Raw genomic sequence first — 55,392 nt, 5'->3', positions numbered from 1 at the left:
ACTAGTAAAAAAACTCTAACTAAATTGGCTAAATTGGCGGACGGTGTGCGTGGCCAAGATTCTGCTCTGGCATTACTTACTCAGAATCTAGAAAACCCAAAGGGCTATGGCCGCATTGTTCGTGACCCCGATGGTTCAGTGCAGGAGATTGTTGAGGAGAAAGATTCAACACCAGTACAAAAAGCGATTCATGAAATTAATACCGGCATCATGGTGTTGCCAACTAATGCATTAAAGAAATGGCTAAAAGCTTTGCGCGCGAGCAATGCCCAAGGCGAATATTATTTAACCGATGTGATTGCGATGGCCGTGAAAGACGGTGTGCCCATTCGCACGACACAAGCAGATGATGAATTTGAAACAGTTGGCGTCAATAGCCGCGACCAATTAGCCTCCCTAGAGCGCATTTATCAACTCAATATTGCTAATCAATTGATGGAGGCCGGCGTGTCATTGGCTGATCCTGCGCGCATTGATGTGCGCGGCACGCTCGAATGCGGTACCGATGTTTTCATTGATGTAGGTTGTGTCTTTGAAGGCTGTGTGACCCTAGCAGCAGGAACAACAATTGGTCCTTACTGTGTGATTCGTAATAGCGTAATTGGTAAAGGTGTAGCGGTTCACGCCTACAGTCATATTGATGGTGCCAAAGTTGGCAACCAGTCGGTGATTGGGCCATACGCACGCTTACGCCCCGGTGCTGATTTATCAAACGATGTTCATATTGGTAACTTCGTTGAAATCAAGAATAGCAAAATTGCTGCCAATAGCAAGGCAAATCATTTGGCCTATGTCGGCGATTCTATTGTGGGCTCTAGAGTCAATATTGGCGCAGGCACTATTACCTGTAACTACGATGGTGTGAATAAGCACCAAACTATTATTGAGGACGATGTTTTCATTGGCTCTGATACGCAGCTGGTTGCTCCAGTACGCGTTGGACGTGGTGCTACATTGGGTGCAGGTACAACCCTGACAAAAGATGCGCCAGCAAATCAGCTAACAGTATCTAGAGCAAGGCAAGTTTCTTTGCAGTGGAAGCGTCCTATAAAGCAAGAAAAAAAGCCTGCTTCAAAGAAAGCTGTTAGTAAGAAAGTCGCTACCAAGAAAACCGCAAAGGGTAAAAAATAATGTGCGGCATCGTTGGTGCAGCGTCCCATAAAAATATTGTCGATGTGTTAGTTGAGGGCTTACGTCGCCTTGAATATCGTGGGTATGATTCATGTGGATTTGCGCTTATCAATGGAGACGATGCTCAGCATCCAATTGAAAGAGCTCGCACTACAGCCCGCGTTTCTGAGTTAGCTGAGCAGGGGAAAGAGTTCGTCGGTACCGTTGGTATTGCCCATACACGCTGGGCTACGCATGGCAAGCCGGATACACAAAATGCACACCCGCATATTTCTAATGGTCTGATTGCTGTTGTACATAACGGCATTATTGAGAATTACGAAATCTTGCGCTCAGAATTAAAAGCTGCTGGCTATGTATTCACTTCAGAGACTGATACTGAGGTGATTGCCCATTTAATTCATCAACAATATGTTGCTGATGGCCAAAAAGACATCGCCCAATCAGTCAGAATAGTTTTGCCTAAATTACATGGCGCGTACGCGATTGGCGTCATTGCTCAAGATCAGCCTACAACCTTAATTGGCGCACGTGCTGGCTCGCCATTAGTAATAGCTTTAGGGGATCACGAAAACTTTTTAGCCTCAGATGCACTTGCTTTGGCTGGACGTGCTAGCTCGATGATGTACTTGGAAGAAGGCGATGTCGCTATCCTCAAGGCGGACAGCGCAGAAGTGATTGATCAATCCGGCAAGTCTGTGCAAAGAGATCGCAAGCCAATGCCTACACAGGCAGACTCTGTGGATCTTGGCCCTTATCAGCATTACATGCAAAAAGAGATCTTTGAGCAGCCTCGGGCGATTGGCGATACGCTGGCTAATATTGCTTCTTTTGGTCCAGAACTGTTTAATGCCAATCCAGATGACTGGAAGAAATTTGATCAAATCTTGATCTTGGCTTGCGGCACCAGCTATTACTCAGCATGCGTTGCTAAATATTGGTTAGAAGATATTGCTGGCATTCCAACTCAAGTTGAGATTGCAAGTGAGTATCGGTATCGCACAACTGTTCCAAATCCAAAAACTTTGATTGTGGTGGTATCTCAATCAGGCGAGACTGCAGATACGCTGGCGGCCTTGCGTCATGCCAAGGGTCTTGGACATGAGCTTACCTTGGCGATTTGTAACGTTGCTAGTAGCGCTATGGTTCGTGAAACCGGTTGGCACTTTTTAACTAAAGCCGGTGCTGAGATTGGTGTTGCATCTACTAAAGCATTTACTACACAGTTGTTAGCTCTTTACCTCTTGGCAGTTTCCCTTGCTAAGCGTGCCGGCAGAGTTTCTCCTGAAAAAGAAAAAGAGCTTCTTCGCGAATTGCGTCATTTGCCTAAGGCACTCCATGCGGTATTGGCACTAGAGCCTCAAATCATCGCCTGGAGTGATGCATTTTCTAAATGTGAGAATGCGCTTTTCTTAGGGCGTGGTCTTCATTACCCAATCGCACTCGAAGGCGCATTGAAGTTAAAAGAGATTTCATACATTCATGCAGAGGCCTATCCAGCTGGTGAGTTAAAGCATGGCCCTTTGGCATTGGTAACTGAAAAAATGCCAGTTGTAACGGTTGCTCCAAATGATGTTCTGCTTGAAAAACTAAAGTCCAACATGCAGGAAGTGAAAGCGCGCGGTGGTAAGTTATACGTTTTTGCTGACCAAGATACCAATATCATGAGCACCGAAGGCATTAACGTCATTCGCTTGCCAGAACACTATGGCAATCTCTCACCAATTTTGCATGTCGTACCACTTCAACTTCTGGCGTATCACACAGCTTGTGCACGCGGTACGGATGTTGACAAGCCCAGAAACCTTGCTAAGAGCGTGACTGTTGAGTAATTTTCAAGTTTGACATTTGCCCAAAGCTGTGGACAAATTTAAGTAGTTAAATCATGGCTTTACGAATCCCTAATGACATTTCTGTGTTCAAATAAGCCTTGTAAAAGAGGATATTTGTTGCAACTCATGTTTTTGTCTAAAGCGCCTGCACTCTCAAGTTTAAATTTACTACTGCTGATTTCTGCAGGAGTGTTATCAGCTTGTGCGGTTGGGCCGGACTTTAAACAGCCGGATGCCCCGAAGACTACGTCTTATACAGAGGGTCCCCTCTCTCCAAAATTAACCACCGCTCCTGGAGTGCCCGGTGGCACTCCTCAAGAATTTGCCGAGGGGGCAGATATAGAGGCGCAATGGTGGGAGCTTTATAAATCTCCGGAGCTTGATGCTCTGATCAGAAAAGCACTTGAACAAAACCCAAATTTAGGTGCAGCAGATGCAGCACTGCGTGCCGCACAAGAAAATGTGAGCGCTCAAATTGGCGGTCAATATTTTCCAGCAGTAAGTGTTGGTGGCGCGGCTACTCGACAACTTCAACCATCGGCTATTTATGGCCTGCCATATGGATCAGACACTTACAATCTTTACAACACCTCAGTCAATGTGACTTATAAATTAGACGTCTTTGGGGGTGCGCGCCGTGCAGTCGAAGGTGCGAGAGCCCAGGCTGAAGTTGCTCAGTTTCAACTAGAGGGCGCATACCTTTCTCTAACTGCTAACGTAGTCACAAGCGCAGTTAAAGAGGCAGCCTTGCGTGCGCAAATGCAGGCGACCGAAGAAATCTTAAAAGCCCAAACCAATTTGGCAGAAGTAACGGAGAAGCAACTCAAGATTGGTACGGTTAATAAAGTTGATTTGACCTCCCAGCAAACCTTAGTGGCAAGTTCACAAGTTGATCTATTTAACTATGAAAGAAATTTAGCGTTTGCTCGCAATCAGTTGGCAGTGCTTGTTGGCGAGCTGCCTAGCAATGCCAATGTTGCAAAGTTTGATCTCTCAAATTTGCACTTGCCTGAAAAGTTACCGCTCTCTGTTCCGTCAAGCCTAGTGCGTCAGCGCCCTGATGTTCGGGCTGCAGAGGCTCAACTTAAGGCGCAGAACGCATTTGTTGGTGTGGCTACAGCAAATTTATTACCGCAATTTAATATCACTGGATCGATTGGTTCTGCTGCGCTGACTTCAGCTGCATTATTTGGCCCCAACTCGGCATTATGGTCTATTGGCGGCGGAATTTTGCAGCCCCTGTTTCAGGGCGGTCAGTTGTTAGCACAGCGTCGTGGCGCAATCGCAAATTATGAGCAAGCAGCTTTTCAGTACCAGTCTACGGTCTTAAATGCTTTCCAAGAAGTGGCTAATGCATTACGCGCACTCGAGACCGGTGCGCAAGCTCTAAAGGCAGCATCAGATGCAGAGCGTTACGCCTTTGAAACACTCGACTTAGTTCAGCAACAATATAAATTAGGCACTGCCAGTTATTTGGCGGTCCTGTATTACCAAAATCAGTATCAACAGGCAAAAGTGAAATCAGTCGCAGCTCAAGCAACTCGTTTTTCTGATACAGCAGCATTATTTGCAGCATTGGGTGGTGGTTGGTGGAATCGTGAGGGCCCCGCTTTTAAACGAAAAGACATAGCGAACAAAAATCAAAATGAAACTTCTGGAAACAATTAAGAACAAAGTCTTTGCTATCGTTCTTGCCTTGTGGGCATGGATGAAGTTAAAGGCGGTCGAGTGGACATTGCGTGAGAGAGTAATTGCGCTGTGGGAAAAAGCCAAAGCTTTTTATGCCCGCATGGGTCAGAAATGGCGTGGTACCAAGATATATGCAAAGTTGATGGCTATGGAGCCATTGCCGCGACGTATGACTATTATGTTGTGCAGTGTTTTGTTGTTGCTGGGATTGATTTTTGCTTTTAATCAATTCAAGACTTTCATGATTAAGCATTTCATTTCAGGAATGGGATTACCTCCAGCAACAGTTTCAACAATGGTGGTCGCTACTTCTGAATGGCAACCTAAACTCACCAGCGTTGGTAACGTCCGCGCCTTCAGGGGGGTAGAGTTAAGTACGGAGATTGGTGGCTTAGTATTAACGGTGCCCATTAAATCTGGCCAAGACGTCAAAGAGGGCGAGTTATTAATTAAATTGAATGATGCCTCCGATGTGGCACAACTCAAATCCTTAAAGGCAATGGCTGATCTTGCTAAAGTCATTAATGAGCGTGATAGACAGCAGCTTGCTATTCAGGCAATCAGTAAAAATGTATTTGACACTAGTGCGGCTGATGCTAGTTCTAAGCAGGCACAGGTTGAGTCTCAAACAGCTTTAGTTGCTAAAAAGAATTTAAAGGCACCATTTAGTGGGCGTGTTGGTATCGTGTCGATTAACCCTGGTCAGTATGTTAATCCAGGCGATAAGCTTTTAACCTTACAAACCTTGGATCCTATTTTTGTAGACTTTAATTTGCCACAAAGCAATGCAGAGCAAATTCAAGTGGGCCAAGAGGTGACTGTCACTACGGATGCATTTAAAGATGCCAGTTTTACCGGCAAGATTACTGCCGTTAGTCCAAAAGTCGATACCAATACCCGCAATCTTCAAGTTGAGGCACAACTGGCCAACCCCGATAAGAAAATTCTTCCCGGAATGTTTGCTAATGTAAATATTAAGGTTGGCGAACAGGTGAAATTATTAACCTTGCCTCAAACAGCAGTGACCTATAACCCATATGGTTCAACAGTATTCATTGCCAAGCCTACAGGTAAGCAGGATAAGCAAGGCAATCCAGCATTAGAGGCTCAACAAGTCTTTGTTACCACCGGGGCAACCCGAGGTGATCAGGTGGCAATTCTCAAGGGGGTTGAAGAGGGCGCGACGATTGTGACCAGTGGTCAGCTAAAGCTGAAGAATGGCACGCCGCTCATTATTAATAACAAGGTGCAACCATCGAATTCACCTGACCCTAAGCCACAGGAATAGTGAGTAGATGAATTGGACTGACATATTCATTCGCAGACCAGTGCTTTCACTGGTCGTGAGTGCGCTCGTCTTGGTGTTTGGTTTAAAGGCTATTGGATCTTTGCCAGTCAATCAATATCCGCAAACGCAGAATGCGATTGTCACCATTACTACCGCTTACTATGGCGCTGACCCAGAAACCATTGCAGGTTTTATTACGCAGCCACTTGAGGCTTCTATTGCGCAGGCGCAAGGGATTGATTATTTATCGTCAGCCAGTGTCAGTGGCGTTTCAACGATTATTGCCACACTCAAGTTGAACTACGACTCTAATGCGGCATTAACGCAAATTCAGACACAAATTAGCGCGGTTAAGAATCAATTACCACCACAAGCCCAGCAGCCCATCTTGACGGTTCAAGTAGGCCAGTCTACTGCTGCGATGTACATGGGTTTTTATAGTGATGAAATACCCAATAATGCGATTACTGATTATTTGTTGCGAGTTGTAAAACCCAAGCTAGATTCGGTTGAGGGTGTACAGAATGCCGAAATCACAGGCGGCAGAAAATTTGCCCTACGCGCTTGGCTAGATCGCGAGAAGATGGCTGGTCTCGGAGTGGGTGCTGATGATGTCTATAGTGCTCTATCTGCTAATAACTATTTATCAGCGGTCGGCAGCACTAAAGGCGATATGGTAGCGGTCGATTTGGTGGCAGGTACTGATTTACATACGCTAGAAGAGTTTCGTAAGCTAGTAGTTAAAAAAGATGGTGTGAATATTATTTATCTCGATCAGGTGGCCAATGTCACCTTGGGGTCTGAGGACTACAACACCAATGTTGCCTTTAGCGGTAAGAAGTCGGTATTTATTGCTATCAAGGTTGCCCCCCAAGCGAATTTATTAGACGTCGCTCAGCGAGTGCGCGATGTAGTTCCTGGTATTCAGAAGCAATTACCCATTGGCATGACTGGCAAGATTGTCTATGACTCCACCAAGTTCATTACGAGCTCAATTAATGAGGTGGTTTCTACTTTGATAGAGGCTTTGGTGATTGTGACCATCGTGATTTATCTCTTCTTGGGTAGTGTGCGGGCAGTTGCGGTTCCGGTCATTGCGATGCCACTCTCACTGATTGGCACATTCTTCTTGATGCAGGTTCTGGGTTACTCCATCAATTTGCTTACTTTGTTGGCGCTGGTGCTGGCAATTGGTTTGGTGGTTGATGACGCTATCATCGTGGTCGAAAACGTTGATCGACATATGAAAGAGGGCAAGTCTCCATTAGAGGCTTCACTAATTGCTGCTCGTGAATTAGGCGGTCCGATTTTGGCGATGACAGTAGTTTTGATTGCGGTGTATATCCCAATTGGCTTTCAGGGTGGCTTGACTGGTGCGCTCTTTACGGAGTTTGCCTTTACTTTAGCTAGTGCAGTCGCTGTCTCAGGTCTGATTGCATTGACGCTATCACCGATGATGTGTTCGCGCATTTTTACTGAAGAGCAAGAAGCATCTTCTTTTGTACAAAAGATTGACCGGGTTTTTGATAAGGTTCATCACAGCTATCAAAGTACTCTGCGTGACTTACTCAGTACATGGCAAGTGATTATTGTGATGGGGGTAATTCTTCTGGGTGGTGTCGCGTATCTTTACGCTACCGCACGTGCAGAACTAGCCCCGACTGAAGATCAAGGTATTGTATTGATGCAGGCATCTGGTCCACCGAATAGTACGGTCAATCAAATGCAGACTTACGCAGATCAGATTTATGCGATTGCTAGCGCCGAACCAGAATATGAGCAAGCCTTCCAAATCACTAGCCCAACTTCAAGCTTTGGCGGTATCTTATTGAAGGATTGGGGTGAGCGGACTCGTAATGCTACAAAGTTCCAAGAAGATATGCAGCAGAAGTGGAACACGATTGCTGGCGCTCGCGTGGCAGCCTTTCAGTTCCCTGCCTTGCCTGGAGCCCAGGGTTTCCCGGTGCAAGTAGTAATTAATACCACTGAATCGTATGAGCAACTGAACGAGGTGTCTCAGGCAGTTTTAGATAAAGCACGTCGTTCCGGAAACTTTTTCTATGTAGATTCAGATTTGAAAATCGATAAGCCACAAGATGTTCTGGTGATTGATCGCGAGAAAGTTGCTGCTTTAGGGATGACTCAGCAACAGGTTGGCTCAGCATTGTCTGCTGCTTTAGGTGGCGGTTATGTGAACTACTTTTCAGTAGCAGGTAGATCATATCGCGTGATTCCGCAAGTGAAGCAGACGGACCGTTTAAACCCAGACCAGATTTTGGATTACTACATTCGTACGCCAAGCGGTGCAATGATTCAGGCGCGCACGATTGCCAGCATTAAGCAGCGTGTTGTTCCTCAGTCAATCAACCACTTTCAGCAATTGAACTCTGCCACGATTGCAGGGGTCAGCACCCCATTTATTTCACAGGCAGATTTATTGGAGTTCATGCGTCAAAGCTTAAAAGAGGTTGCGCCCAATGGCTACAGCATGGACTATGCTGGTCCATCACGTCAATTCATGGCTGAGTCCGGCGGCTTTTTGGTCACCATGTTCTTTGCGATCTTGATCGTATTTTTGGTTCTTGCTGCGCAGTTCGAAAGTTTCCGTGATCCGATCGTGATCTTGGTATCAGTGCCGCTTGCCCTTTTTGGCGCACTCATCTTTATTAACTTGGGCTTTACTACCTTAAACGTATATACCCAGGTAGGCTTAGTGACGCTCATGGGTCTCATTAGTAAGCACGGTATTTTGATTGTCGAATTTGCTAATGAGCTACAAGAAGCAGGCCGCAGCAAACTTGATGCAATTGTTGAGGCAAGTAGCGTGCGTTTAAGGCCAATTTTGATGACTACTGCAGCGATGGTATTGGGTGTATTGCCTTTGGTCATTGCTTCTGGCGCAGGTGCTGCAGGCCGTCAATCCATGGGTATTGTGATCTTTACTGGCCTATCAATTGGCACGCTATTTACTTTGTTTGTCGTACCTGCCATGTATCTCTTTATTGGTGCTGATCACCACCAGAAGAAATTTAAGCAAGAGTAAAGTGCAGCGAGTGACGACTGCTCAATAGCGCCTATTTAATGATGTTGAGCTCTTTTTCGGCAATATCATTAAAGTAAGTTTCTTTTTCTAAACGCTTAAGCCACGCATCAATATTTTTGAGGTCTGCACGTGCGCCAGTTTGCTTTGGGAAAGTGTTGTTCAGGAGAATCCAGCGACTCGCAGAAAGTCCAAGGGCAATATCACCAATATGAAATTGATTGCCAGAGCAATACGGTTGCGTGCTCAGAGTTTGATCAAGGAGACCTAGCAATTGATTTGTGTTTTGATACGCTTTTTGGATGGCGACATCATTACGTTCCGCTTCGGGCGTTCTAGTGAGACCCAAAAATGCAACGCGTAAGGCAGGCCACATTGTTCCGAGTTGCCAGTCTAGCCACTTTTCAGAGTTGTACTGAGCATGAATATCTGATGGGAACCGTTTGTTTTTGTCATGCTCTTTGGCAAGGTAGCGCAAGATGGTATTTGATTCCCAAAGAATGAGATCGCCCACCATTAAAGTAGGCACAAGGCCGTTGGGGTTCATTTTGAGGAATTCAGGGGTACGGTTGATACCAAAGTGAAGTCCAGCATCAATCCTCTCAAAGTCTTGACCTTCCTTTAATCCTAACTCAGCAAGACACCACAACACTTTCTGAACATTGATGGAACTTTTGCGACCCCATAAACGCATCATGACAGTTCCTTCAAGACCATTTAAGTAGTTTTTGTTTCTGTGAAATCAAGACCAACAAATTTACTGCGAGCAAAAATGAGCGGCTCTTTGTCTGGATGATTCTTTAAGTTAATCACTTTGGCAACAATGATGTTGTGGTCTCCACCTATATGCACGGAAACAGTTTCACATTCATAGTAAGCAACACAATCATTGATCTGAGTGAGTCCGCTAGCAGCTAACTTATGTCCAACATTGACAAATTGCTCCTGCTTTACGGTAGCAAAGTGCATGGCTAAATTTTCTTGGGAGCGTTCAAGTACATGAATAAGATGTTTCTTCCCCACTTCTACCCAAGGCATTAAACGAGAATGCCTCTTTAGGCTCCACAGGATAAGGGGTGGCTCAAGAGAAACTGAGTTAAATGAGCTGATGGTGACTCCATGATGACCTTGATTTTCATCAATGCAGGTAATGACGGTGACCCCGGTAGCAAATGATGCGAATCCTTTGCGTAGCTCTTGTGAGGTAAATGGGGTCATCAAACTTTACTTACTTTGCTTCTGCTTTTACTGCAGGAGCGATAGTTGTCCCTGGAATAGGAATTAATATTTCATTATCTTGGGCCTTCACGCATTTAAAGCGATATTCCTTGCCTGCTTTAGATAAGAAGCTAGCACCTTCATAAAAATCATTTCTACAGGCTTTGCTAGCAAAGTCCATGACATCCTGTGGATCAGCGCTGGAAGAAATTAAGCGCATATTACCCATAGACATATTGATTTGAGTCGAATAGCACCCCGTGAGTATCAAGCTAGAAATCGCAGTTAATAGTAGAATTTTTTTCATGGAAGCCTCCATAATGAGCAATGCTCGTTAGGATAAACCTATTAAGCATTTGTTGCGGGAAAATGCCCCGTTATAAAAGGAAGAGACATGTTTAGAGCAATATTGGTGAATAAGGATGAGCAGGGCTATCGCGCAGAGTTGGGGCAGGCTGATGAGGCTAGCCTACCGGAGGGGGAGGTTCAAGTTAAAGTTCTTTACTCCACTCTTAACTACAAGGATGGCTTAGCGATCACTGGTAAAGGTCCTGTGGTGAGAAGCTTTCCAATGGTTCCAGGAATCGATTTTGCTGGCGAGGTTGTGGAGAGCACCAGCCCAGACTTCAAGACAGGAGAGATGGTGCTCTTGAATGGCTGGGGAGTGGGTGAGGGCCATTGGGGTGGTTTGGCGCAGCAGGCTAGAGTCAAGGCTGATTGGTTAATTCCACTTCCTAAAGGGTTTACGGCCAAGCAAGCTTTAGCAATTGGTACGGCGGGCTACACCGCCATGCTTTGTGTCATGGCATTGCAAAAGCATGGTCTTAAGCCGAGCGATGGCGAAGTATTGGTGACTGGTGCGGCAGGTGGGGTTGGAAGCTTTGCAATCACCTTATTAAGTAAGCTTGGCTTTACCGTTGTCGCTAGTACTGGCCGAATGGCTGAGGCAGATTATTTAAAGAAATTAGGCGCTGCTGAAGTGATTGACCGCGCCACTTTATCTTCCCCAGGCAAGCCTTTAGCAAAAGAGCGCTGGGCGGCAGTAGTCGATAGCGTTGGCAGTCATACCTTGGCCAATGCTTGTGCACAAACAAAGAGCGATGGTGCGGTGGCAGCTTGCGGGCTTGCTCAAGGTATGGATTTCCCATCCAGTGTTGCACCATTTATTCTGCGTGGCGTGACTCTCTATGGCATCAATAGCGTAACCGTACCGCGTGCAAAACGGATTGCTGCTTATGAGCAATTGAGCAAATTAGTTGATCTAAAAACTTTGGATGAAATCTCTCACGAAATTACCTTAGAAGAATCTTTGAAGTATGCGCAAGAGTTAATGGCGGGTAATGTACGTGGTCGCTTAATTGTGGATGTAAATAAGTAAGCGCCTATAAATTTACTCTGGTGTTTGAGGTTTGCGTGAATTCAGTTTGGACCAAACCTCAAGCTTCTCGGGATTAGAAAGATCAGACCAATCTGCAATTTCAGTAAGCGTGCGATAGCATCCGCGACAGTAACCATTTTCAGGATTGATATCGCACCAATTGATGCAAGGTGATGGGACAGTTGTCAAAATAAACCTAATCGCAATTCAACAGAAAAAATTCAAACCATGAGCACCCAAAATCAGGCAAAAACAGAAAGTGCTATTCATTATCCATTAGGAGAGGCGTTTCCTGAGCTTGGCAGCACTATTGAGATTGCGCCAGGGGTTCGTTGGCTCAGAATGAAGCTGCCATTTGCCTTAGACCATATTAATCTCTGGCTTTTGCGTGATGAAATCGATGGCGTTGCTGGTTGGACGATTGTGGATTGCGGTATTGCAAATGATGAGACTAAGGCTTCGTGGGAGAAGATTTTTGTAACTCAGTTAGAAGGCTTGCCAGTTCTGAGAGTACTCGTGACGCATATGCATCCAGATCATGTGGGTTTATCGCAATGGTTATGTGAAAAATGGAATGCACCTTTGTGGATCTCGATGACAGATTTTCTAACTGCACAGTGGCTAAGCTGTAAAGAGGGTGGCGCTGCCATTGGAGCGCGTGCCGGCGGCGGTGGATCTGCAGATCATTTTCAGAAGCATGGTTTGACTGCACCAGAAGATCTGGAAAAAATTCGGGCGCGTAGTAATTACTACAGCAATATGGTCCCCGGTATGCCTCGTCAATATCGTCGCATTATGGATGGCGAGACTATTTTGATTGGCGGAAAAAAATGGCAGGTCATTATGGGGTATGGACATGCACCAGAGCATGCCTCACTTTTTTGCAAAGACTTAGGGGTATTGATTTCCGGAGATATGCTCTTGCCACGCATCTCAACGAATGTCAGCGTCTTTGATGCTGACCCAGATGCTGATCCATTGGGACTTTATTTGGATTCTCTAGATGATTACTTACCTCTGCCTGATGACACCTTAGTCTTGCCGTCGCATGGCAAACCATTTACAGGTATGAAGCCACGTATTGCACAGCTGAAGGCGCATCATGACGACCGTTTGGCAGATACGCTTGGCGCATGTAAAAAACCGGCACATGCTAGAGAGATAGTGCCGGTTTTATTTAAGCGTGAACTAGATATTCATCAACTTACTTTTGCTATGGGCGAAGCTATTGCCCATCTGAATTACCTACTTCGTCGAGGAAAGTTGGATCGCCGGCTTTGCGAGGACGGCGTGTTGAGGTTTTCCGTGGTTTAGCCTTAACGCTGCTTGTTTTAGTATTCGACTCTTCATTTGGTGCTGTTGCTGCAGCACCCGCTGCAGATACCGCATCCCCAAATGACTTTAGCGCCATCATTGTGGCGTGCTGTACTTCTAGGCCTTGAATGGTGGACTTGAGAATGTTGAGGTTCAAATTGAGCCAATTCTCAACGCTTTTGAGGTCCTTGATGCGCTTTTCTAGTTCATCAATGTCCAGCCCTGGAAAGGCTGAGGCAAAGCCGCCAGCGGCTTTAGAGGCATCTGTAGTGAAGGGAAATTGCCCAGCTTGACCTGCGGCACCCTGTCCCCACATGGTCTTAAACATTTCAAGGCTTTGATTAAATTCTGGAATTGTTCCAAACATACCTACTCCGGGTTAAATGAAAAGTGGCTTTTCCAATAGAATAAGGGATTCTAGAGATTTATCCCGGTTAATCAATGCAATCTAATGGTATTTCCCAGTCCTATACCCGTGGTCAGGCGCTTCCCGATCTGCTGAAGCAGCGCATTCTGATTTTGGATGGAGCCATGGGCACCATGATTCAGCAGTACAAATTGACTGAGGCTGACTACCGTGGTTTACCTGGTAACACCCGATTTGCTGATCATCCTGGAGATATCAAAGGCAACAACGAGCTCTTGGTTTTGACCCAACCTCAAATTATTAGCAAGATACATGAGCAGTATTTAGATGCTGGTGCCGACATTATTGAAACCAATACTTTTGGTGCGACCTCAGTTGCTCAAGAAGATTACAAAATGGCTGGGCTTGCGCGCGAGATGAATGAGGTTTCCGCAAAGCTTGCTCGCGCAGCTTGTGAAAAATATAGTACGGCCGATAAACCCCGTTTTGCGGCTGGAGCAATTGGCCCCACACCAAAGACAGCCAGTATTTCTCCCGATGTCAATGATCCGGGCGCGCGTAACGTCACCTTTGATGCTTTACGGGCTTCTTATCGTGAACAGATTGAAGGTTTGTTTGCTGGTGGAGTTGATTTATTTTTGGTTGAAACCATTTTTGATACGTTGAACGCTAAGGCGGCATTGTTTGCGTTAGATGAATTCTTTGAAGAAACGGGCGAGCGTTTACCTGTAATGATTTCTGGAACAGTAACCGATGCCTCCGGACGAATTCTTTCTGGGCAAACGGTTGAGGCATTTTGGAATAGCTTGCGCCACATTAAGCCACTTACATTTGGCCTGAACTGCGCGCTAGGCGCTGCTTTGATGCGCCCTTACATTGCCGAGCTCTCACGAATTTGTGATGCAGCAATTTCTTGTTACCCCAATGCCGGCTTGCCAAATCCAATGAGCGATACCGGCTTTGATGAAACCCCAAACATTACTTCAAGCCTAGTTGATGGCTTTGCTAAAGATGGGCTAGTGAACTTGGTAGGTGGTTGCTGTGGCACTACACCAGATCACATTCGCGCAATTGCTAATGCAGTTGCAAAGCGTAAGCCACGCGTTTTTTATCGTGAAGATTCTGAGGCTGCAGCATGAGTAATTTTGATAAAAAATCCATGCCAGCGATGAAGCTTTCCGGCCTGGAGTCATTTAACGTTACGCCAGATGTTGGTTTTGTGAATATTGGTGAGCGTACTAACGTAACAGGCTCCAAAGCATTTGCTCGCATGATTTTGAACAATCAATTTGATGAAGCACTCGCAGTAGCGCGCCAACAGGTTGAGAATGGTGCGCAAGTAATCGACATCAATATGGACGAAGCGATGTTAGATTCTGAAGCAGCAATGACACGCTTCTTAAATCTCATTGCTTCTGAGCCTGATATTGCTCGGGTTCCAATCATGATCGACTCATCTAAGTGGAGTGTAATTGAGGCCGGCCTGAAATGTATTCAGGGTAAGCCGATTGTGAATTCAATCTCTCTCAAGGAAGGTGAAGAGCCCTTTAGACAGCAGGCGCGTTTGATTCGTCGATACGGCGCCGCATCTGTAGTCATGGCTTTTGATGAGGTTGGTCAAGCCGATACATTCAAACGCAAAACAGAAATTTGCCAGCGCTGCTATGACATCTTGGTGAATGAACTTGGCTTTCCTGCAGAAGATATTATTTTTGACCCGAATATTTTTGCGATTGCCACTGGTATTGAAGAGCATGATAACTATGCGGTTGACTTTATTAACGCTACGCGTTGGATAAAAGAGAATCTTCCGGGCGCCAAAGTTAGTGGTGGCGTCTCTAATGTGAGCTTCTCATTCCGCGGTAATGATCGTGTGCGCGAAGCTATTCATACCGTGTTTTTGTATCACGCCATTCAAGCTGGCATGGATATGGGCATTGTGAATGCTGGTCAGCTGGGCGTCTACGCTGATTTAGATCCAGAGCTGCGTGAGCGCGTTGAGGATGTGGTCTTGAACCGCTTTAAAGAGAAGGATGGCAAAACACCAACTGAGCGTTTATTGGATATCGCCGATCAATTTAAAGGCGGCGGTGCTAAGCAGGTAGAGAACTTGATATGGCGTGAGGCGTTAGTGCGTGAACGCTTAACGCATGCACTAGTCCACGGCATCACTACGTTTATTGAAGAAGATACGGAAGAGCTGCGTGCTGAAATCATGGGCTCAGGTGGCAGACCAATCGAAGTGATTGAAGGCCCACTCATGGATGGCATGAATGTCGTCGGTGATTTATTCGGTGCCGGAAAAATGTTTTTGCCTCAAGTAGTCAAGAGTGCGCGAGTCATGAAGCAAGCAGTTGCGATTCTGATTCCTTACATTGAGGAAGAGAAGCGCCAACATGTTGCTGCTGGCGGTGAAGCTAAGGCTAAAGGTAAGATCGTGATGGCTACTGTGAAAGGTGACGTACACGACATTGGCAAAAATATTGTGACCGTGGTCTTGCAATGTAATAACTTTGAAGTTGCCAATATGGGTGTGATGGTTCCTTGTGCCGAAATTCTGAAGCGCGCTAAGGAAGAAAATGCCGATATCGTCGGTCTTTCTGGTTTGATTACACCGTCACTTGAAGAAATGACTTATGTTGCTCAAGAAATGCAGCGTGATGATTATTTCCGTGAGCGTCAGATTCCATTGATGATTGGTGGTGCGACAACCTCGCGTGTGCACACTGCCGTGAAAATCGCTCCACATTATGATGGTCCTGTAGTTTATGTGCCAGACGCATCTCGCTCAGTATCAGTTGCTTCAAGTTTACTTTCTGATGAGAGTGCTAAGAAATTTATTCAAGACTTGCGTGATGACTATGTACGCATTCGTGAGCAGCATGCCAATAAGAAGGCGGCCCCAACAATTTCTTTAGAAGCAGCCCGTAAAAATCGCGAGCTCATTAACTGGTCTTCTTATGTTCCAGAAAAACCAAAATTTATTGGCCGTCGTGTATTTAAAAACTTTGCACTAAGCGATATTGCCAAATACATTGACTGGACGCCATTCTTTCAGACCTGGGATCTTGCTGGTAAGTTTCCAGCCATTTTGGATGATGAGGTTGTGGGCGTTGAGGCGCGTAAAGTATATGAAGACGCCAAGGCATTGTTGGATAAATTGATTAAAGGTCAATGGTTGCAAGCCGATGCCGTCGTCGCTTTCTATCCTGCTAATACGATTGGTGACGATATCGTTTTGTATAGTGATGAGGCGCGCGAACATCCACTATTTGTGTGGCATAACTTGCGCCAACAGGCTGAGCGTCCAGTGGTTGATGGAGTACGCAGACCTAACCGTTCTTTAGCAGACTATGTTGCTCCCAAAGATTCTGGTGTCGCTGACTACCTGGGTTGTTTTGCAGTTACGACTGGTCATGGTGTGGAGAAGAAGGTTGCAGAGTTTCAGGCCAAGCATGATGACTACAGTGCGATTATGTTGAAGGCTTTGGCTGATCGATTAGCAGAGGCATTTGCCGAACTGATGCATCACCGTGTACGTACTGATTTGTGGGGTTATGCCACAGATGAGATTTTGACGAACGATCAAATGATCAATGAAGAGTACCGCGGTATTCGTCCTGCACCGGGATATCCGGCATGCCCAGCCCATGAAGTCAAAAAAGATTTACTAAGAGTGATTGGCTCTGAAGATATTGGTATGACCCTAACTGAGTCAATGGCCATGAACCCCGCTTCTAGCGTGAGCGGTTTTTATCTCGCTCATCCAGATGCGCGTTATTTCAATGTGGGGAAAATCTCAGTCGATCAGATTGAAGATTTAGCTAAACGACGTGGCGAGTCAGTCGAAGACATACGCCGTCAATTGGCAAGCTTAATAGATTAAACGCCCCACATCACGGGCTCGTCTTTAGCTTTGGCTTGCTTCATTAGTTCTAAGAATGGATAGGCCCGCTGCCCAAGGCGATCAGTCAGCTTTGGTTTTTCAGTAGATTCTTTGGGTTCATCCTGCGTTTTGGAGCGCTCTTCAAGGTCTTTGAGGATGGCAGTCTCTAGAGCTGTAATGAGAACAGGGAGATGCTCAACGGTCAGGATTCCACGGGGCTCTAGCGGACGACCCAAAATATCGAAAATTCGCTTGGTCAAATCCCCCAGCATAATGACGTCTGGACCAGCTTTTGAGCGAAATTGATAGATCATTTCTATAGCTTACCACCTGATAAACTCACTCTTCTATGTTGCTAACCAATAAAAATCGTTTAATTGAGATGCTTAGCAGTGCACTTGGGAGCCTAGCTCAGGAGCGCGGCTTCGACCAGCCACCAGCACCGCGTTTAGAGCGCCCTAAGGCGGTTGATCACGGTGACGTCGCTTGCAATATTGCACTTCAGTTATCTAAGGCTTGGAAGCTCAATCCGAGAGAGCTGGCCCAGGCTTTGGTGGAGCGCTTGCAAAAAGAGTCCGGATTTGACCAACTGATCACTTCATGTGAAATAGCAGGCCCTGGATTTATCAATTTCCGCTTAAGTAATGCTGCCAAAACAGTCGTAGTTAATGAGATCCTGACGGAAGGCGCTCATTTTGGAGAGTTGCCAAAAGGGAGCGCTCCAGTGGCAAGCGCCATGATTGAATTTGTTTCAGCAAATCCAACGGGTCCATTGCATGTTGGTCATGGCAGACAAGCTGCACTTGGCGATGCGCTAGCAAATTTATTAGCCACCCAGGGAATCAAGGTACATCGTGAGTTTTATTACAACGATGCTGGTGTGCAAATTGCAAATCTGGCCTTATCGGTTCAAGCCCGTTTGAATGGCTTAAAGCCTGGCGATGCAGCCTGGCCAGAGCAGGCTTATAACGGTGAATATATTGCCGAGATTGCGGCCGCTTTTAAAGCCTCTTCACAATATCAAGCGGATCTTGAAGCTATCCGCCAATTTGCAGTTGCCTATTTACGTAATGAACAAGATATTGATTTGAAAACCTTCGGCGTGCAATTTGATTGCTACTACCTAGAATCTTCTTTGTATACCGATGGCAGTGTCGCGCAAATTGTCGGTGACCTACAAAGTATTGGTAAGACCTATGAGTCTGAGGGCGCATTGTGGTTAAAAACTACAGAGGATGGCGATGATAAAGATCGCGTCATGCGCAAGTCAGATGGCAGTTTTACTTACTTTGTTCCTGATGTGGCATATCACACCAGTAAATGGAATCGCGGTTTCCATAAAGTAATTAATGTGCAGGGAAGTGACCACCATGGCACGATAGCCCGTGTCCGCTCTGGCTTGCAAGGCGTGGCGCAAAAGCGTGGCTGGGATATTCCGAAGACTTATCCAGATTATGTGTTGCATAAGATGGTGACCGTGATGCGTCATGGTGAAGAGGTAAAGATTTCTAAACGTGCAGGTTCATATGTCACCGTGCGTGATTTAGTTGAATGGTCCGGCGGTGTTATCCCTGAAATGACGCCCGAAGAGAGAGAATTGGCCTTGCAACGCGGTCGTGATGCAGTACGTTTTTTCTTGATCTCACGCAAAGCAGATACTGAATTTGTATTCGATATTGATTTGGCCTTACAGCAAAATGATGAGAACCCTGTGTTCTATGTTCAGTATGCGCATGCGCGTATCAACTCTATCTTGCAACAGTGGGGCGGACAAATTTCTGATTTAGCCTCAGCCAACTTATCTTTATTGCAAAGCAAAGCATCAGACCATCTCTTGCGTCGTTTGGCTGAGTACCCTGAGGTGCTGACTGATGCTGCGGCTGAGTTAGCCCCCCATGCGCTTGCTTTCTATTTGCGCGACCTTGCAGGAGATTTCCACACCTTTTACAACGCAGACCGTGTATTGGTAGATGATCAGAATCTGAAAGCGGCCCGTTTGGCGCTACTATTGGCAACCCGCCAAGTGTTGCAAAATGGATTAAAAGTATTAGGGGTATCTGCACCCGTTAAGATGTAATAGCGGCGTATGAAGTGAAAATGTAAGATGAGGAAATAATGAAAAAACCGAATCAACAAACTGGCTTCATGAAGATTGATGGCAACAATACCCAATACGGTGGCACTATCTTGGGCTTTGTATTGGGCTTGGGTGCTGGCTTAGGCATTGCCTTCGTGATTGCGTTCTATCTTTCCAAAAACACGCCCCAAGAGAGACCTGGGGTGCGCGCACCAAATTTACCGCTGACAATTAAGCCTGCTGCGGTTCCCGCTGAAGGCGAGTCGGCTGCTCCAGTCGAACAACTGGATTTGAATAAGCCTTTGCAAGGAAAATCACAGGCACCTGTTGCATCTGACCCAATTGCTGATTTAGTTGGTGGCAAGAAGCCTGCTGAAACTACACCTGCACCAACAGCAAAATCAGATGCTATTTACTTCTTGCAAGTGGGCGCCTTTGTAAAGCGAGCTGATGCGGATGCACAAAAAGCCAATTTAGCAATTCAAGGAATTCAGGCTCAATTAAGCGAGGTCACAGCAGACGGTAATACCCTATGGCGTGTACGCTTAGGCCCCTATAACAGTCCTGAAGAGACTAATTCTGTGCGAGATAAATTAAACAGTATGGGCATTAAACCAACCCTAATTAAATCTACCAAATCATGATTTCATTTAGCAAAAGACTATTTACATTACTGACAATATTTTGCCTAAGCGGAATTGTTTCTGCACAAGCTCAAAAGATTGAAGAGGGGTTCGATTACCGCATTCTGCCAATTGCGCAACCCGTTGAGACCAAGGGCAAGGTAGAGGTGATTGAGTTCTTTTGGTATGGCTGCCCACATTGCTATGACTTTGAGCCTGAGCTCAGCAGCTGGGTAAAGCGCCAACCTAAGGATGTTGTTTTCCGCAGAGTGCCGGTTGCATTTCGAGATGACTTTATGCCACACAGTCAGTTGTTTTATGCGCTCGAGTCAATGGGTAAAGGCGATGCTCTTAATGAGAAAGTCATGTATGCCATGCATAAAGAGAACAAGCGTTTATTGACTGAGCCGGAGATTGCCGATTGGGTTGCCTCCCAGGGAATTGATCGCAATGCCTTTTTGGCAAGCTATCGATCTTTTGCTGTGATTTCAAAAGCTCGTGCAGCAAAACAAATGACAGAGGCCTATCGTATCGATGGTGTGCCAACAATTGTGATGCAGGGTAAATACGTTACATCACCTTCTATTGCTGGTACCAAGGCTAAGGCTATAGCGGTAATGGACTTTCTCGAAGAAAAAATTCGTAAAGATAAATACAAATAATCATTTTTGGGGCGTTGCTTAGATTTTGACGAAGCGGCGCACAATCCAGAAATACATTGGATAAGGTAGGATTCTGAGAAATTTTAGGAATCCTGAAAATCTTTTAGGGAAGTGAATATCAAACTCTCCCTTTTGAAGCCCACTCAAAATTTGATTAGCAGCTTCTTCAGCGCTAATTAAGGCTGGCATCTCAAAATCATTTTGAGCAGTTGCTTCAGTGGCCACAAATCCGGGAGAAATCATGTGCACACTGACTCCTTGCGGGAGTAAGTCGTAGTAGAGCGTCTCACAGAAGTTAATGATGGCAGCCTTGCTTGGGCCATATGCCAAGGCCTTGGGAAGGCCGCTATACCCTGCGACACTTCCTACAATGGCAATATGACCCGCATGAGCTTTGAGCATCTCAGGCAGTACGAGCGCAACTGCCCTCATTGGGCCTAATAGATTTGCATCGATAGTGTGTTTTGCCACAGCCATATCAAAGTTGTCTGCCCGGAGTGGCACATATACCCCAGATACAAATAGCAATAAATCAATCCCACCCCAGGCGCTCAGAATTGACTGATAGCCATTTTTTAATTGAGCATCATTGGTCACATCTAAGGGCAATACCAAAGTTTGCCCAGGATTTCCCAATGATGCGATTGGCTGAAGTCGCTCTTCCCTTCGACTAGAGAGCGCTACTTTAGCTCCAGCCTTAATCAGCGCATTGGCACAAGCTTCGCCGATCCCGCTGGAGGCCCCAATGACCCATACACGTTGATCTAAGAAGCTGGATATGCCTTTTTGCTTCATGCGCTCAGGGCATCCGGCGATGCATTTTTTGGTTGATGGCTGAGGGTGAATTGCACAACGTCAATATTGCGCTCTGCAAATCCGGCTGCGCAATACATGAGATAGAAATTCCAGAGTCTTATAAAAGCTTCATCAAAGCCTAGGCTATGAACTTCATCGAGTTTCTGATTGAAATTGTCTCGCCAGAGGCACAGTGTTTTAGCGTAGTCAGCTCCAAAAGCAAATTCTCCTTCAATTTGGAGTCCTGCCATAGCGGCGCTTTCTTTAAAGCTGATTCGGGAGGGCAGCATGCCGCCTGGAAAAACATATTGCTGAATGAAGTCGGTGTTATGGCGGTAGCGCTCAAATAGTTCTTCAGCAATCACGATCGTTTGGATGCATGCTTTGCCGCCAGGCTTTAAACATTTAGCGATAGTTTGGAAATACTCAGGCCAATGCTTTTCCCCAACCGCTTCAAACATTTCTACTGAGGCAATACCTTCAAATTGCTCTTGGCAATCCCGATAGTCCTGTAATCGAACCTCAAAAGGGTTTGAATGTTCGACCTGCGATTGAACTTTTTTCAATCTATCTTCGGCAAATACTTTTTGCTCTGTCGAAAGTGTGAGGCCGGTTATGGCAGTATTACTACGAAGCGCTTCTTCCATAACGCCACCCCAACCACAGCCAATTTCTAGAATATGGTCACCAGCTTTGGTGTCAAGAGATTGCAGAATGCGACTAATTTTGGCACGTTGGGCGTCAGCAAGCGATTGCTTCTCGCCCTCTGAAAACCAGGCGCTGGAGTAGCTCATGGTGGGATCTAGCCACAATGTATAGAACGCATTGCCTAAGTCATAGTGCGCATGAATATTCTTACGGCTGCCAGTTTTGGTGTTGTCACGCAACCAGTGTCTGATGCGATACAGAATTGATCCATACCAACTGCCGTAAATTGCTTTTTCTAGGATCGTACGATTCCGAATTGCAAGCTCTAAGATGGCTTTGAGGTCTGGCGTATTCCATTCCCCGCGGATATAGCTTTCAGCAAAACCAATATCACCGTGAGATAGAACTTGCTTAAATACAGACCAATCTAGAATTTGAATCTCAGCGTGCAAGGAATCAGACTTATTGCCAAACTCTCTGATGTTGCCATCAGGTAAAACCATTTTGAGATGACCGCTACTAAGTTGAGACAACAAACTTAAAAGCGTCTCTGTACCCAAGCGCGATGTATTCGCCTTAGTGCGACTTTGCGATCTTGAGAAATTCAGGCGAGAGAGTAAAGACTGTCCAGGACGATTCATTTGCTAACTTCGAATTCAGGTGGTTTAGGTTTTGAATGAAAGGGTACACCTTTTATCCATAATTTCAATGCTTGCCAATGAATTCGGAAAATGACTCCAAGACTCATGAGTGGGTAGCGCAAAAAGGCTAGCCAAAGATTGGATTGACTTAAGGGGCGACTACTTCCACTAATGCTGGTATTAATCAAGGGCAGGCCATCTTCATGCAGTTCAATCCGGCACACAGAGTTGATGCCACTATTGCTATCTTGAGGGAAGAGGAAACGAAAATGGTAGTCACCACGCACCGCACAAAATGGCGATACATGAAATACTTTTTGACTTCTTAGGGTCTCACCAGAGCGCAATACCTCGCCAGAACTTTTATATAGTAGGTAGCAATGGCGCTCACCAAAGGTGTTGTTCACCTCAGCTAAGACAGCTTGTACTTGGCCATTTGCGCGGGTGCATATCCAAAAACTGACAGGATTAAAGACGTAGCCCAAGACCCTAGGAAAGGTTTGCAACCAGATTTCGCCATCAATATTTGGTATTTGATTTTCTTGAAGAATATTTTCAATCCACTGAAGGCTGTCTACATTTCCTAGCCCATGGTCTTTATCAAAGAATGAAAATAAACCCAGGCGATTGTCCTTGAGGCCATGTTGACTCAGAAGGTCGGACTTCTGTTTTCTGGCTCGCATAGGAATAGATAACGTGAACACGCCATAGCCAAATGCATTCTTGGCTGGTCTGAACCGCTGATGTTTTACAACTCCAAAGTTAATCTTTGGTTGATTCATCTATTGTGCATCTTGCTGAGGATGCGCTCGAAGAGGCAGGTGGATGCTTTCGATTAAGGCTTCTGCCACTAGTTCGCCAGAGCGCAAACCATCTTCATGAAAACCAAACCCAGTCCATGCACCGCAATACCAGATTGATGCCGTACCTTGAATCAGTGGCAACTCTTTTTGTGCTTGGATTGCACTCATATCGAATACTGGATGCGAATAATGAATTTCTTGATGGATCAGCTTTGGATCGGGCTCTGTTGCTGGATTGAGGCTGACAATAATCTGCGTATTATTCAATTTTGCAGGCAGTGGCTGCAAGCGATTAATCAGATAGTTGACACTCACATGCTGTTTTGACGAAATTGCCATGCCAGATTTAGCGGTGTAGTTCCAGGCGGCCCAGCACCGTTTTGCTTCAGGCAAAAAACGGATATCCGTATGGAGAAGAGCGCGATTTTTTTGATATGGAATAGCAGCTAAAATATTTTTAGCCTGCTTTGGTATGCCGTGAACTAGATTGAGAGCTTGGTCACTATGGCAGGCCATGACAACTTCATCATAAAAAGCTGAACCGGATTGGCTGATTACTTCAACTTGACTTGTGCCATCTTGATTCCCGTTAACGCGAGTCACACCTTCGCGCATAATCTTGACCTTAGATTCTTCAAGAGCAGCCACAATCCGTTTCACGTACTGCCTAGAGCCGCCTTTGATGGTTAACCACTGCGGCCGATTCTGAATCTGCAGCAAACCATGGTTATGACAAAAACGTACCATTGTTTGAATGGGAAACTCGAGCATCTGCTCAACAGAACATGACCAGATAGCACCAATCATTGGGAGAAAATAATTCTCTCTGAAGCTTTGACTAAAGCGATTTCGATCTAAAAAAGTAGCAATACTTTCATCAGGCTCTTTGTAAAGATGGCCTGCCTCAATTTGCTGATGCGCCAGCTTTGTGGCTAGACGGTTAAAGCGCAAGATGTCATAAGCCATCCTCCAAAATGAGGGAGATAAAAGATTTGATCTTTGTCCAAAAAAAGAATTGAGATCATTGCCTGCCCATTCAATATTGCGATGAGCATGTTTTTGATCAGATGTATCAATCGATACTGAGAAGGACATTTCGGAGGGCGCGACTGGCGCCTTAATTTCTTCAAAGAGTCGCACTAAGCGCGGATAAGTCTTGCGATTAAACACCAAGAATCCAGTATCTATACCATGAGAAATCTCTTCACCATCAACATTGCATTTAAAGTCGACAGTGTTGCTATGGCCACCAATATGGTCGCCAGCCTCGTACAAGGTCAGATCAAATTCAGAATGTTGTCGCAGCGCATAAGCACAACCAAGGCCGGAGATACCGGCACCAATAATGGCAATTCTTTTTTTCATCACCGAGCTTTTTCTCCTAATAGTTTTTCAATCTCAGCGGTGACGCTGCTACTGGTTGGTTTAGTCATGCTGCTATAAGACTCCACCACATTGCCATTGCGATCGATTAAGTATTTGTAGAAGTTCCATTTAGGTGTTGTACCAGTTTTGGCAATCAACATTTTGAAGAGAGGATTGGGATTACTTCCCGATACTGCGCTTTTTGCAAACATCGGAAATTTCACGTCATAAGTATTTTTGCAAAAGTCAGCAATCTCTTTATTGCTTCCCGGCTCTTGTTGACCAAAATCATTAGAGGGAAATCCTAAAACGACGAGGCCCTGATCTTTGTATTTGGCGTAGACCTTTTCTAAGCCCTCATATTGGCTTGTAAAGCCGCAAAAGCTGGCGGTATTGACAACCAGAATGACTTTGCCCTGGTACTGACAGAGATTTTGCGGTGCCTCATCCTGCAGGCGTGGGAAGGTCTGGGATAATAGGGGGCTGCAGTTAGGCGCAGCATTTACGACTTGAGCGCCTGATAAAGAGGCAAGCAAAGTAATAATCCAGGTAAAAACCAAGCGGAATAAGTAGTGAGTCTTGGGGGCCATCAAATGTCTTCTTTTATTGGATCTTCGGTCCTCAAGTCTAAGACATTCTGGCTGATATCGCTGGGTACTGGCCAATACCTTTAATATTGCGTTATGACCTCTTTGCCGCCACCTTCTTTTGAGTCCAAAGTTTGTCCCTTGGATCAACTAAGTGCCCGTATAGCAAGCCTTCCTAGACCACTAGTTTTTACTAACGGGGTGTTTGATATTTTGCATCGTGGGCATGCTAGTTATTTAGCGCAGGCTCGCGCTTTAGGAGCTAGCTTAGTGGTGGGCGTTAATTCAGATGCTTCGGTCAAGATGTTAGGCAAGGGTGATGATCGACCAATTAATTCTGAAGCTGATCGTCAAGCTTTGTTAGCGGCGCTGGAGAGCGTAGATATGGCTGTACTTTTTACTGAGCAAACGCCAGTGAACTTAATTGAAAAGATTCGTCCAGATATTTACGTCAAGGGCGGTGATTATGAAATTGATACTCTTGCAGAAACCCATTTAGTAAAAACCTGGGACGGTAAAGCAATTGCCATTCCATTTCTGTATGAGCGTTCCACCACTAGCCTATTAGGCAAGATCCGTTCTTAAGGATTCTGTAGCAGCCAGGCCCAAACACCACGCAGCACCAAGCCTTCGATTGACTCAATTGACAATGAGGATTGCGTTTTAGATTTACCCATTTCTGCTGCCAAAATCTTGGCATTACCACCGTCAATCCAAACTTTCTCAACAGGATGATTCATTTCTTTTGCTAATTGAATGGCGTATTGAATTGCGCCGAGTTGAGCTGCATCACATCCGCCAATGATGGCATTATTAGTAGATAAACCAAAACCATTACTAGATTCATTGCGGACTGCGAGTGGTAACTGAGCAGTATTACTCTCTAAACTTTTTTGCATTAACTCAAGACCTGGCAATATCCATCCACCATAGTGAACTCCATTGGCGCCAAGCAAATCAATAGTTGTAGCTGTACCAGCATTAATAATGAGGGTGTTGACACTAGACAGGGCGCGTGCGCCAAGGACAGCAGCCCAGCGGTCCGACCCCAGCTGGCTTGGGTCTTGATAGAGGCTGCGTACACCAGAGAAGAGACTGTTACCTACGAGCTGTTTCCAGGTGATATCACTCCATTGTGGAAATAGCGATTGAAGGTTTTGAATGGCCTCTTTTCCAGCTACACAAGTAAACCCAATTGCATCTGGTTTAGGCAAGGTCTTGGCAATGTAATCTGCTAACTCTGCTCTATGTTCGGGTGAAGCCAAAGATTTGCTGCTGATTGAGCCAGAGTAAGCCCATAATTTTTTTTGTCGGTCAGATGGTTGTTGTGTTGATTCAACTGCGGCCCATTTGAGGCGCGTATTACCAATATCAAATAATAAGTAAAGACTCATAGCTGTACTCTTAAAGAAACATCGCCTGCATGAATAGCGATTGTTTTATTGTTTTGTTGCAATAGTAATGCGCCTGCTTGATCTATGCCTTGAGCGATACCATAAATAGGCTCTTTGCCTGCGCCAGATATACATACCGCCTGATCTAGATAAGCATCCCATCTTTTCCATGACTCTTGATAAGCGCCAAAGCCGTGCTGATCAAATTCGCCGAGATGATACTCAAGAGATACAAGGAGTTTTAGCCAAAGATATTCCATATCAGGTGACGTTGCTTGCGATGGTAGTAGTTGATCTAGAGCACCAATTTTTAAGTCGGCTTGATTTCCTAGGCTTGCTGCAATTGCATTCGCATTCCGTAAGTTCATACCGATACCAATAATCATCCAAGTTGGATCGCCAGATTTTGCTTGACCACCTTCTATTAAGATGCCGCCAAGTTTTGCGTTGTTCAGTAGTAAATCATTTGGCCATTTGAGCCGCAGGCCCGCTTGGTGCAGTGTGGCTTCGCTTAAATCGTATGCTTGTGCAATTCCAGAAATTACTGCTAATCCCACCAAAAGACTTAGCCCCGTGAGTTCGGCTGGCTTTCTCTTAAATGGAAAGGCTAAGGAAAAACTGATGGAGTCTTCTGGATTGGCCAGCCAAGCGCGCCCAGCTCTACCCTTGCCAGCAGTTTGTTTAAGGGCGATACGGGCGATTGGGTCAATTAACTCACCGGCACGCCAGCGCTCCAAAAGGTCATCATTGGTTGATTGGGTTTCGGCAACACGCTCAAGGATGCAATTAGCAGTCATTTCGCCATTGTAGAAAGGTCTGACCTAGAATTGTGGAATGGATCAAAAAGATCAGCGTCCCTATAAATTGGTATGGCCTCTACAGGCTATGCCCTTAGCCAGAGCAATGAGCCTGAGCTATGCGCTATTGATTGTTTACGTGAGCCTAAACCCCTTCGATTTTGATTTCCGCAATGGTATTGAGGCTTGGGCTTGGGTAGATGCGCCACTCCCACGGTTTATCACTTTGTTCGATGTTTCCATCAATATCCTGGCATACATCCCGTTTGGATTTTTATTAGTTTTTGCTGCTTATCCTCGTTGGCGTAACTTTGTAGCCTTGAGCATGGCCCTGAGCCTGAGTGCACTGCTTGCATTGAGCGTGGAAACTTTACAGACTTGGCTCCCGACCCGCATTCCCAGTTTGATGGATTGGTGGGCGAATATATTCGGTGGTCTATTGGGCGGCTTATTAGCTATCCCCTTGGGGCCACAATGGTTATCGGGCAGCGTAATACGTCGTCGTTTTGATCAATGGTTTGGCCTTAACTGGGCGGCATGTGCTCTCTTTCTATTATTTCCTTGGTCGCAAATTTATCCTCAAAGTTCATGGCTGGGTACGGGAGTTTGGGGCCATGCAATATTTGGTTCGATTGACTGGGGAACAATAGTCATCAATCAAGTTGTTCAAGAAACGGTGATTACGGCGCTCTGTTGGCTTGGCGTTGCACTCTTACTTTCATCAGGTTTGCGTACCAAAGCTCCACAATGGCGAATCTTAATGGGGCTGCTTTGTTTAACTGTAGTCATGAAAACCTTTTTCACTGCCCTACAATTTGGCGGTGACTTCAGCTTGATATGGCTAACGGCTGGGGCTTTATGGGGAATGGTCTTAGCAAGCTTATTACTTTGGCGGACTTTACAGCTCAATCAAAAAACAAGATTTAACCTGGCCTTACTTTGTTTAGTGAGCGGCACAATCGCTATCAATATATTGCCCGATAATCCGTATTTCATTCTGAATTTGCGCCATTGGCATCAGGGGCGCCTATTGCACTTTAATGAGTTAATGCGATGGGTATCGGTGGTATGGTTACCTATTGCATTAGTTTGGATGATTTATAACGCCCTTCAACTTAAACCGAAGCATTGACGAATATAATTTTTTTATGAGCTTTTCACACCACCTGTTTTTTTGTTTGAACCAACGTAGCAATGGCGAAGATTGCTGTGATCGGCATAACGCATTCGCACTATTTGAGTACGCCAAAAGTAGAGTCAAAGAGCTAGGCCTCGCGGGTCCTGGAAAAATCCGTGTAAACAAAGCCGGTTGCTTGGATCGCTGCGCTGATGGTCCTGTAATGGTAGTTTATCCAGAGGGTGTTTGGTATACCTTTATCGATAAAGATGACGTTGAGGAAATTATCCAATCCCATTTAATTTCTGGGCGCCCAGTTGAGCGCCTGCAGTTGTCTTAGTTCAGCCGAAAGTTTTCTAATGAATAGCCGTACAAAAGTGATTCATATTGAAGGTCTTGTCGGCGCAATGGAAATGTCCATTGATCTACCGGATGAATTAAAAAGTGATCCTGCTTTTATGGTGCGTGGTCTAGCCTTAGTTGCACACCCTCATCCACTGATGGGTGGCACGATGGATAACAAGGTGGCGCAGACAATGGCACGTGCTTTCAATCAACTAGGGTATGTCAGTGTGCGACCTAATTTTCGGGGTGTAGGCGGCACTGCTGGCGTTCATGATGATGGCGTTGGCGAGCTAGAAGATCTATTGCATGTTACTGATTGGATGCGCACACCATCAAGCTGGTCACAATTTGATGTCACTGCTAATCAAGCTTGGGTTGCAAGTTCCAATATCTTGCCTCTGGTAGTTTCGGGATTCTCATTCGGTAGCTTTGTTGGTAGTCATTTGGTACAAAGACTTGCCGATCTGGGCCGCCCTGCAGAGCGCTTGGTGATGGTGGGTAGCGCTGCTGGTAAATGGACTTTAGCTGCAGTGCCTGCAGATACTATTCTGATTCATGGTGAGCTAGACGAAACCATTCCCTTAATTGATGTATTGGATTGGGCGCGTCCGCAAGAGCTGACTGTGCAGGTAGTTCCTGGTGCTGATCACTTTTTTCATCGTAGATTGCATTGCATTCGCAACATCATCACTGGTGCCTGGTTGGGCATGCCGGACCATCGCACATCATCAGAAAACTAAGAGATCAATATGGCCGAAGAAAAATCACTCATCGAATACCCTTCTCAATTTCCGATTAAGGTGATGGGTAAAGCTACTCCAGAATACCTCCCAGCAATTCTTCATATTGCAAAACAATTTGATCCCACATTTGATGAGAGTAAGGTTGAGCAACGACCTTCTAAAGATGGCAATTACTTAGGTATTACTTTGCCGATCACAGCGACAAGTCGCGAGCAGCTTGATGAGTTGTATAGAACTTTGTCTACACATCCATTAGTTAGTATTGTTCTGTAATTGATTTGATGTCTGTTTTAGTAAAACATCTCGGCGTAGCGGATTACGTCTCGACTTATGAGGCGATGCGCGCATTTACTAAAGAGCGCAATAGTGCAACGCCCGATGAGATTTGGGTTTTAGAACATCCCCCAGTTTTTACATTAGGTCTTGCGGGTGATGCCAGTAATTTGCATTCACCGAGTAATCAAATTCCGTTAGTACAGGTTGATCGTGGTGGTGAGATTACCTATCACGGTCCTGGTCAGATCGTCGTTTACCTTTTGCTTGATCTCAAACGCTTAGGCATCTTTGTTAAAGAATTGGTCTCCCGTATCGAGCAAGCGGTAATCGATACCTTGGCAGATTTTGGTATAGCAGCTGAAAGACATCCAGGGGCACCTGGTATTTACATTTCCAAGCAGTCTGGACTGCCGGTGGAGTGGATTGGGGCCAAGGTGGCTGCATTGGGCCTTAAGGTCTCTAAAAGCTGCTCATATCATGGTCTGGCGTTGAATGTGGCTACGGATCTTGAGGCTTTTGGACGCATCCACCCTTGTGGTTATGAGGGCTTAAAGACGGTCGACATGCAAACCCTTGGGATCAAGGACAATATAGATACTATTAGCCAAAAGCTTTTGGAGCAATTGCAAAAGCAACTGATGTCACATGACTATAAATAAGACCGATACCAAGACGACTGTTGAGTCTCGTCAAGATCTCAATTACGACGCATCTCGTAAGCAAAAGTCGAGCGAGAAAACTGCGCGTATTCCGATCAAGATTGTTCCGCTAGCAGAAGTCTTGAAAAAACCAGATTGGATTCGGGTAAAGGCGGCCTCTGGCAATTCTCGGTTCAATGAAATTAAAAAGATTCTTCGTGAGAACGAATTAGTGACTGTTTGTGAAGAGGCAAGCTGTCCCAATATCGGTGAGTGTTTTGGCAAAGGTACTGCTACCTTCATGATCATGGGGGATAAATGCACACGTCGTTGCCCATTCTGTGATGTGGGCCACGGTCGACCAGATCCTTTAGATCAAAAAGAGCCTGCTAACCTAGCTCGCACCATTGCAGCACTGAAATTAAATTACGTAGTAATTACCAGCGTGGATCGTGATGATTTACGCGATGGTGGTGCTATGCACTATGTTGATTGTATTTCGCAATCACGTGGACTATCACCGAGTACTCGGATTGAAGTACTTGTGCCAGACTTTCGCGGCCGCTTAGATAAGGCATTGGATATTTTTGCTGAATATGCGCCGAATGGTTTGCCAGATGTGATGAACCATAATTTAGAAACCGTGCCACGCTTGTATAAAGAAGCAAGACCAGGCGCTGATTACTTACACTCCTTAAAATTATTGAAGGATTTCAAGGAACGTTTTCCTCATATTCCAACCAAGAGTGGATTAATGGTTGGTCTTGGTGAGACCGATGAAGAAATTCTAGAAGTGATGCGCGATATGCGTGAGCACAATATTGATATGCTCACAATTGGACAGTATCTTGCACCATCAGGCCATCACCTGCCAGTGCGTCGCTATGTGCACCCTGATGTTTTCAAGATGTTTGAGGAGAGGGCCTACGCTATGGGCTTCTCCCATGCAGCCGTTGGTGCAATGGTTCGTTCTAGCTATCACGCTGATCAGCAAGCGCATGGAGCCGGTGTTGTTTAGACGCTTTAAGGCTGGCGCATTACTTGCAGCAATCATTCTTCTTGTAGCCTGCAGTCCGAAGCTAGATTGGCGAAAAGTTCAATCTCCACAAGAGCGCTATACCGCTTTATTTCCGGGCAAGCCGGATAAATTAGAGCGCCGTATTCCATTCCAAGACCAAGAGTTACAGCAAACACTTGAGGCAGTCAAAATTGATGACGATATTTACTCAGTTAGCTCGACACAGGTGCCAGCAATACAAGCTGCAGTTACAGAAAAAATTATCACGCAGCTAAAAAATAATTTATTTGAAAGAGCTAAGGCTTCGGGTGGGAGAGTAGTTGAAGAGGTGGTAACTTACCAGGCGAGTAATCGTCAAAAGCTGGGAACTACAGATTACTTTATTGTTTTGAAGCCAAATGCAAAAGAGCAACAGCAAATGCGGGTACGCTGGATCACGCGGCAAGCGAGCAATGGGGATGCTTGGATTTATCAGGTGTCAGTATTGCATGCAAATGCTAATACTGATGACGTGAAAACATTTCTATCTAAAGAAGAGTATGCAAACTTCTTTAATGAGTTTTACCCAGAATAAAATCTGACTAAGTTTTTTCTAAGGCGGTAACCTTAGCCTCAAGTGCCTCTAACTTTTCTCTAGTCCTGGCAAGAACTTTAGCCTGTAACTCAAACTCTTCGCGAGTAACCAAGTCCATTTTTTGAAAACCTTGGTTCATCATCGCGCGTACATTCTTTTCAATCTCTTGGGCTGGTGAATTTCGAATGGCATCCCCCACCTTGTTTTGCATATCACTCGCGATGCGTTGAATTTGCTCGAGGATTTCACCGGGTTTTTGCATGATGGGGTTTCGCAGTTCTATAAAAGTTGCATAAAAGACACATATTGTTATTTTATGTTGGGTGACCAAAAATGGGCAAAAGGCTTAAAAATAAGCCAAAAAGTCCTAAATTCACATGCATGGTGCAATCTTAAGCACCAAAAAAGTGCAAATGCCTTAATAGGGGGATTTGTGGCAAATCTGTGAATACCTAAACCATCAATATCCCTTCATGCATTCAGCATTCAACCCATTTTTTATGACAACCAGTAAGGAGTAACACATGAAAACTTTGCAAAAATCAGCTCTCGCGCTAGCCGCATCAAGCTTGTTGGCTACTGCCGCTTTTGCTCAAACAGCCCCTGCAGCAGAGGCTCCAGAGGCTAGTCCGATTACCGCTAACGTAACTGTAGTAAATGACTATCGTTATCGTGGTATCAGCCAATCAAACTTCAAGCCAGCGATTCAAGGCGGCTTTGATTACGCTCATGAGAGTGGTCTCTATATTGGTAACTGGAACAGCTCTATTAGTTGGATTAGTGATTCTTACGGACCTAACGGCGGTTTCTCTGGTAATGGATTTACAGCAGGACAAGTAAGCTCATCGATCGAAATGGATTTTTATGCAGGTATCAAAAAAGAATTAATTGGTCCAGGTTTTGCATCTGACTTAGGTATTTTGCAGTACTACTATCCAACTTCGGGTATTCCCAACACCAATGGCTTAACCGCAAATCCAAACTCAACTGAAGTTTATGTTGCACAGAACTTTACCTTTGGACCAGTAACAGGTTTTGCTAAGTTCTCCTACGCGGTATCAACTTTGTTTGGAACTGCTAATTCAACTGGTTCCTATTACCCAGATTTAACAGTGAACTATGACACTGGTTTCTGGGGCTTAGCGTTGAACGGCCACGTTGGCTATCAATATTTTGCTGGAAACCAACCTACTAACGCCACTGTTTGGAATGGAAATTCAGTTGGCAATGTTAGCAACAACACTTTATACGGTTACACAGACTGGAAATTGGGTGTCACTAAAGACTTTGGAGGTGGCTTATCTGGATCACTAGCTTACGTAGGTACTAACGCTGCAACTTATCAGGGCGTTTATGCCTACTCAAACCCACAAGGCAAGAATTTGGGTAGATCAACTGGCTTAGTTTCTTTAACAAAAACTTTCTAATTTCCACCTCTGAACGGAGAAACATATGAAATTAATTACCGCAATCATCAAGCCCTTCAAGCTTGACGAAGTGCGCGAAGCTCTCTCGGAAGTGGGAGTTTCGGGCATCACCGTCACTGAAGTTAAAGGCTTTGGTCGTCAAAAAGGCCACACTGAGTTGTATCGCGGTGCTGAGTATGTAGTGGACTTTTTGCCGAAGGTAAAAATTGAAGCTGCTGTTGAAGATGGCATCTTGGAGCGTGCGATTGAAGCAATTGAAAAATCTGCACGTACAGGCAAGATTGGTGATGGCAAGATTTTTGTCTCTCCAGTTGAGCACGTCATTCGCATTCGCACCGGTGAAACCGGCGCGTCAGCACTTTAAAGAGAGGTTCAAAATGTTAACTTGGATGAAAAAACTACTAGCTGGCAGTGCGATGGCTTTGGCCATTGGTACTACTGGTGTGATGGTTACTTCGCCAGCGCATGCTGATGAAGCAAAAAAACCAGCAGTAACTGCTCCTGCCGCAACTCCTGCTGCTGCAGAGCCAGCACCTGTTCTTTGCTCCGAAAAGTGCAATAAAGCCGACGTTGTATGGATGATGGTATGTACAGCACTAGTGCTGTTAATGACACTTCCTGGTTTGGCTTTGTTCTACGGTGGTTTAACACGTAGCAAAAACATTCTGTCGATCTGTATGCAATGTTTTATGGTGTTCTCTTTGATCACCGTGCTGTGGGCTATTTACGGCTATAGCTTTGCATTCACTGAGGGCGGGGCATTTATAGGTGGACTGGATCGCTTGTTCTTGGGTGGTATGACTTCAGAATCAGTTGCAGCTACCTTTAGTAAGGGTGTTGTAATTCCTGAGTTTATATTCATGACCTTCCAAGCAGTGTTCGCAACCATTACTTGCTGCTTGATCATCGGTGCCTTTGCTGAGCGCGCTAAGTTCTCTGCAATTTTGATATTCATGATTATTTGGTTCACATTTAGCTACTTACCAATCGCTCACATGGTTTGGTTCTGGCCTGGTCCTGATGACATCAAAGATGCTGCATCACTCGAGGCTATCACTGCTCGTGCTGGTTGGTTGTGGCAAAAAGGTGTTCTCGACTTTGCTGGCGGTACCGTTGTGCACATCAATGCAGCTATCGCTGGCTTGGTAGGGTCCTACGTTATCGGCAAGCGTGTTGGCTACGGTAAAGAAGCAATGAAACCACATAATCTAGTTTATGTAATGACTGGTGCTGCACTCTTGTGGTTCGGTTGGTTTGGTTTCAACGCTGGTTCAGCACTCGAAGCAAACGGTAGCGCAGCATTGGCTTTCGTGAATACCTATTTGGCTACTGCCGCCGCTGTATTGGGTTGGTCTGTTGCTGAGTGGGTTCTCAAAGGCAAGCCATCCATGTTAGGTGCTGCTTCTGGTTGCGTAGCCGGTTTGGTTGCCATTACTCCTGCTGCTGGTTTTGCTGGCCCAATGGGTTCAATCATCATCGGTTTGATCGCTGGTGTTGTTTGCCTCTGGGGTGTTACTGGCCTTAAGAAAATCTTGGGTTCAGATGACAGCTTGGACGTATTTGGTGTACATGGCGTAGGTGGTATTACTGGCGCATTGTTGACCGGCGTATTTGCTGATCCAGCATTAGGCGGTTCTGGTATCTGGGATTATGTAGCGAATGCTGTGGCCCCTGATTACTCTATTGCTAGCCAATTGTGGATTCAGGCTCAAGGCGTAATTACCACCTTGATCTGGTCCGGCGTAGTTTCTTTCATCGCATTCAAATTGATCGATATGGTGATTGGTTTGCGCGTGAAGGAAGAGGAAGAGCGCGAAGGCTTGGATATCAGCTCACATGGTGAAGCTGCCTACGAGTCTTAATTTATAGATTTACCCCACACTGGGCGGCCTAGCTTGGCTACCTAGTTTTAAGCGCGGGATCTTAGGATCCCGCGTCTTTCTTTTAATAATCTTACAATAGTGGAATGGTTCCACATCTCATTACAGCCTTAAGCGGTCCTTTGCTCGAATTAGAGTCAAAGGTTTTAGAAGCGACCCCACCCATTGAGCGTTGGTTTAGGCTGGAATGGCAAGAACATACCCCGCCGTTCTACTGCTCGGTTGATTTACGAAATTCAGGTTTTAAGTTAGCCCCGGTTGATACCAATCTATTTCCTGGCGGATTTAATAATCTTTCTCCACAGATGCTGCCTTTGGCTGTGCAGGCAGCAATGGCTGCAATTGAAAAGATTTGTCCAGAAGCCAAAAATTTATTATTAATTCCAGAGCGCCACACCCGCAATACTTTCTATTTGCAAAATATTGCGCGTTTATCTTCCATCTTGCGTCAAGCCGGATTGAATGTGCGCTTAGGTACTTTTTCAGAAGAGATCAAAAAACCAACTTGGATTGATCTACCTGATGGTAATCGCCTCTTGATGGAGCCGCTCTCCCGCTTGGGCTTGAAAAAGCAACGTCTCGGGTTAAAAGACTTTGATCCTTGCTCTATTTTGCTGAATAACGATTTATCTGCTGGTATTCCACCGATTTTAGAAAACCTGCATGAACAATATTTGTTACCGGGCTTACATGCTGGTTGGCATGTGCGCCGCAAGTCAAATCACTTTGCTGCCTATGAAGAGGTGGCAAAGAAGTTTGCCAAAGTTGTTGATATTGATCCTTGGATGATTAATCCTTACTTTACTAGTTGCTCAAATATTAATTTTCATGAGCGTAAGGGTGAAGACGAATTGCAAACAGCAGTAGAGCAGGTCTTAAAAAAGACAGCTAAGAAATATCGTGAGTACGGAATTAAAGAAAAGCCATATGTTGTTGTAAAGGCGGATGCTGGTACGTATGGTATGGGCATTATGGTGGTGAATGACCCCGCGCAACTTAAAGACTTAAACCGTAAAGAACGCAATAAGATGAGCGTGGTTAAAGAAGGTTTAGAGGTAAGCGATGTATTAATTCAAGAGGGCGTCTATACCTTTGAGAAGGTCAATGAAGCTGTCGCAGAGCCAGTTGTATACATGATTGACCGTTACGTGATTGGCGGCTTCTACCGTGTTCATACTGACCGTGGTCCCGATGAAAATCTAAATGCCCCTGGTATGCATTTTGTACCTCTAGCATTTGAGCAAAACTCGATGCCAGATATGAGTGCTAAGCCAGGCAGTGCAGCGCCAAATCGTTTCTATTTGTATGGTGTTGTTGCACGCTTAGCTTTACTAGCGGCTTCGTTGGAGCTTGAGCGCACCGACCCTGATGCTGAAGCGGCCTAATAATTTAGAAAACTATGGACTTTCTATTCATCGCCGATCCACTCGAGTCCTTTAAGGTAAAAAAAGATTCAACGTTGGCGATGATGCGTGCTGCTCAAGCAGTCGGCCATCGTTTATGGTTTTGTCAAAGCCGTAATGTCTTGTGGAAAGATGATCTCGTCGTTGCAGATTGTCAAACTCTGGTGGTTAAGCCAAGCTCTACTTCTTGGTTTGAGCTTGGTGGAATAGAGTCACGATCTCTTAAATCATTTGCTGCGGTTTTGATGCGGACTGATCCACCATTTGATATTGAATATCTCAATACAACTTGGCTGTTGTCTGCGGCAGTTCGTCAGGGCGCAAAAGTATTTAATGATCCTGCGGCTGTGCGTGAGCATTCAGAAAAGCTGTCGATTACTGAATTTCCAGAGTTCATTCCGCCGACATTAGTTACTCGTGAATTCAGTGCTGTAGAAGAGTTTCATCAGCAACATCGCGATATCGTCATTAAGCCTCTAGATGGCATGGGCGGAATGGGAGTGTTTCGTGTTGGGCCAGACGGCTTAAATCTAGCCAGCATCGTAGAAACACTTGGTGAGAATGGGGCCAGAACCCTGATGGTGCAGCGTTTCTTACCAGAGATAGCCCAAGGCGACAAAAGAGTTTTGCTAATCGGCGGAGAGGTAGTGCCGTTTAGTTTGGCGCGTATTCCTCAAGGTAGTGAGATTCGTGGAAATTTAGCAGCTGGTGGCAAGGGTGTTGCGATGCCCCTCACTGATACTGAGAAAAAAATTGCAGAACGCCTGGCGCCCATTTTGTATCAGCGCGGTTTATTCTTGGTAGGGCTCGATTTAATTGGCGGTTACCTTACAGAGATTAATGTTACTAGCCCCACTTGTTTTGTTGAAATTACCGAACAAAGTGGGTTTGATGTTTCACAGTTTTTCTTGAAAGCGCTTGAGAAGGTATTGTCATAACATGGCTGGAATCGTAATTGTTGCTCATACACCCCTTGCTAGCGCAATGCTTGGATTTGCTGAGCATACTTTTGGGGTAGTGCCTGAGCGTGTGAGAGCGGTTGATATACCGCCTTATGAAGATACTAAAGTGAGCTTTGATCGAGTGTTAAAAGCTGCCTATGGAGTGAATACCGGAAATGGTGTTTTGATTTTGACGGATGTGATGGGGGCAACCCCAGCAAACGTAGCATCAAAGTTAGAGGCCCTTGGCCCCTTATCTGGACTAAATGCCCCCGTAGTAGTGCTCGCTGGATTAAATCTACCAATGCTCATGCGCTGCATCAATCATCGCGCTGAGAATTTAGAAGAATTGGCTAAAAAGGCGCTCGCTGGCGGTCAGAATGGAATCTTGCGCCTTGGTGCAAAAGTGAAAGAATAATGATCAAGGAGTTCACGCGTAATGCCAGTTGCTGAAATTGAAATCATCAATAAATTAGGTCTGCATGCTCGTGCATCTGCCAAGCTTTCGCAATTGGCGGCCCAGTTTCCTTGTGAAATATTCTTGTCACGCAATGGGCGTCAAATCAATGCTAAGAGCATTATGGGCGTCATGATGTTAGCTGCCGGCATCGGCAGCACCGTAACACTCGAGACTGTCGGCGATCAAGCTGATGAGGCAATGCAAGCTCTGACAGCATTAATTAATGACCGCTTTGGAGAGGGCGAGTAAGCATGACTTTTGCCTTGCACGGAATTCCGGTATCGAAAGGCATTGCCATTGGCAAGGCGGTACTGATTTCGCGTGCGGCATTAGAAGTTAGCCACTATTTAGTTGAGCCAGGGAAGGAAGATGCTGAGGCGCAAAAGCTGTTAGATGCCTTTGATCAGGTGCGCCAAGAGTTAAACCAACTGCGCCAAGGCTTACCCAAAGATGCACCACAAGAGATGGCTGCTTTTTTAGATGTCCACGGCATGATTCTTGCTGATCCAGCGCTTGCTGAAAAACCAATGATGTTGATTCGCTCCCAGCGCATGAATGCTGCCTGGGCTCTAACGACCGAATTAAATGATTTATTAGAGCAGTTTTCTGAAATCGAAGACCCGTATCTAAAAGAGCGTGCTAACGATATTCGTCAAGTAGCTGAGCGCGTGATTAAAGCCTTAAATGCTCAGAAAAAGGATTCGCTCGATAGCGCTGACATCATGTCGCCAGGCGAGCTAGGTGTTGACTCCATTATCGTAGCTCATGATATCGCTCCGCATGATATGTTGCGCTTCAAGGAGTCTGCTTTTACAGGGTTTGTAACGGACCTCGGTGGCAAGACCTCTCATACCGCTATTGTGGCGCGCAGCATGGAGATTCCTGCAGTAGTAGGTGTGCGTCATGCGAGTGAGATGATTCGCCATGGCGATTGGTTGGTCTTAGATGGCGAGCAAGGTGTTGTGGTCGTCGCTCCAGACGAGAAGTTGCTTGAGGAATACCGTAAGTTACAAACTCAAGCCATAAAAGAGGCTCGTAAGTTACAACAACTCAAACATGCCAAGACCGAAACAGCCGATCGTGTTGAAATCGAGTTATTTGCCAATATTGAGTTACCAGAAGATGCTGTGCAGGCCGTCAAATTAGGTGCAGTAGGTGTCGGCTTATTTCGTTCCGAATTTTTGTTTATGGATCGTAAGCAAGCGCTGCCAGATGAAGAGCATCAATTTTTAGAGTACCGCCGTGTAGTGGATTTAATGCATGGCTTGCCTGTCAATATCAGAACGATTGATGTTGGTGCCGATAAGGCATTGGGCGCAGGTGGAAATGATGTATCTCAAACTGGCACATCCCCCTTGGGTTTGCGGGCGATTCGTTGGTCCTTAACAGAGCCTGAAATATTTTTAACTCAGTTGCGAGCTATTTTGCGGGCATCTGCATATGGCCAGGCACGCATCATGATTCCGATGCTGGCTCATGCTAAAGAGATTGATGAAACCTTCCGTTTAATAGAAAAAGCGAAGCAACAGTTACATCAACGTGGACAAGCATTTAATCCGAATATTCAAGTAGGCGCCATGATTGAAATTCCGGCTGCTGCTTTAGTATTGCCGCTGTTTATCAATCGCTTTGATTTTTTATCGATTGGTACGAACGACTTAATTCAGTACACCCTGGCAATTGATCGCGCTGATCATGCTGTAGCACATCTCTATGATCCATTGCATCCGGCGATTTTGCATTTGCTGGCCAATATTATTGAACAAGCTAAACGCGCTAACGTACCCATTGCGGTATGCGGTGAGATGGCTGGCGACCCCTCCTTAACAAGACTCTTACTTGCTTTGGGGTTGACCGACTTCTCGATGCACTTTAGCCAGCTGTTACTGGTCAAGCGTGAGATCCTCAAAGCAAATGTGGGTTTATTAAAGGCGCGTGTTCCAAGAGTTCTCAAAGCCTACGAGCCTGAAGATCAAGCTAAAGCCCTAGAGCGCTTAATGGCCTAGTGGGCCCTACCGCAAACCGGGCACTCGGGATTGCGAGATATTTTGAATTCATCTATCTGGGTAGTGCGAGCATTCCACAGCAGCATGCGACCCACTAAAGCCTCACCAAAACCTATTTGCACTTGTATTGCTTGGGCAGCTTGCATAGCGCCAATAATGCCTACCAGCGGTGAAAAGATTCCCATCGAAGCGCAGCTGACTTCTTCAAAGCTTTCATCGGGCGAGAAAATGCACGCATAACAAGGCGAGGTAGGATTGCGTGGATCAAAAACACTGATCTGACCATCAAAACGGATTGCCGATCCAGAAACCAATGGAATTTGGTGCTGAACACAACTGGCATTAATTAAATGACGGGTTGCAAAGTTGTCAGTGCAATCTAAAACTACATCAACGCTTGGAAGCAATTCATCAAGAAGCGCGACTGTTACTTTGGCTTCAATAGTTTCAATCTGAATGCCAGAATTGAGTTGTTGTAAAAATTCTTTTCCGGAATTAACTTTGCTTTTGCCAACACTTTTTTCAGTATGCATGATTTGGCGCTGCAGATTAGTTAGTTCAACGCGATCATGATCTATCAAGGTGATATGACCAATACCAGCGGCTGCCAAGTAAGGGGTTGCAGCACTACCTAGGCCACCAGACCCAATAACCAGGGCGTGCGACTGTAAGAGTTTTTCTTGACCTGCAACATCGATTTCTTCAAGGAGTAAATGCCTTGAGTACCGAAGTAACTGCTCATCATTCATGTGCAGGCCTAAAAATGAATTTTATTCGAGCTTAGATGAAGAGCGCTTCACCGGCTGGCCGTTAATAAAGGCAACTGCTTGAGAAAGCATGAAATCGTCAGCGCTACCTAGCTCAGGTGACTTCTTATTTTTATCCTTTTCTTTTTCTTCAGGAGTTTTCTTGGCATTCTTTTCTTCAATGCGCTGCAACTCTTCAAGACGACGTCGCTCCCGATCCTTGATCAACTTATCTTCGGCAGATTGCTTATTACGCAGATGTTTTTCACTATCGATTTCACGGGTGATTAATACATCATCTGGATCGCCATCCTTATTTTGATCAACTGGGATATCGGGTTTAACGCCAAATGCTTGGATCGATTTGCCACTTGGCGTGTAGTAGTAAGCAGTTGTGATTTTTAGAGCAGAATCATTGGTCAGAGGGCGCACCGTTTGAACAGAGCCCTTACCAAAAGTTGTCTTACCAATAATGGTTGCGCGTTTGTAGTCTTGCAATGCACCAGCAACAATCTCAGAAGCAGAAGCTGAATAGGCGTTAACTAAAACTACCATCGGCATCTTCTTAAAGATCTCGGGAACACCGGCTAAGGGATCTCCTGGTTCGCTCAGACGATACATAGCCGGAGTTGCATTAAATACTTGTTTGGAATCTGGCGCTTGGCCTTTGGTTGATACCACTACTACATCAGCAGGCAAGAAGGCTGCAGCCACACCAACTGCACCTTGCAGGAGGCCGCCACCATTATTTCGTAGGTCAAGAATGATGCCCTTGAGTTTTGGATTTTGATTGGCAAGATCCGTTAATTTTTTAGCAAGATCTGGAACGGTACGCTCTTGAAAGCTTGTTACTCGGACCCATGCAATATCGTTATCCAGAATTTTGGCTTTAACGGATTGCACTTTAATTTCTGCGCGAGTAATCGTTACGGGAAAGCTACGCTCCTCACTCTTGCGATATACAGTCAATGTAATTTTGGTACCAGGTGTGCCACGCATTGTACGAACTGCTTTATCAAGAGACATGCCACGTACTGGCTTGTCATCCAAGCGAGTAATTAAATCACCTGCTTGCAATCCAGCCCGTGCTGCAGGGCTATCTTCAATTGGATTCAATACCTTCACAACGCCATCCTCGGAGGTGATTTCAATTCCGAGACCAGCAAATTTACCTGAAGTTGCTTCTTGCATTTCTGAAAAATCTTTTTTGTCTAGAAAGGTTGAATGTGGATCTAGGCTGCTGACCATTCCTTTTACGGCATCAGTTAAGAGTTGCTTATCTTCGATTGGCTCAACATACTCACGCTTGATTTGTGCAAAGACATTAGAGAGTGTACGTAGTTCATCTAGTGGCAGCTGAGCAGCTTGCTGGGCGGTTGCCGAAAGTTGAATTGTTGCTGCTATTCCAGCAATTAAACCAACGGTAATGAGAGCGAAATTCTTCAGAAATTGACGCATATTTCTTTTTGACCTTAGTCTAGATAAAAGTGTTGAATGGGCTTGAGATTGTCGTCAAGCTCATAGACAAGTGGTACGCCATTAGGGATATTCACTTCCATAATGGCTTCGTTAGACATTTGGTCCAAGTATTTAATTAAAGAACGGATGCTATTGCCATGTGCCACTAATAGTACGCGTTTACCAGCCTTTAGTGCGGGCGCAATGGATTCATTCCACAAGGGAAGCACTCGATCGACATTGTCCTTGAGGCACTCACCTAAAGGAATATCAGAAGTAGTTAATTTGGAATAGCGTTGGTCATTTTTAGGATTGCGCTCATCATCATGCTCTAGCAGTGGAGGGCGAACATCATAAGAACGACGCCAAATATGAACTTGTTCATCGCCATATTTGGATGCGGTTTCAGCTTTATTCAAACCGGTGAGGGCACCATAATGGCGTTCATTCAATCTCCAGCTATGAACTACTGGAAGCCACATTAAATCCATGGCATCTTGAACATGCCAAAGTGTTCTGATAGCGCGCTTTAAAACCGAGGTGTAGGCTACATCAAATTCATAGCCTGCTTTTTTGAGGTTTTCACCCGCAGCCAAGGCTTGTTCTACCCCTTTTGGGGTTAGGTCAACGTCCGCCCAGCCTGTGAAGCGGTTTTCGAGGTTCCAGGCGGACTCGCCATGACGAATAAGGACAAGTTGTTTCATAGAGCCATTCTATAATCTGGTGATGAACTTTCTCACTCAAATTGATAATTTAGCGCTTATTGCCCTCCTTTTGGTTTCGGGCTCAGCGCTTTTCCTTCCCACATTATCTACGCTTATTGGTGGAAAAGGCTTGTCGCCCACCGAAGCCACTATTTGGATTAATCGGCGCAAGGCCTATGTTTTCGATTTACGCCCTGAAGAAGCATATAAAGCAGGGAGACTCCCAGGGGCTAAATTCATTAAACCATCTGAGATTACTACTGCAATTGAGAAGCTCAAGTTGGATCGCAACAATCCAGTAGTGCTGGTATGTGAAACCGGCGCGCATTCCCGTAAGGCAATAGCTGAGGTTAAAAGTCTGGGTTTTGCTGAAGTTGCAACTCTAGATGGTGGCGTACAGGCTTGGAAAGAAGCCGCCCTCCCATTGGTAAAGTAAGAGACTTATGCCATCCGTAACAATGTATAGCACCCAAGTTTGTCCATATTGTGTAATGGCTGAAAAGCTCCTGCACAAAAAAGGCGTGAGTAACTTAGAAAAGATTTTGATTGATCGTGATCCTGCTCAGCGTGAGGTCATGATGACTCGGACTGGTCGTCGGACTGTTCCGCAAATTTATATTGGCGAGACTCACGTTGGTGGTTACGATGATTTGGTGGCTTTAGATCGTGCAGGCAAACTCGATCCTCTATTGGTTTAATGTATTAATTCGTCAAGAAAGATAGCAATGACTGAACAATCTTCCGCACCTCAAGCAGAGGCTGATAAATCAAAAGAGCCTGGATTTCGGATTCAGCGAATTTATCTCAAGGACCTCTCCTTAGAGCAGCCTAATGCGCCACAAATTTTGTTAGTTGCAGCCGAACCTCAAGTAGAAGTAGAAATTGATATTTCTGTATCACCGTTGAGTAGTGAAATTTTTGAAGTGGCTTTGAGCGCAACTGTCACTGCAAAAGTAGATTCAAAAGTATTGTTCTTGGTTGAGGCTAAGCAAGCCGGCATTTTTGAATTTAGCAATATTCCAGCCGAGCAAGTTGATCCAATGCTAGGTATTGCTTGCCCAACTATTTTGTATCCATATCTTCGTTCAAATATTGCTGACATCATTAGCCGCGCAGGCTTCCAGCCGATTCATTTGAATGAGATCAATTTCCATGGCATGTATGAGCATCGTCTCATGCAGGCTCAAGAGGCAGCTGGCAAAGAGAGTGGCGCCACTGATGAGAGCAAAATAATTCTTCCCCATTAGGCCAAAACAGCGAGCCCACAGATCATGAAAGTGACCCTGATTGGTGCTGGAGCTTGGGGAACAGCGATGGCTGCACAAGCGGCTCGCCACCTCAAGGATGGCGATGTTTCCTTGTGGTCTCGTAGTAAAGATCAATTAGCTGAAATCGAGCGGAGCGGTGAAAACTGTTTCTACCTACCTGGCATTCAGCTGCCCAAAAATATTGTCTTTGAAGGCAACTTCTCGGCTGCCATCAAGAGACTCTCTACAAAAGATCTATTGGTAATTGCAACGCCAATGGCGGGACTCTCTGAAACAATTTCTCAAGTATTGAAAATTGCAGAGCACCCTTTAAATATTATTTGGCTTTGTAAAGGCTTAGAGCCCACTACAGCACTGTTACCACATCAAGTGGTTGAGCGTGAAGATAAATTACATAGTCATGGTATTCAACATTCTTATGGCGCACTATCTGGCCCTAGCTTTGCCTCTGAGGTAGGCGCTGGAATGCCATGCGCATTAACAGTTGCGAGTACTTCTGGTGATTTGTGTGCGGTAGCCCAAGCTGCGTTTCATCATGGCAACATGCGCGTTTACTCAAGTGATGATTTGGTGGGCGTGGAATTAGGCGGCGCCGTTAAAAATGTTTTAGCTATTGCTGCTGGCATTGGGGATGGCTTGAATTTGGGTTTAAATGCTCGAGCTGCCGTACTGACGCGTGGCTTGGCCGAGATGATGCGACTGGTGAAAGCTGCCGGCGGAAGATCAGAAACCTGTATGGGTCTGACTGGCGTTGGTGATTTGATATTGACAGCTACAGGAGATCTCTCTCGTAACCGACGCGTTGGTCTTGAGCTTGCTGCTGGTAAAACACTGCCTGAGATATTGTCTGGCTTGGGCCACGTTGCAGAAGGTGTGTTGTGTGCTGCTGCCGTTGGAGATTTAGCAAATCGCTTGGGTGTAGAGATGCCAATTACTGCAATGATGGGCGAAGTATTGGCTGGCAGAATGTCACCACAAGAAGCGGTAAAGAAATTGATGGGTCGAGACCCAAAAATTGAAGCTTAGTCACCCCGCTTTATTTCAGCTTTTACTTGCCGCCTGAAAGACCATTCTGACGCCAGGCTTCATAGACCACAATTGCTACTGTATTCGATAAGTTCAAACTACGGCTACTATCCTGCATTGCAAGGCGCATGCGATTATTTTCTGGAATAGAGTTGCGCACTTCATCAGTAATCCCTTTGGTTTCAGAGCCAAAAACAAAGTAATCATTGGGAGCATATTTGCCCTCATGAAATTTGCCGCTTCCTTTTGTTGTTAAGGCAAAAAGATGTTGAGGATCTGGCTGTTCATTATTTAAAAATTGCGCCCAATTGGTATGAACTTTGACTTTGGCAAACTCGTGATAGTCAAGTCCTGCCCTGCGCAGCCTGGCATCTTCCATTGGAAAGCCTAGGGGCTCAATCAAATGCAGATTTGCTCCAGTATTGGCGCAAAGCCGAATGATATTGCCTGTATTTGGCGGGATTTCCGGTTCGAATAAAACAATATTAAACATGCGGTACTTTAGCTGTTCTGAGTACAACCCAGTTAATGACGTGTGATACGCCATTGTCCTTCAGAACGCGGGCAATTTCATTAAGAGTAGCGCCGCTCGTCATTACATCATCAAAAACGATCACTCTTTGCCCTCGAAGAATTTCGGCGAAGCCAACCTCAATATAAAAAACACCCTGAATGGCTAGCCGTCTTGTATCAAGCCCGCCTCCTGCTTGTTGATACTCATTATGCTCACGTTTGAGTGCATACGGTAATTTCTGAATGGTGGATTGGCAATCAATCCTGCGAGCTATTTCCCAGCTTTGGTTAAATCCGCGTGCAGATAATTTTTGTGTACTGAGTGGTACAGGTAGAAGATAGTTTGCATGGATGGCTTTTAGCTGCTCCGAAAAAGTTTCATTCCATACATTGGCAAGTCCGTACGCATAGGCTAGGCGCTGATGATATTTAAGTTCATGAATCGCATTTTGTAGCTTCCCCTCATACCGATCTAGACAGTATGTTTCATCAAAATGGGGAGGGTCAATCTTGCACTGTTTGCAGTATTGGTCTGCTAGCTCTGATTTATCTAAGCTGATACCACATTGATAGCAGCATTCGTAGTTGAATAAGCTATCTGCCTTTAGAGATTGCAAACACGGTTCGCAAATACTATTTTGTTGGTGGCGTTCGCATACGATGCAGGCGCTGGGTAGAAGTTGTTGGCTGATAGATTGAAAAATCTTCTCTAGAAATCGCATGGGGCGCTGAGTATACTGAGCGAATGACCCACCCAATCAGATGGTTACAAGATGAAATTGCAGACCGTATGCTGCAAAAACTCGACATCGTCAAACTCGATGTCAGAGATGCGTTAATCGTTCCAGATTTTCCTGGAAAGCATTTAGCAGTATTTGCAAAGCGCTATCCGAATGCAAAGATTCACAGTCTTACGGAGGATGGAATTTCTGGTTTTGATATGTGGTGCTCAAAAGCCTCATCTCATTGGCGCTCCATGTTTCGAAGCAATACAGAGCCCATAGCTAACTACCTATCAAAGGGTAAATTTAATCTTCCCGACAATTCTGTTGATTTGGTATTTAGCGATCTCTTATTACAAGACTTACCCGATCCAAGACTTTTTTTACAGGAGTGTTGGCGTGTTTTGAGAGAGGGAGGTTTGATCACTTTTAGCTATTTAGGGCCCGATACTGGAAAAGAATTGCGCGCAGTCGATTCTGGCGGGCTTAGATTAAAGAATTTATTGAGCCCTTGGGATATGCACGATATGGGCGATGCTCTTCTGGGAGAGCGTTTTTCTGATCCTGTAATGGATATGGAATTTATCAATCTTGATTATCAATCGGATGCGCTTTTGCTTATTGATGCAGGGGCGCTGAAATTACTTCAAACAACTACTAGCGCAGTATCTAAACAAGGTCTATTGCCCAAAAAAATGACATTGGAGCTGGTGTATGGCCATGCCTGGGCTTTAGGAAAGGGCCTTGCGAAGGCGCGGGACAATATTGCCTATATTGATGTAAATCAAATTGGGCACAAGACTAGGTCAGATTCTGCTTGAGTGTAAGTGATTACTATCATTTTAAGCTTTGCCAAGATTGGATTAGGCCGTGTTATCCCTGTTTGTTGTTGAGCCCAATTAACCCTATAATCACGGCTGGATGTATTGGCTTGATACCGCTTTTTGGGCATTTAGTGGCGTTTTAGACACTTTGCTCACGACAATAAACAGAGAATAAGATGAATTTATTTGGAAAAGTCACTAGGGCTTCGGTCTATTTAGTAGCAGCCTTTGGCACTGCTTTTGCGCAGGCATCAGAAAATATGCCGGGCGGCCCCGCTGTTAATCAGCTGAATTTTGCTGCACCTGCAACCAAAATCATGCAAGAAATCCATTGGCTCCATTGGATGATGTTAGTGATTTGCGCAGTGATCTTTATCGGCGTGTTTGGAGTGATGTTCTATTCCATCTTGAAACACCGCAAATCATTAGGTCACAAATCAGCATCTTTCCACGAGAGCACAACTGTAGAAATTATTTGGACAGTTATTCCGCTGTTGATCGTGATCGGTATGGCATTGCCTGCAACTAAAACAGTTGTCGCAATGAAAGACACTACTAATTCAGATATCACCATCAAGACCACAGGTTATCAGTGGAAGTGGGGATACGATTACATCAAAGGTGAGGGCGAAGGCATTAGCTTCTTGTCTACCTTGTCAACTTCACGTGAAGCAATTAATAACCTCGCACCAAAATCAAATACCTATTTGATGGAAGTTGATAACGAAATGGTTGTGCCTGTTGGCAAGAAGATTCGTTTGATTACTACTGCTAATGACGTTATTCACGCTTGGACTATTCCAGCATTCGGCGTTAAGCAAGATGCGATCCCTGGATTTGTTCGTGATACCTGGTTTAGAGCCGAAACTATTGGCACATTCCGCGGCCAGTGCTCAGAGTTGTGCGGTGCTGAGCATGCCTTTATGCCTATCGTTGTGAGAGTGGTTTCACAAGAGGACTACACGGCTTGGGTTGCTGAAAAGAAAAAAGAAATGGGTGCAGGCGGTGATGATCCTTCAAAGGTTTACACCCTGGATGAGCAAAAAGAGCGTGGTGCAAAAGTTTATGCATCAAATTGCGCCGCTTGCCACCAAGCTAATGGTAAGGGTGCTGGTGCATTCCCAGCCTTGGATGGCAGCAAAATGGTATTGGGACCTAAAGCAGCCCAATACAACATCCTGATTAATGGTAAAGGTGCAATGCCGAAATGGGCTGGTGTGATTCCTGATGGCGACATTGCTGCAGTCATGACTTATACGCGTAACGCATGGGGTAATAAGACGGGTGAAGTGATTCAGACCCAAGACATTATGACTGCGCGCGGCGGCAAGTAATTCAGATTAACTAATACAGATAAAAACTAAACCGGAGTAATCCATGAGCACAGTCTCTACTACCCACGATCACGCACACGACCATGCACACGACGATCACACGCCACATGGTTGGCGTCGTTGGTTGTTTGCAACCAATCACAAAGACATCGGTACGATGTATTTGATTTTCTCGTTTGTCAGCTTGTTAGCTGGCGGCGTGATGGCTTTGGGAATTCGTTTGGAATTGTTCCAACCTGGTTTGCAATTTTTACGTCCTGAGTTCTTTAACCAACTAACTACCATGCACGGCTTGGTGATGGTGTTCGGTGCGATCATGCCGGCATTCGTTGGTTTCGCTAACTGGATGGTGCCTTTGCAAATCGGCGCATCTGATATGGCGTTCGCTCGTATGAATAACTTCAGCTTCTGGATTTTGCCGGTTGCTGCAACATTATTATTGAGCTCATTCTTGGTTCCTGGTGGCGCTCCATCAGGCGGCTGGACAATCTATGCTCCATTGACTTCACAAATGGGCCCTGGCATGGATATGGCGATTTTTGCCCTCCACTTGTTGGGCGCTTCATCCATTATGGGTTCGATCAACATCATCGTCACCATTTTGAATATGCGCGCTCCTGGCATGACCTTGATGAAGATGCCAATGTTCTGCTGGACTTGGTTGATTACTGCTTACCTATTGATTGCTGTTATGCCTGTGTTGGCTGGCGCAATCACCATGGTGTTAACTGACCGTCACTTTGGTACTTCCTTCTTCTCCGCTGTTGGCGGTGGTGACCCAGTCATGTTCCAGCACATTTTCTGGTTCTTCGGTCACCCAGAGGTTTACATCATGATTCTGCCTGCATTCGGTATCGTGAGTGAAATCGTTCCAGCATTCTCCAGAAAAACATTGTTCGGTTATAGCTCCATGGTTTATGCAACATCGTCCATCGCGATCTTGTCATTCATCGTTTGGGCTCACCACATGTTTGCAACTGGTATGCCTGTTACCGGTCAATTGTTCTTCATGTACGCAACCATGTTGATTGCTGTTCCAACGGGCGTAAAGATTTTTAACTGGGTTGCAACAATGTGGCAAGGTTCAATGACCTTTGAAACTCCAATGTTGTGGGCTATCGGCTTTATTTTCGTATTTACGATGGGTGGCTTTACTGGTTTGATCTTGGCAATGGCACCAATTGATATTGGTCTCCAAGATACTTACTATGTAGTTGCTCACTTCCACTATGTATTGGTAGCAGGCTCCTTGTTTGCCATGTTCGCCGGTTTTTACTACTGGTGTCCAAAGTGGACTGGTTACATGGCTAATGAAACACGCGGCAAGATCCACTTCTGGGCTTCCATGATTTTCTTTAACTTAACTTTCTTCCCAATGCACTTCTTGGGCTTGGCTGGTATGCCACGTCGTTATGCTGACTATCCAACTCAGTTCGCCGACTTCAATTCGATTGCATCCATCGGAGCCTTGGGTTTTGGTTTGGCACAGGTTTATTTCTTGCTCTTCGTTGTGTTACCTGCGTATCGTGGCCAAGGCGAAAAAGCTCCGATGAAGCCATGGGATGGCGCTAAAGGTTTAGAGTGGATTTTGCCTTCACCAGCACCACACCATACATTTGAAACTCCTCCTAATGCGGAGCAGTTGCGTGAAGCAGGAATTTAATTCTTCAAGAAAGCAAACCTTAGCTGCCAATAATCGCAGATTAGGGTTTGTTCTTTTGAGTGTTGTATTAACTTTTTTTATTGGTATTTTGATTAAACGGAGCTTGTTGGGTTAATCCCGCATATTGCGATGGTTACTACTCAATCACTTAATCGTCAGATTTTGTTAAAGCTCTTGGTTGCAGCAGTAATGATGTTTGGTTTTGGCTATGCTTTAGTCCCGATGTATAAGGCCTTATGTGAGGTCACTGGAATTAACGTAGTTACTAGTAAGAATGATTATGGTGTTCGTGCCTTTAGCCCTAACAGGGTTGGTAACACCCAGGTTAATTATTCTCGTACGGTGACGATCGAGTTTGATTCCAATAGTCGTGGGCCATTTACGTTTAAGCCGGTGAAGAACTTCTTGGAAGTTCATCCAGGTGAGATGACTGAGATTGTGTATGAAGTAACAAACAATTTGGGTCGTCCGGTGCGTGCGCAGGCAATACCAAGTTATGCGCCTAAAAGCGCAACGGAGTTTTTTACTAAATTAGAGTGCTTTTGTTTTCAGGAACAAACACTAGCAGCAAATGAAACAAAGAAGATGCCGGTGGTATTTGTGATTGATGCAGGCTTGCCTGATGATGTGAAAACAATCACCTTGTCGTATACCTTCTTTGAGTTGGGATTGGGCGGCACTCCGCCCGCTCCTAAGTCGAGAGTATCTTCATGAAGAAGAAAAGTAGTTTTATGCAGTCTATGAAAGCCGTGATGTGGGGCTTCTTGGGGGTGCGTAAAAAATCAGGTTTGCAGGAAGATGTAGCTTCACTAAGTTTTGTGCACATTATCATCGCAGGTGTTGTTGGCGCCCTGATTTTTATGGGTGTGCTGCTCTTGATAGTGAAGGCAGTTGTGTCCAATTGATTATTTTTTGATTGAATAGAGAGAATAAGATGTCATCCAATTCAACCCCATACTATTATGTCCCTGGACTATCTAGACACCCAGCCATGGCGGCTCTTGGTTTGATCGCCTTTGGTTTTGGTATTTCTGGTTGGGTCAATCACGCTTCTTGGGGCGGTCCGCTAACTCTCGCAGGCGTAGCATGGATTATCTATGTTCTCTATAACTGGTTCGGCGATACCATTGCTGAGTCAAATGCCGGCATGAATGGTGTCAACGTAGATATTTCTTATCGTTGGTCAATGGCTTGGTTCATCTTCTCTGAGATTATGTTCTTTGCGGCATTCTTTTCTGCACTCTTCTATGCTCGTAATATTGCGATGCCTTGGATGGGTGATATAGAGAGCAAACTGCTCTGGCCTAACTTCCAAGCGGTTTGGCCAAATGATGGTCCTGCTGGTTTGGTTGAGAAATTTACCACCATGGGCCCATGGCCAATTCCTACAATTAATACCCTGCTCTTATTGAGCTCTGGTGTGACTATTACTATCGCCCACCACGCATTGGTTGAGAACCACATGAAGAAAGCCATTATTGGCTTGGCTGCTACGGTTGGTTTGGGGGTAATCTTCTTGGGCTTCCAGGTTTATGAGTACTACCATGCTTACCATGAGCTCAATTTGAAATTGACATCTGGTATCTACGGTTCAACCTTCTTTATGTTGACCGGTTTCCACGGCTTCCACGTATTCCTGGGTGGCACGATGTTGGCAATTGTTTTACGCCGCATGATTCGTGGCGATTTCACTGCTAAGCACCACTTTGCATTCGAAGGCGCTGCTTGGTACTGGCACTTCGTTGACGTTGTTTGGCTTGGTCTTTACATCGCCGTTTATTGGATGTAAGCAGATTAAAAAATCGGGGCGTTAAGCCCCGATTGATTTTTAGGTGTTCTCTTCTGAGATGGCTGCTTTTAGTTTGTCCCGACCTTGATGCCGGTAGCCTCAATCAGTCCAAAATAATGGGCTAGCAGGATTCCAATGAATAGGGCGACTGATAGGCCGATACGCAGCATGAGTGAGTGAACCATTCTGGAGCTATTGCCACGATCTTTCATCATGTAGTACAGGGCTGATCCTAGGCTGGTAACAATCATTAGTAGGACAATTGGAATAATCCACTTCATCTCAAATCCTTATTTTTAAATCTTTTGAATAACCTTTTTACCGCCCTCATTACTAAGCGCATAGTTGCTACTGTATCAGCCTTGCTGGTCATTGCCATTGGCTGTGCTGCTGGCATTTGGCAGTTGAGTAGGGCTGACACTAAGATAGGTTTGGCGGCGAATTTATTAGCTCGCCAACAGATGCCAATTTTGAGTGCGAATTCAGGCCCCTTCATCTTAGAAGATGCAAGTGAGCGTCGCATGATTGCGCGAGGCCAATATCTTCCCCAGGCAGCCATTTGGTTGGATAACCGACCAAGACCGATTCCCCCTGTCGGAAGCAATACTTCACAGTCCGGTTTTTATCTTCTCATGCCCATGCAATTGGAGGGGCGCGATGAGGTGCTTTGGATTAATCGGGGTTGGGCACCGCGCAACAATGAAAATCGTGAGTCTTTGCCACCAGTTAAAACGCCGGCCAATGTAGTCAATATTGAGGGTATTGTGTTTGCCCATCCTGGCAGGGTCTATGCACTTGGTGAAAGTAAAGTCCCAGTAGATATTGATAAGCCCCGCATTGAGCAGAATTTTGATTTAGCTGGCGAGGGCAAGCTGCGCGGCTGGGTGCAAAGCCCTTATATTTTGCGGGAGATTGATACTGGTATTGATGATGGCTTACTGCGTGAGTGGGCTCCTCTGACGACCGGAGTCGATCGCCATTATGCTTATGCATTCCAGTGGTTTGCTTTAGCCGCTTGCGGCTTCTTATTTTGGCTGATTACTGGCCTGCGGCAATTTCGGCGGCAGGGTATGAATGGGGATCAAGGGTGAGTGATAGAGAGTTATTAATACCGGCTTCACAAATGGATTCGTCGGCAATCAATGCACGTACTCGCCGTGGCCGAATTCAAATGCTCTTGTTATTGCTTGCATGTGCTGCACCAGTGATTGCCTCTTATTTGGCGTATTACGTGATTAAGCCTGAGGGTGGAAAAACCAATTTCGGAACTTTGGTCTATCCAGCACAAGAATTAAATCCTGCGTGGTTCAATGTGCCGCTGCAAGGCAAATGGACTTTACTCATTGCACGCCCTGCTGGTGAATGCCAAATCAAAGATGAAAATTGTCTTGAAGCTTTATTTTTGATGCGTCAGGTCAGAGTTGCTGTGGGCAGAGAAAGTAAACGCGTTCAGTTGCTATGGGTCAATACTGATGGCAAGCCTGTAGACCCTGAGGTTGCGAAGGCCTATGACGAGCAGGCTGCTGGATTAAAGGTTGTTGCAGCCCCAACAGACCCCAAGTTAAGGGCGGAATTTGAGGCTTGGCTCAATAAAGAAGGTGCCGGACAACAGATTCAGTTAATTGATCCAAGTCCAGCCAAGATGATGTATTTCCCAGTGACAAATTCTCCTAAAGAATTTACCAGCATCAAAAAAGATTTAGAAAAACTCTTGAAGTTGAATCGCAAGGGTGAAAATTTGTAATGTCTACTTTTGTTTTATTCTTGGAGCTGGCTGCTATTGCGATCGTATTCGCAGGGCTGCCATTAGCTTATCTGTGGACAAGACCAGGCTATAGCTTTTTTCAAAAACTCAATTGGGTTTTGGTCTTCATGACTTTTGATCTGATTGTGTTTGGTGCGTTTACCCGTTTGACTGATTCTGGGCTTGGTTGTCCTGATTGGCCGGGGTGTTACGGAGTCTCCAACCCCTTTCATGCTCTTGGTGAAATTCAACAAGCGGAAGCTGCTATGCCCAGTGGTCCTGTGACGGTGATCAAGGCTTGGATCGAAATGATTCACCGTTACTTAGCAATGACGGTGGGTGCCTTAATTTTGATTCAGGTTGTTACTGCCTTTAGCAAGATAAAGTCTTTAGGGAAGATGCCTTTTTGGGCAAGTCTAGGATTGCTCTTCTTGGTATGTGTTCAGGGCGCTTTTGGCGCTTGGACTGTGACGCTTAAATTACAGCCCATCATTGTGACCATTCATCTGATGCTGGCTTTAGTTTTATTGGCTTGCTTAACTGTTTATGCTCAGCAAGCTTGGGAGCAAAGTGCTTCTTCAATTCATACTCTACGTATACGTCCTTTGCCAGCTCAATTACTACTCATTGCTTTTGTAGTTCTCGCTATCCAAATCTTTTTGGGCGCTTGGGTCAGCACTAATTACGCTGTCTTGGCTTGCCCCGATTTTCCTACTTGTCTGGGGGCGGCGTGGCCAGAGACTAATTGGGGCGAAGGCTTTACCCTTTGGCGTCAATTGGGCCTTAATGCTCAAGGTGAATTTATTTCTCCAATTGCGCTACAAACCATTCATTGGGCCCATCGCTTATTTGCCGTAGCAGTGTTGGTTGTCTTGAGCGTTCTGAGTCTGAAAGCTTTGCAGTTAGCAACACCAGTGTTATCTGGTCTGAGCCGCTTTGCCAAACTGCTGCTCGCCTTACTTCTATTGCAAGTGATCACTGGTATATCAAACGTTATCTTCCAGTGGCCATTGTTGGCTGCTTTATTACACACTGCCGGTTCCGCGGCTCTAGTATTCTGTTTAGTCAGAATGAGTTCTTGGGCATCTTGGGGCCCATCTCTTCATAAGAAGATGACAAAGCGATGAGTACACCTCAAACATCTAGGTCAGTGGCAATGCCACGTTGGCGTCAGTACTGGGTTTTAACTAAACCCAGGGTGACTCAACTCGCCGTTTTTTGTGCCTTGATTGGGATGT

At 45.4% G+C, this 55,392-nt stretch carries 63 protein-coding genes (2 of these 63 cut by a window edge); 43 read left to right on the top strand and 20 right to left on the bottom strand.

The features are described 5' to 3' along the window. From glmU to B6A14_RS01405, 5 genes are all read left to right on the top strand, one after another. On the top strand, window positions 1-1,131 hold the 3' portion of the coding sequence (gene glmU / locus B6A14_RS01425) for a bifunctional UDP-N-acetylglucosamine diphosphorylase/glucosamine-1-phosphate N-acetyltransferase GlmU (RefSeq protein ID WP_087908694.1). It extends 345 nt beyond the left edge of the window; only the last 1,131 of its 1,476 coding nucleotides appear in the window; the start codon falls outside the window, past its left edge; the stop codon is at window positions 1,129-1,131. Continuing rightward, window positions 1,131-2,963, top strand: a complete 1,833-nt coding sequence (glmS, locus tag B6A14_RS01420; protein ID WP_087908693.1) for a glutamine--fructose-6-phosphate transaminase (isomerizing) — start codon at window positions 1,131-1,133, stop codon at window positions 2,961-2,963. Before glmU ends, glmS begins: the two co-directional genes overlap by 1 nt. Before the next feature lie 126 nt (window positions 2,964-3,089). Continuing rightward, window positions 3,090-4,631, top strand: coding sequence for an efflux transporter outer membrane subunit (locus B6A14_RS01415; protein ID WP_087908692.1), 1,542 nt, complete (start codon window positions 3,090-3,092; stop codon window positions 4,629-4,631). Window positions 4,632-4,800: 169 nt separating this feature from the next. Continuing rightward, complete coding sequence (locus tag B6A14_RS01410) at window positions 4,801-5,940, top strand: efflux RND transporter periplasmic adaptor subunit (RefSeq protein ID WP_087908892.1); 1,140 nt, start codon at window positions 4,801-4,803, stop codon at window positions 5,938-5,940. A gap of 7 nt (window positions 5,941-5,947) precedes the next feature. Further along, entirely contained in the window at window positions 5,948-8,983 is a 3,036-nt protein-coding gene (locus B6A14_RS01405; RefSeq protein WP_087908691.1) for an efflux RND transporter permease subunit, read from the top strand. A 31-nt stretch (window positions 8,984-9,014) separates the two neighbouring features. Here B6A14_RS01405 and B6A14_RS01400 read toward each other — a convergent pair whose 3' ends face one another. From B6A14_RS01400 to B6A14_RS01390, 3 genes are read right to left on the bottom strand one after another with little or no spacing between them, the layout of a single operon-like run. After that, complete coding sequence (locus tag B6A14_RS01400; protein ID WP_087908690.1) at window positions 9,015-9,677, bottom strand: glutathione S-transferase family protein; 663 nt, start codon at window positions 9,675-9,677, stop codon at window positions 9,015-9,017. Window positions 9,678-9,697: 20 nt separating this feature from the next. Beyond that, window positions 9,698-10,198, bottom strand: coding sequence for a flavin reductase family protein (locus B6A14_RS01395; protein ID WP_087908689.1), 501 nt, complete (start codon window positions 10,196-10,198; stop codon window positions 9,698-9,700). A 10-nt stretch (window positions 10,199-10,208) separates the two neighbouring features. Then, a complete protein-coding gene (locus B6A14_RS01390) occupies window positions 10,209-10,505 on the bottom strand; it encodes a hypothetical protein (protein ID WP_087908688.1) in 297 nt (98 codons plus the stop codon). A gap of 87 nt (window positions 10,506-10,592) precedes the next feature. Here B6A14_RS01390 and acuI point away from each other — a divergent pair, with 87 nt between their 5' ends. Further along, entirely contained in the window at window positions 10,593-11,576 is a 984-nt protein-coding gene (acuI, locus tag B6A14_RS01385; RefSeq protein ID WP_087908687.1) for an acrylyl-CoA reductase (NADPH), read from the top strand. Between the two features lie 12 nt (window positions 11,577-11,588). Here the strand turns inward: acuI and B6A14_RS01380 are convergent, their stop codons facing one another. Next, window positions 11,589-11,765: a DUF1289 domain-containing protein gene (locus tag B6A14_RS01380; RefSeq protein WP_087908686.1), complete on the bottom strand. Its 177-nt coding sequence runs from the start codon at window positions 11,763-11,765 to the stop codon at window positions 11,589-11,591. Between the two features lie 39 nt (window positions 11,766-11,804). Between B6A14_RS01380 and B6A14_RS01375 the strand changes: the two genes are divergently transcribed. Continuing rightward, window positions 11,805-12,890: an MBL fold metallo-hydrolase gene (locus B6A14_RS01375; RefSeq protein WP_087908685.1), complete on the top strand. Its 1,086-nt coding sequence runs from the start codon at window positions 11,805-11,807 to the stop codon at window positions 12,888-12,890. Here B6A14_RS01375 and B6A14_RS01370 read toward each other — a convergent pair. After that, window positions 12,802-13,257, bottom strand: a complete 456-nt coding sequence (locus B6A14_RS01370; RefSeq protein ID WP_087908684.1) for a PhaM family polyhydroxyalkanoate granule multifunctional regulatory protein — start codon at window positions 13,255-13,257, stop codon at window positions 12,802-12,804. The genes B6A14_RS01375 and B6A14_RS01370 overlap by 89 nt on opposite strands. Before the next feature lie 74 nt (window positions 13,258-13,331). On the opposite strand from B6A14_RS01370, the gene B6A14_RS01365 reads away from it, so the two are divergent. Continuing rightward, window positions 13,332-14,396, top strand: coding sequence for a homocysteine S-methyltransferase family protein (locus B6A14_RS01365; RefSeq protein WP_087908683.1), 1,065 nt, complete (start codon window positions 13,332-13,334; stop codon window positions 14,394-14,396). Then, entirely contained in the window at window positions 14,393-17,143 is a 2,751-nt protein-coding gene (gene metH / locus B6A14_RS01360; protein ID WP_087908682.1) for a methionine synthase, read from the top strand. The genes B6A14_RS01365 and metH overlap by 4 nt, the downstream gene beginning before the upstream one ends. Here metH and B6A14_RS01355 read toward each other — a convergent pair. Continuing rightward, window positions 17,140-17,457 carry a DUF1840 domain-containing protein gene (locus tag B6A14_RS01355; protein WP_087908681.1) on the bottom strand — a complete coding sequence of 106 codons (318 nt, stop codon included), beginning with the start codon at window positions 17,455-17,457 and terminating at the stop codon, window positions 17,140-17,142. The genes metH and B6A14_RS01355 overlap by 4 nt on opposite strands. 35 nt (window positions 17,458-17,492) lie before the next feature. Between B6A14_RS01355 and argS the strand changes: the two genes are divergently transcribed. The 3 genes from argS to B6A14_RS01340 are packed head-to-tail and all read left to right on the top strand — an operon-like array spanning window position 17,493 to window position 20,505. Next, on the top strand, window positions 17,493-19,220 hold the full coding sequence (gene argS, locus B6A14_RS01350) for an arginine--tRNA ligase (RefSeq protein WP_087908680.1): 1,728 nt from the start codon (window positions 17,493-17,495) through the stop codon (window positions 19,218-19,220). 38 nt (window positions 19,221-19,258) lie between these two features. Then, a complete protein-coding gene (locus B6A14_RS01345; protein WP_087908679.1) occupies window positions 19,259-19,864 on the top strand; it encodes an SPOR domain-containing protein in 606 nt (201 codons plus the stop codon). Further along, a complete protein-coding gene (locus tag B6A14_RS01340; protein ID WP_087908678.1) occupies window positions 19,861-20,505 on the top strand; it encodes a thiol:disulfide interchange protein DsbA/DsbL in 645 nt (214 codons plus the stop codon). Before B6A14_RS01345 ends, B6A14_RS01340 begins: the two co-directional genes overlap by 4 nt. Window positions 20,506-20,523: 18 nt before the next feature. Here B6A14_RS01340 and B6A14_RS01335 read toward each other — a convergent pair whose 3' ends face one another. From B6A14_RS01335 to B6A14_RS01315, 5 genes are read right to left on the bottom strand one after another with little or no spacing between them, the layout of a single operon-like run. Next, the gene (locus tag B6A14_RS01335; RefSeq protein WP_087908677.1) at window positions 20,524-21,300 is read right to left on the bottom strand and encodes an SDR family NAD(P)-dependent oxidoreductase; all 777 of its coding nucleotides are present in this window, start codon (window positions 21,298-21,300) and stop codon (window positions 20,524-20,526) included. Beyond that, window positions 21,297-22,589, bottom strand: a complete 1,293-nt coding sequence (locus B6A14_RS01330) for an SAM-dependent methyltransferase (RefSeq protein WP_087908676.1) — start codon at window positions 22,587-22,589, stop codon at window positions 21,297-21,299. Before B6A14_RS01330 ends, B6A14_RS01335 begins: the two co-directional genes overlap by 4 nt. Next, entirely contained in the window at window positions 22,586-23,371 is a 786-nt protein-coding gene (locus tag B6A14_RS01325; RefSeq protein ID WP_087908675.1) for a DUF1365 domain-containing protein, read from the bottom strand. The genes B6A14_RS01330 and B6A14_RS01325 overlap by 4 nt, the downstream gene beginning before the upstream one ends. Beyond that, window positions 23,372-24,757 (bottom strand): NAD(P)/FAD-dependent oxidoreductase, encoded by a 1,386-nt coding sequence (locus B6A14_RS01320; protein WP_236635601.1) that lies wholly within the window; start codon window positions 24,755-24,757, stop codon window positions 23,372-23,374. It abuts the gene before it with no gap. Further along, window positions 24,757-25,347: a glutathione peroxidase gene (locus B6A14_RS01315; RefSeq protein ID WP_087908673.1), complete on the bottom strand. Its 591-nt coding sequence runs from the start codon at window positions 25,345-25,347 to the stop codon at window positions 24,757-24,759. Before B6A14_RS01315 ends, B6A14_RS01320 begins: the two co-directional genes overlap by 1 nt. Before the next feature lie 93 nt (window positions 25,348-25,440). Here B6A14_RS01315 and rfaE2 point away from each other — a divergent pair, with 93 nt between their 5' ends. Continuing rightward, window positions 25,441-25,929, top strand: a complete 489-nt coding sequence (gene rfaE2, locus B6A14_RS01310; protein ID WP_087908672.1) for a D-glycero-beta-D-manno-heptose 1-phosphate adenylyltransferase — start codon at window positions 25,441-25,443, stop codon at window positions 25,927-25,929. On the opposite strand, the gene B6A14_RS01305 is transcribed toward rfaE2, so the two are convergent. After that, a complete protein-coding gene (locus B6A14_RS01305) occupies window positions 25,926-26,738 on the bottom strand; it encodes a type III pantothenate kinase (protein WP_087908671.1) in 813 nt (270 codons plus the stop codon). The two genes, rfaE2 and B6A14_RS01305, sit on opposite strands and share 4 nt — an antisense overlap. Then, complete coding sequence (locus B6A14_RS01300) at window positions 26,735-27,535, bottom strand: biotin--[acetyl-CoA-carboxylase] ligase (RefSeq protein WP_087908670.1); 801 nt, start codon at window positions 27,533-27,535, stop codon at window positions 26,735-26,737. Before B6A14_RS01300 ends, B6A14_RS01305 begins: the two co-directional genes overlap by 4 nt. Window positions 27,536-27,572: 37 nt before the next feature. Between B6A14_RS01300 and B6A14_RS01295 the strand changes: the two genes are divergently transcribed. From B6A14_RS01295 to B6A14_RS01265, 7 genes are read left to right on the top strand one after another with little or no spacing between them, the layout of a single operon-like run. Then, window positions 27,573-28,667, top strand: a complete 1,095-nt coding sequence (locus B6A14_RS01295) for a VanZ family protein (protein ID WP_087908669.1) — start codon at window positions 27,573-27,575, stop codon at window positions 28,665-28,667. Between the two features lie 16 nt (window positions 28,668-28,683). After that, window positions 28,684-28,992 (top strand): (2Fe-2S) ferredoxin domain-containing protein, encoded by a 309-nt coding sequence (locus B6A14_RS01290; protein WP_087908668.1) that lies wholly within the window; start codon window positions 28,684-28,686, stop codon window positions 28,990-28,992. Window positions 28,993-29,011: 19 nt separating this feature from the next. After that, the gene (locus B6A14_RS01285) at window positions 29,012-29,737 is read left to right on the top strand and encodes an alpha/beta hydrolase (RefSeq protein WP_087908667.1); all 726 of its coding nucleotides are present in this window, start codon (window positions 29,012-29,014) and stop codon (window positions 29,735-29,737) included. A gap of 9 nt (window positions 29,738-29,746) precedes the next feature. Then, window positions 29,747-30,013 carry a YbeD family protein gene (locus tag B6A14_RS01280; RefSeq protein ID WP_087908666.1) on the top strand — a complete coding sequence of 89 codons (267 nt, stop codon included), beginning with the start codon at window positions 29,747-29,749 and terminating at the stop codon, window positions 30,011-30,013. 8 nt (window positions 30,014-30,021) lie between these two features. Next, complete coding sequence (gene lipB / locus B6A14_RS01275) at window positions 30,022-30,675, top strand: lipoyl(octanoyl) transferase LipB (protein WP_087908665.1); 654 nt, start codon at window positions 30,022-30,024, stop codon at window positions 30,673-30,675. After that, the gene (gene lipA, locus B6A14_RS01270) at window positions 30,662-31,672 is read left to right on the top strand and encodes a lipoyl synthase (protein WP_087908664.1); all 1,011 of its coding nucleotides are present in this window, start codon (window positions 30,662-30,664) and stop codon (window positions 31,670-31,672) included. The genes lipB and lipA overlap by 14 nt, the downstream gene beginning before the upstream one ends. Then, a complete protein-coding gene (locus B6A14_RS01265; protein WP_236635599.1) occupies window positions 31,665-32,246 on the top strand; it encodes a hypothetical protein in 582 nt (193 codons plus the stop codon). The genes lipA and B6A14_RS01265 overlap by 8 nt, the downstream gene beginning before the upstream one ends. 7 nt (window positions 32,247-32,253) lie before the next feature. Here the strand turns inward: B6A14_RS01265 and B6A14_RS01260 are convergent, their stop codons facing one another. Continuing rightward, complete coding sequence (locus B6A14_RS01260) at window positions 32,254-32,508, bottom strand: accessory factor UbiK family protein (protein WP_087908662.1); 255 nt, start codon at window positions 32,506-32,508, stop codon at window positions 32,254-32,256. Between the two features lie 262 nt (window positions 32,509-32,770). On the opposite strand from B6A14_RS01260, the gene B6A14_RS01255 reads away from it, so the two are divergent. The 8 genes from B6A14_RS01255 (at window position 32,771) to ptsP (ending at window position 40,363) form a co-directional block, all read left to right on the top strand. Continuing rightward, complete coding sequence (locus tag B6A14_RS01255) at window positions 32,771-33,673, top strand: TorF family putative porin (protein WP_087908661.1); 903 nt, start codon at window positions 32,771-32,773, stop codon at window positions 33,671-33,673. 25 nt (window positions 33,674-33,698) lie between these two features. After that, a complete protein-coding gene (locus B6A14_RS01250) occupies window positions 33,699-34,037 on the top strand; it encodes a P-II family nitrogen regulator (protein WP_011903792.1) in 339 nt (112 codons plus the stop codon). A gap of 13 nt (window positions 34,038-34,050) precedes the next feature. Continuing rightward, window positions 34,051-35,535 carry an ammonium transporter gene (locus tag B6A14_RS01245; protein WP_087908660.1) on the top strand — a complete coding sequence of 495 codons (1,485 nt, stop codon included), beginning with the start codon at window positions 34,051-34,053 and terminating at the stop codon, window positions 35,533-35,535. A 104-nt stretch (window positions 35,536-35,639) separates the two neighbouring features. Beyond that, complete coding sequence (gshA, locus tag B6A14_RS01240) at window positions 35,640-36,938, top strand: glutamate--cysteine ligase (RefSeq protein ID WP_087908659.1); 1,299 nt, start codon at window positions 35,640-35,642, stop codon at window positions 36,936-36,938. 14 nt (window positions 36,939-36,952) lie between these two features. Continuing rightward, window positions 36,953-37,894, top strand: coding sequence for a glutathione synthase (gene gshB / locus B6A14_RS01235; protein ID WP_087908658.1), 942 nt, complete (start codon window positions 36,953-36,955; stop codon window positions 37,892-37,894). A 1-nt stretch (window position 37,895) separates the two neighbouring features. Beyond that, a complete protein-coding gene (locus B6A14_RS01230) occupies window positions 37,896-38,315 on the top strand; it encodes a PTS sugar transporter subunit IIA (protein WP_087908657.1) in 420 nt (139 codons plus the stop codon). Window positions 38,316-38,336: 21 nt separating this feature from the next. Continuing rightward, window positions 38,337-38,606 carry an HPr family phosphocarrier protein gene (locus B6A14_RS01225; RefSeq protein WP_087908656.1) on the top strand — a complete coding sequence of 90 codons (270 nt, stop codon included), beginning with the start codon at window positions 38,337-38,339 and terminating at the stop codon, window positions 38,604-38,606. Window positions 38,607-38,608: 2 nt separating this feature from the next. Beyond that, complete coding sequence (gene ptsP / locus B6A14_RS01220; RefSeq protein ID WP_087908655.1) at window positions 38,609-40,363, top strand: phosphoenolpyruvate--protein phosphotransferase; 1,755 nt, start codon at window positions 38,609-38,611, stop codon at window positions 40,361-40,363. Here the strand turns inward: ptsP and B6A14_RS01215 are convergent. From B6A14_RS01215 to gpmA, 3 genes are read right to left on the bottom strand one after another with little or no spacing between them, the layout of a single operon-like run. Then, a complete protein-coding gene (locus tag B6A14_RS01215; RefSeq protein WP_087908654.1) occupies window positions 40,360-41,112 on the bottom strand; it encodes a HesA/MoeB/ThiF family protein in 753 nt (250 codons plus the stop codon). The genes ptsP and B6A14_RS01215 overlap by 4 nt on opposite strands. Window positions 41,113-41,133: 21 nt before the next feature. Next, window positions 41,134-42,567 (bottom strand): S41 family peptidase, encoded by a 1,434-nt coding sequence (locus B6A14_RS01210; protein WP_087908653.1) that lies wholly within the window; start codon window positions 42,565-42,567, stop codon window positions 41,134-41,136. A gap of 14 nt (window positions 42,568-42,581) precedes the next feature. Further along, complete coding sequence (gpmA, locus tag B6A14_RS01205; protein WP_087908652.1) at window positions 42,582-43,271, bottom strand: 2,3-diphosphoglycerate-dependent phosphoglycerate mutase; 690 nt, start codon at window positions 43,269-43,271, stop codon at window positions 42,582-42,584. Window positions 43,272-43,293: 22 nt separating this feature from the next. On the opposite strand from gpmA, the gene B6A14_RS01200 reads away from it, so the two are divergent. From B6A14_RS01200 to B6A14_RS01185, 4 genes are read left to right on the top strand one after another with little or no spacing between them, the layout of a single operon-like run. After that, window positions 43,294-43,707, top strand: a complete 414-nt coding sequence (locus B6A14_RS01200; RefSeq protein ID WP_087908651.1) for a rhodanese-like domain-containing protein — start codon at window positions 43,294-43,296, stop codon at window positions 43,705-43,707. Between the two features lie 7 nt (window positions 43,708-43,714). Beyond that, entirely contained in the window at window positions 43,715-43,969 is a 255-nt protein-coding gene (gene grxC, locus B6A14_RS01195; RefSeq protein ID WP_087908650.1) for a glutaredoxin 3, read from the top strand. 27 nt (window positions 43,970-43,996) lie between these two features. Beyond that, entirely contained in the window at window positions 43,997-44,518 is a 522-nt protein-coding gene (gene secB / locus B6A14_RS01190; RefSeq protein ID WP_087908649.1) for a protein-export chaperone SecB, read from the top strand. A gap of 24 nt (window positions 44,519-44,542) precedes the next feature. Further along, window positions 44,543-45,565 (top strand): NAD(P)H-dependent glycerol-3-phosphate dehydrogenase, encoded by a 1,023-nt coding sequence (locus B6A14_RS01185; RefSeq protein WP_087908648.1) that lies wholly within the window; start codon window positions 44,543-44,545, stop codon window positions 45,563-45,565. A gap of 22 nt (window positions 45,566-45,587) precedes the next feature. On the opposite strand, the gene trmL is transcribed toward B6A14_RS01185, so the two are convergent. Both trmL and B6A14_RS01175 read right to left on the bottom strand, forming a co-directional pair. Further along, on the bottom strand, window positions 45,588-46,058 hold the full coding sequence (trmL, locus tag B6A14_RS01180) for a tRNA (uridine(34)/cytosine(34)/5-carboxymethylaminomethyluridine(34)-2'-O)-methyltransferase TrmL (RefSeq protein ID WP_087908647.1): 471 nt from the start codon (window positions 46,056-46,058) through the stop codon (window positions 45,588-45,590). Continuing rightward, window positions 46,051-46,800: a ComF family protein gene (locus tag B6A14_RS01175; protein ID WP_087908646.1), complete on the bottom strand. Its 750-nt coding sequence runs from the start codon at window positions 46,798-46,800 to the stop codon at window positions 46,051-46,053. The genes trmL and B6A14_RS01175 overlap by 8 nt, the downstream gene beginning before the upstream one ends. Before the next feature lie 23 nt (window positions 46,801-46,823). Between B6A14_RS01175 and B6A14_RS01170 the strand changes: the two genes are divergently transcribed. The 7 genes from B6A14_RS01170 to B6A14_RS01145 all read left to right on the top strand — a co-directional run bounded on the left by B6A14_RS01170 (window position 46,824) and on the right by B6A14_RS01145 (window position 52,410). After that, window positions 46,824-47,621, top strand: a complete 798-nt coding sequence (locus B6A14_RS01170) for a methyltransferase domain-containing protein (RefSeq protein WP_236635595.1) — start codon at window positions 46,824-46,826, stop codon at window positions 47,619-47,621. 179 nt (window positions 47,622-47,800) lie between these two features. Further along, window positions 47,801-48,958: a cytochrome c oxidase subunit II gene (gene coxB, locus B6A14_RS01165; RefSeq protein WP_087908645.1), complete on the top strand. Its 1,158-nt coding sequence runs from the start codon at window positions 47,801-47,803 to the stop codon at window positions 48,956-48,958. 43 nt (window positions 48,959-49,001) lie between these two features. Next, window positions 49,002-50,621, top strand: a complete 1,620-nt coding sequence (gene ctaD, locus B6A14_RS01160) for a cytochrome c oxidase subunit I (RefSeq protein ID WP_087908644.1) — start codon at window positions 49,002-49,004, stop codon at window positions 50,619-50,621. After that, on the top strand, window positions 50,590-50,736 hold the full coding sequence (locus B6A14_RS10455; protein WP_216236195.1) for a cytochrome oxidase small assembly protein: 147 nt from the start codon (window positions 50,590-50,592) through the stop codon (window positions 50,734-50,736). Before ctaD ends, B6A14_RS10455 begins: the two co-directional genes overlap by 32 nt. Before the next feature lie 14 nt (window positions 50,737-50,750). After that, the gene (locus tag B6A14_RS01155; protein WP_087908643.1) at window positions 50,751-51,335 is read left to right on the top strand and encodes a cytochrome c oxidase assembly protein; all 585 of its coding nucleotides are present in this window, start codon (window positions 50,751-50,753) and stop codon (window positions 51,333-51,335) included. A gap of 17 nt (window positions 51,336-51,352) precedes the next feature. Beyond that, window positions 51,353-51,526 (top strand): DUF2970 domain-containing protein, encoded by a 174-nt coding sequence (locus B6A14_RS01150; protein ID WP_236635590.1) that lies wholly within the window; start codon window positions 51,353-51,355, stop codon window positions 51,524-51,526. Between the two features lie 29 nt (window positions 51,527-51,555). Next, a complete protein-coding gene (locus tag B6A14_RS01145; protein ID WP_087908641.1) occupies window positions 51,556-52,410 on the top strand; it encodes a cytochrome c oxidase subunit 3 in 855 nt (284 codons plus the stop codon). Between the two features lie 68 nt (window positions 52,411-52,478). Here B6A14_RS01145 and B6A14_RS01140 read toward each other — a convergent pair whose 3' ends face one another. Then, window positions 52,479-52,691: a twin transmembrane helix small protein gene (locus B6A14_RS01140; protein WP_087908640.1), complete on the bottom strand. Its 213-nt coding sequence runs from the start codon at window positions 52,689-52,691 to the stop codon at window positions 52,479-52,481. 24 nt (window positions 52,692-52,715) lie between these two features. Between B6A14_RS01140 and B6A14_RS01135 the strand changes: the two genes are divergently transcribed. The 4 genes in view from B6A14_RS01135 to cyoE are tightly spaced (each overlapping or abutting the next) and all read left to right on the top strand, a layout consistent with a single transcriptional unit that may run on beyond the window. Beyond that, complete coding sequence (locus tag B6A14_RS01135; RefSeq protein ID WP_236635589.1) at window positions 52,716-53,501, top strand: SURF1 family protein; 786 nt, start codon at window positions 52,716-52,718, stop codon at window positions 53,499-53,501. Beyond that, a complete protein-coding gene (locus tag B6A14_RS01130) occupies window positions 53,498-54,154 on the top strand; it encodes a hypothetical protein (RefSeq protein WP_087908639.1) in 657 nt (218 codons plus the stop codon). The genes B6A14_RS01135 and B6A14_RS01130 overlap by 4 nt, the downstream gene beginning before the upstream one ends. Beyond that, window positions 54,154-55,281 carry a COX15/CtaA family protein gene (locus tag B6A14_RS01125; RefSeq protein ID WP_087908638.1) on the top strand — a complete coding sequence of 376 codons (1,128 nt, stop codon included), beginning with the start codon at window positions 54,154-54,156 and terminating at the stop codon, window positions 55,279-55,281. Before B6A14_RS01130 ends, B6A14_RS01125 begins: the two co-directional genes overlap by 1 nt. Further along, window positions 55,278-55,392, top strand: the start of a protein-coding gene (gene cyoE / locus B6A14_RS01120; RefSeq protein ID WP_087908637.1) for a heme o synthase. The gene runs 779 nt beyond the window's last position; 115 of the gene's 894 nt are visible here — the first part of the coding sequence; its start codon is at window positions 55,278-55,280; its stop codon lies beyond the right edge, outside the window. Before B6A14_RS01125 ends, cyoE begins: the two co-directional genes overlap by 4 nt.

The sequence above is a fragment of the Polynucleobacter hirudinilacicola genome, assembly GCF_002192535.1.
GTDB classification, from domain to species: domain Bacteria; phylum Pseudomonadota; class Gammaproteobacteria; order Burkholderiales; family Burkholderiaceae; genus Polynucleobacter; species Polynucleobacter hirudinilacicola.
The sequence above is the reverse complement of the archived record's forward strand: the minus strand, read 5'-3'. Positions and strand labels throughout refer to the sequence as shown.

Coding starts and splice junctions, on each gene's coding strand:
- glmS (WP_087908693.1), top strand. CDS start 1,131: ATGTGCGGCATCGTTGGTGCAGCGTCCCATAAAAATATTGTCGATGTG.
- B6A14_RS01415 (WP_087908692.1), top strand. CDS start 3,090: ATGTTTTTGTCTAAAGCGCCTGCACTCTCAAGTTTAAATTTACTACTG.
- B6A14_RS01410 (WP_087908892.1), top strand. CDS start 4,801: ATGGAGCCATTGCCGCGACGTATGACTATTATGTTGTGCAGTGTTTTG.
- B6A14_RS01405 (WP_087908691.1), top strand. CDS start 5,948: ATGAATTGGACTGACATATTCATTCGCAGACCAGTGCTTTCACTGGTC.
- B6A14_RS01400 (WP_087908690.1), bottom strand. CDS start 9,677: ATGATGCGTTTATGGGGTCGCAAAAGTTCCATCAATGTTCAGAAAGTG.
- B6A14_RS01395 (WP_087908689.1), bottom strand. CDS start 10,198: ATGACCCCATTTACCTCACAAGAGCTACGCAAAGGATTCGCATCATTT.
- B6A14_RS01390 (WP_087908688.1), bottom strand. CDS start 10,505: ATGAAAAAAATTCTACTATTAACTGCGATTTCTAGCTTGATACTCACG.
- acuI (WP_087908687.1), top strand. CDS start 10,593: ATGTTTAGAGCAATATTGGTGAATAAGGATGAGCAGGGCTATCGCGCA.
- B6A14_RS01375 (WP_087908685.1), top strand. CDS start 11,805: ATGAGCACCCAAAATCAGGCAAAAACAGAAAGTGCTATTCATTATCCA.
- B6A14_RS01370 (WP_087908684.1), bottom strand. CDS start 13,257: ATGTTTGGAACAATTCCAGAATTTAATCAAAGCCTTGAAATGTTTAAG.
- B6A14_RS01365 (WP_087908683.1), top strand. CDS start 13,332: ATGCAATCTAATGGTATTTCCCAGTCCTATACCCGTGGTCAGGCGCTT.
- metH (WP_087908682.1), top strand. CDS start 14,393: ATGAGTAATTTTGATAAAAAATCCATGCCAGCGATGAAGCTTTCCGGC.
- B6A14_RS01355 (WP_087908681.1), bottom strand. CDS start 17,457: ATGATCTATCAATTTCGCTCAAAAGCTGGTCCAGACGTCATTATGCTG.
- argS (WP_087908680.1), top strand. CDS start 17,493: ATGTTGCTAACCAATAAAAATCGTTTAATTGAGATGCTTAGCAGTGCA.
- B6A14_RS01345 (WP_087908679.1), top strand. CDS start 19,259: ATGAAAAAACCGAATCAACAAACTGGCTTCATGAAGATTGATGGCAAC.
- B6A14_RS01340 (WP_087908678.1), top strand. CDS start 19,861: ATGATTTCATTTAGCAAAAGACTATTTACATTACTGACAATATTTTGC.
- B6A14_RS01335 (WP_087908677.1), bottom strand. CDS start 21,300: ATGAAGCAAAAAGGCATATCCAGCTTCTTAGATCAACGTGTATGGGTC.
- B6A14_RS01330 (WP_087908676.1), bottom strand. CDS start 22,589: ATGAATCGTCCTGGACAGTCTTTACTCTCTCGCCTGAATTTCTCAAGA.
- B6A14_RS01325 (WP_087908675.1), bottom strand. CDS start 23,371: ATGAATCAACCAAAGATTAACTTTGGAGTTGTAAAACATCAGCGGTTC.
- B6A14_RS01320 (WP_236635601.1), bottom strand. CDS start 24,757: ATGAAAAAAAGAATTGCCATTATTGGTGCCGGTATCTCCGGCCTTGGT.
- B6A14_RS01315 (WP_087908673.1), bottom strand. CDS start 25,347: ATGGCCCCCAAGACTCACTACTTATTCCGCTTGGTTTTTACCTGGATT.
- rfaE2 (WP_087908672.1), top strand. CDS start 25,441: ATGACCTCTTTGCCGCCACCTTCTTTTGAGTCCAAAGTTTGTCCCTTG.
- B6A14_RS01305 (WP_087908671.1), bottom strand. CDS start 26,738: ATGAGTCTTTACTTATTATTTGATATTGGTAATACGCGCCTCAAATGG.
- B6A14_RS01300 (WP_087908670.1), bottom strand. CDS start 27,535: ATGACTGCTAATTGCATCCTTGAGCGTGTTGCCGAAACCCAATCAACC.
- B6A14_RS01295 (WP_087908669.1), top strand. CDS start 27,573: ATGGATCAAAAAGATCAGCGTCCCTATAAATTGGTATGGCCTCTACAG.
- B6A14_RS01290 (WP_087908668.1), top strand. CDS start 28,684: ATGAGCTTTTCACACCACCTGTTTTTTTGTTTGAACCAACGTAGCAAT.
- B6A14_RS01285 (WP_087908667.1), top strand. CDS start 29,012: ATGAATAGCCGTACAAAAGTGATTCATATTGAAGGTCTTGTCGGCGCA.
- B6A14_RS01280 (WP_087908666.1), top strand. CDS start 29,747: ATGGCCGAAGAAAAATCACTCATCGAATACCCTTCTCAATTTCCGATT.
- lipB (WP_087908665.1), top strand. CDS start 30,022: ATGTCTGTTTTAGTAAAACATCTCGGCGTAGCGGATTACGTCTCGACT.
- lipA (WP_087908664.1), top strand. CDS start 30,662: ATGACTATAAATAAGACCGATACCAAGACGACTGTTGAGTCTCGTCAA.
- B6A14_RS01260 (WP_087908662.1), bottom strand. CDS start 32,508: ATGCAAAAACCCGGTGAAATCCTCGAGCAAATTCAACGCATCGCGAGT.
- B6A14_RS01255 (WP_087908661.1), top strand. CDS start 32,771: ATGAAAACTTTGCAAAAATCAGCTCTCGCGCTAGCCGCATCAAGCTTG.
- B6A14_RS01250 (WP_011903792.1), top strand. CDS start 33,699: ATGAAATTAATTACCGCAATCATCAAGCCCTTCAAGCTTGACGAAGTG.
- B6A14_RS01245 (WP_087908660.1), top strand. CDS start 34,051: ATGTTAACTTGGATGAAAAAACTACTAGCTGGCAGTGCGATGGCTTTG.
- gshA (WP_087908659.1), top strand. CDS start 35,640: ATGGTTCCACATCTCATTACAGCCTTAAGCGGTCCTTTGCTCGAATTA.
- gshB (WP_087908658.1), top strand. CDS start 36,953: ATGGACTTTCTATTCATCGCCGATCCACTCGAGTCCTTTAAGGTAAAA.
- B6A14_RS01230 (WP_087908657.1), top strand. CDS start 37,896: ATGGCTGGAATCGTAATTGTTGCTCATACACCCCTTGCTAGCGCAATG.
- B6A14_RS01225 (WP_087908656.1), top strand. CDS start 38,337: ATGCCAGTTGCTGAAATTGAAATCATCAATAAATTAGGTCTGCATGCT.
- ptsP (WP_087908655.1), top strand. CDS start 38,609: ATGACTTTTGCCTTGCACGGAATTCCGGTATCGAAAGGCATTGCCATT.
- B6A14_RS01215 (WP_087908654.1), bottom strand. CDS start 41,112: ATGAATGATGAGCAGTTACTTCGGTACTCAAGGCATTTACTCCTTGAA.
- B6A14_RS01210 (WP_087908653.1), bottom strand. CDS start 42,567: ATGCGTCAATTTCTGAAGAATTTCGCTCTCATTACCGTTGGTTTAATT.
- gpmA (WP_087908652.1), bottom strand. CDS start 43,271: ATGAAACAACTTGTCCTTATTCGTCATGGCGAGTCCGCCTGGAACCTC.
- B6A14_RS01200 (WP_087908651.1), top strand. CDS start 43,294: ATGAACTTTCTCACTCAAATTGATAATTTAGCGCTTATTGCCCTCCTT.
- grxC (WP_087908650.1), top strand. CDS start 43,715: ATGCCATCCGTAACAATGTATAGCACCCAAGTTTGTCCATATTGTGTA.
- secB (WP_087908649.1), top strand. CDS start 43,997: ATGACTGAACAATCTTCCGCACCTCAAGCAGAGGCTGATAAATCAAAA.
- B6A14_RS01185 (WP_087908648.1), top strand. CDS start 44,543: ATGAAAGTGACCCTGATTGGTGCTGGAGCTTGGGGAACAGCGATGGCT.
- trmL (WP_087908647.1), bottom strand. CDS start 46,058: ATGTTTAATATTGTTTTATTCGAACCGGAAATCCCGCCAAATACAGGC.
- B6A14_RS01175 (WP_087908646.1), bottom strand. CDS start 46,800: ATGCGATTTCTAGAGAAGATTTTTCAATCTATCAGCCAACAACTTCTA.
- B6A14_RS01170 (WP_236635595.1), top strand. CDS start 46,824: ATGACCCACCCAATCAGATGGTTACAAGATGAAATTGCAGACCGTATG.
- coxB (WP_087908645.1), top strand. CDS start 47,801: ATGAATTTATTTGGAAAAGTCACTAGGGCTTCGGTCTATTTAGTAGCA.
- ctaD (WP_087908644.1), top strand. CDS start 49,002: ATGAGCACAGTCTCTACTACCCACGATCACGCACACGACCATGCACAC.
- B6A14_RS10455 (WP_216236195.1), top strand. CDS start 50,590: ATGCGGAGCAGTTGCGTGAAGCAGGAATTTAATTCTTCAAGAAAGCAA.
- B6A14_RS01155 (WP_087908643.1), top strand. CDS start 50,751: ATGGTTACTACTCAATCACTTAATCGTCAGATTTTGTTAAAGCTCTTG.
- B6A14_RS01150 (WP_236635590.1), top strand. CDS start 51,353: ATGCAGTCTATGAAAGCCGTGATGTGGGGCTTCTTGGGGGTGCGTAAA.
- B6A14_RS01145 (WP_087908641.1), top strand. CDS start 51,556: ATGTCATCCAATTCAACCCCATACTATTATGTCCCTGGACTATCTAGA.
- B6A14_RS01140 (WP_087908640.1), bottom strand. CDS start 52,691: ATGAAGTGGATTATTCCAATTGTCCTACTAATGATTGTTACCAGCCTA.
- B6A14_RS01125 (WP_087908638.1), top strand. CDS start 54,154: ATGTCTACTTTTGTTTTATTCTTGGAGCTGGCTGCTATTGCGATCGTA.